56 protein-coding genes (2 of these 56 only partly in view) are annotated in these 57,671 nt (G+C 47.8%); 31 read left to right on the top strand and 25 right to left on the bottom strand.

Annotated features, from left to right (window positions below):
• On the top strand, positions 1-407 hold the end of the coding sequence (locus tag HGH90_RS16175; protein ID WP_169191546.1) for an FtsX-like permease family protein. Its footprint begins 2,125 nt before the window's first position; only the last 407 of its 2,532 coding nucleotides appear in the window; its start codon lies beyond the left edge, outside the window; it ends in the stop codon at positions 405-407.
• A 57-nt stretch (positions 408-464) separates the two neighbouring features.
• Here HGH90_RS16175 and HGH90_RS16170 read toward each other — a convergent pair whose 3' ends face one another.
• Positions 465-767, bottom strand: coding sequence for a hypothetical protein (locus HGH90_RS16170; protein ID WP_168763042.1), 303 nt, complete (start codon positions 765-767; stop codon positions 465-467).
• Between the two features lie 32 nt (positions 768-799).
• Positions 800-1,576 carry a GDSL-type esterase/lipase family protein gene (locus HGH90_RS16165; protein WP_168763041.1) on the bottom strand — a complete coding sequence of 259 codons (777 nt, stop codon included), beginning with the start codon at positions 1,574-1,576 and terminating at the stop codon, positions 800-802.
• 147 nt (positions 1,577-1,723) lie between these two features.
• Here HGH90_RS16165 and HGH90_RS16160 point away from each other — a divergent pair, with 147 nt between their 5' ends.
• Complete coding sequence (locus tag HGH90_RS16160) at positions 1,724-2,053, top strand: ArsR/SmtB family transcription factor (protein WP_168763040.1); 330 nt, start codon at positions 1,724-1,726, stop codon at positions 2,051-2,053.
• A 34-nt stretch (positions 2,054-2,087) separates the two neighbouring features.
• Complete coding sequence (locus HGH90_RS16155; protein ID WP_169191545.1) at positions 2,088-2,531, top strand: SRPBCC domain-containing protein; 444 nt, start codon at positions 2,088-2,090, stop codon at positions 2,529-2,531.
• Positions 2,532-2,611: 80 nt separating this feature from the next.
• Here HGH90_RS16155 and HGH90_RS16150 read toward each other — a convergent pair whose 3' ends face one another.
• The gene (locus HGH90_RS16150) at positions 2,612-3,271 is read right to left on the bottom strand and encodes a YiiX family permuted papain-like enzyme (RefSeq protein WP_168763038.1); all 660 of its coding nucleotides are present in this window, start codon (positions 3,269-3,271) and stop codon (positions 2,612-2,614) included.
• 54 nt (positions 3,272-3,325) lie between these two features.
• On the opposite strand from HGH90_RS16150, the gene HGH90_RS16145 reads away from it, so the two are divergent.
• Positions 3,326-3,856: a GNAT family N-acetyltransferase gene (locus tag HGH90_RS16145; RefSeq protein ID WP_169191544.1), complete on the top strand. Its 531-nt coding sequence runs from the start codon at positions 3,326-3,328 to the stop codon at positions 3,854-3,856.
• Between the two features lie 10 nt (positions 3,857-3,866).
• Here HGH90_RS16145 and HGH90_RS16140 read toward each other — a convergent pair whose 3' ends face one another.
• The 4 genes from HGH90_RS16140 to HGH90_RS16125 form a co-directional block, all read right to left on the bottom strand.
• Complete coding sequence (locus HGH90_RS16140; protein ID WP_169191543.1) at positions 3,867-4,508, bottom strand: murein L,D-transpeptidase catalytic domain-containing protein; 642 nt, start codon at positions 4,506-4,508, stop codon at positions 3,867-3,869.
• A gap of 44 nt (positions 4,509-4,552) precedes the next feature.
• Positions 4,553-4,915, bottom strand: a complete 363-nt coding sequence (locus HGH90_RS16135) for a hypothetical protein (RefSeq protein ID WP_168763035.1) — start codon at positions 4,913-4,915, stop codon at positions 4,553-4,555.
• Between the two features lie 57 nt (positions 4,916-4,972).
• Positions 4,973-5,878, bottom strand: a complete 906-nt coding sequence (locus HGH90_RS16130; RefSeq protein WP_169191542.1) for an SMP-30/gluconolactonase/LRE family protein — start codon at positions 5,876-5,878, stop codon at positions 4,973-4,975.
• Positions 5,879-6,453: 575 nt separating this feature from the next.
• Entirely contained in the window at positions 6,454-7,281 is an 828-nt protein-coding gene (locus HGH90_RS16125) for an AraC family transcriptional regulator (RefSeq protein ID WP_168763033.1), read from the bottom strand.
• A gap of 110 nt (positions 7,282-7,391) precedes the next feature.
• Here HGH90_RS16125 and HGH90_RS16120 point away from each other — a divergent pair, with 110 nt between their 5' ends.
• The 7 genes from HGH90_RS16120 to HGH90_RS16090 all read left to right on the top strand — a co-directional run bounded on the left by HGH90_RS16120 (position 7,392) and on the right by HGH90_RS16090 (position 16,923).
• Positions 7,392-8,369 (top strand): NAD-dependent epimerase/dehydratase family protein, encoded by a 978-nt coding sequence (locus HGH90_RS16120; RefSeq protein ID WP_169191541.1) that lies wholly within the window; start codon positions 7,392-7,394, stop codon positions 8,367-8,369.
• The gene (locus HGH90_RS16115; protein WP_168763031.1) at positions 8,366-9,133 is read left to right on the top strand and encodes a hypothetical protein; all 768 of its coding nucleotides are present in this window, start codon (positions 8,366-8,368) and stop codon (positions 9,131-9,133) included. Before HGH90_RS16120 ends, HGH90_RS16115 begins: the two co-directional genes overlap by 4 nt.
• An 8-nt stretch (positions 9,134-9,141) precedes the next feature.
• A complete protein-coding gene (locus tag HGH90_RS16110; protein ID WP_169191540.1) occupies positions 9,142-10,248 on the top strand; it encodes an ABC transporter permease in 1,107 nt (368 codons plus the stop codon).
• A gap of 110 nt (positions 10,249-10,358) precedes the next feature.
• Complete coding sequence (locus HGH90_RS16105; RefSeq protein ID WP_168763029.1) at positions 10,359-10,784, top strand: VOC family protein; 426 nt, start codon at positions 10,359-10,361, stop codon at positions 10,782-10,784.
• A 406-nt stretch (positions 10,785-11,190) separates the two neighbouring features.
• Complete coding sequence (locus HGH90_RS16100; protein WP_168763028.1) at positions 11,191-12,330, top strand: efflux RND transporter periplasmic adaptor subunit; 1,140 nt, start codon at positions 11,191-11,193, stop codon at positions 12,328-12,330.
• Positions 12,331-12,359: 29 nt separating this feature from the next.
• A complete protein-coding gene (locus tag HGH90_RS16095; protein ID WP_169191539.1) occupies positions 12,360-15,491 on the top strand; it encodes an efflux RND transporter permease subunit in 3,132 nt (1,043 codons plus the stop codon).
• Positions 15,492-15,537: 46 nt separating this feature from the next.
• Positions 15,538-16,923 carry an efflux transporter outer membrane subunit gene (locus HGH90_RS16090; protein WP_169191538.1) on the top strand — a complete coding sequence of 462 codons (1,386 nt, stop codon included), beginning with the start codon at positions 15,538-15,540 and terminating at the stop codon, positions 16,921-16,923.
• On the opposite strand, the gene HGH90_RS16085 is transcribed toward HGH90_RS16090, so the two are convergent.
• The 4 genes from HGH90_RS16085 to HGH90_RS16070 form a co-directional block, all read right to left on the bottom strand.
• Positions 16,924-17,295: a VOC family protein gene (locus tag HGH90_RS16085; protein ID WP_169191537.1), complete on the bottom strand. Its 372-nt coding sequence runs from the start codon at positions 17,293-17,295 to the stop codon at positions 16,924-16,926. It abuts the gene before it with no gap.
• A gap of 191 nt (positions 17,296-17,486) precedes the next feature.
• Entirely contained in the window at positions 17,487-18,113 is a 627-nt protein-coding gene (locus tag HGH90_RS16080; protein ID WP_169191536.1) for a ClpP family protease, read from the bottom strand.
• A 5-nt stretch (positions 18,114-18,118) separates the two neighbouring features.
• Positions 18,119-18,376 carry a hypothetical protein gene (locus tag HGH90_RS16075; protein ID WP_169191535.1) on the bottom strand — a complete coding sequence of 86 codons (258 nt, stop codon included), beginning with the start codon at positions 18,374-18,376 and terminating at the stop codon, positions 18,119-18,121.
• Positions 18,357-18,878, bottom strand: coding sequence for an RNA polymerase sigma factor (locus HGH90_RS16070; protein ID WP_169191534.1), 522 nt, complete (start codon positions 18,876-18,878; stop codon positions 18,357-18,359). Before HGH90_RS16070 ends, HGH90_RS16075 begins: the two co-directional genes overlap by 20 nt.
• Before the next feature lie 318 nt (positions 18,879-19,196).
• On the opposite strand from HGH90_RS16070, the gene HGH90_RS16065 reads away from it, so the two are divergent.
• The gene (locus tag HGH90_RS16065; protein ID WP_169191533.1) at positions 19,197-20,816 is read left to right on the top strand and encodes an ABC-F family ATP-binding cassette domain-containing protein; all 1,620 of its coding nucleotides are present in this window, start codon (positions 19,197-19,199) and stop codon (positions 20,814-20,816) included.
• Between the two features lie 86 nt (positions 20,817-20,902).
• Here the strand turns inward: HGH90_RS16065 and HGH90_RS16060 are convergent, their stop codons facing one another.
• The 3 genes from HGH90_RS16060 to HGH90_RS16050 are packed head-to-tail and all read right to left on the bottom strand — an operon-like array spanning position 20,903 to position 26,671.
• Entirely contained in the window at positions 20,903-23,158 is a 2,256-nt protein-coding gene (locus tag HGH90_RS16060) for a WG repeat-containing protein (RefSeq protein ID WP_169191532.1), read from the bottom strand.
• On the bottom strand, positions 23,148-25,454 hold the full coding sequence (locus HGH90_RS16055) for a WG repeat-containing protein (protein ID WP_169191531.1): 2,307 nt from the start codon (positions 25,452-25,454) through the stop codon (positions 23,148-23,150). Before HGH90_RS16055 ends, HGH90_RS16060 begins: the two co-directional genes overlap by 11 nt.
• The gene (locus HGH90_RS16050; RefSeq protein ID WP_168763018.1) at positions 25,451-26,671 is read right to left on the bottom strand and encodes a WG repeat-containing protein; all 1,221 of its coding nucleotides are present in this window, start codon (positions 26,669-26,671) and stop codon (positions 25,451-25,453) included. The genes HGH90_RS16055 and HGH90_RS16050 overlap by 4 nt, the downstream gene beginning before the upstream one ends.
• Before the next feature lie 275 nt (positions 26,672-26,946).
• Here HGH90_RS16050 and pafA point away from each other — a divergent pair, with 275 nt between their 5' ends.
• Complete coding sequence (gene pafA, locus HGH90_RS16045) at positions 26,947-28,587, top strand: alkaline phosphatase PafA (protein WP_248277022.1); 1,641 nt, start codon at positions 26,947-26,949, stop codon at positions 28,585-28,587.
• An 85-nt stretch (positions 28,588-28,672) separates the two neighbouring features.
• Here pafA and HGH90_RS16040 read toward each other — a convergent pair whose 3' ends face one another.
• The 6 genes from HGH90_RS16040 to HGH90_RS16015 all read right to left on the bottom strand — a co-directional run bounded on the left by HGH90_RS16040 (position 28,673) and on the right by HGH90_RS16015 (position 35,514).
• Positions 28,673-31,198 (bottom strand): phosphocholine-specific phospholipase C, encoded by a 2,526-nt coding sequence (locus HGH90_RS16040; protein WP_168763017.1) that lies wholly within the window; start codon positions 31,196-31,198, stop codon positions 28,673-28,675.
• An 86-nt stretch (positions 31,199-31,284) separates the two neighbouring features.
• Entirely contained in the window at positions 31,285-32,124 is an 840-nt protein-coding gene (locus tag HGH90_RS16035) for a helix-turn-helix domain-containing protein (RefSeq protein WP_169191530.1), read from the bottom strand.
• 11 nt (positions 32,125-32,135) lie between these two features.
• Complete coding sequence (locus HGH90_RS16030) at positions 32,136-33,059, bottom strand: transporter (RefSeq protein ID WP_169191529.1); 924 nt, start codon at positions 33,057-33,059, stop codon at positions 32,136-32,138.
• Positions 33,060-33,129: 70 nt separating this feature from the next.
• Positions 33,130-34,170, bottom strand: coding sequence for a cytochrome-c peroxidase (locus HGH90_RS16025; RefSeq protein WP_169191528.1), 1,041 nt, complete (start codon positions 34,168-34,170; stop codon positions 33,130-33,132).
• Positions 34,171-34,175: 5 nt separating this feature from the next.
• Positions 34,176-34,994: an MbnP family protein gene (locus tag HGH90_RS16020; RefSeq protein ID WP_169191527.1), complete on the bottom strand. Its 819-nt coding sequence runs from the start codon at positions 34,992-34,994 to the stop codon at positions 34,176-34,178.
• Positions 34,995-35,139: 145 nt separating this feature from the next.
• Positions 35,140-35,514 (bottom strand): hypothetical protein, encoded by a 375-nt coding sequence (locus HGH90_RS16015; protein ID WP_168763012.1) that lies wholly within the window; start codon positions 35,512-35,514, stop codon positions 35,140-35,142.
• Between the two features lie 297 nt (positions 35,515-35,811).
• Between HGH90_RS16015 and HGH90_RS16010 the strand changes: the two genes are divergently transcribed.
• A complete protein-coding gene (locus HGH90_RS16010; RefSeq protein WP_169191526.1) occupies positions 35,812-36,342 on the top strand; it encodes a hypothetical protein in 531 nt (176 codons plus the stop codon).
• A gap of 180 nt (positions 36,343-36,522) precedes the next feature.
• Here the strand turns inward: HGH90_RS16010 and HGH90_RS16005 are convergent, their stop codons facing one another.
• A complete protein-coding gene (locus HGH90_RS16005; protein WP_168763011.1) occupies positions 36,523-37,329 on the bottom strand; it encodes a helix-turn-helix domain-containing protein in 807 nt (268 codons plus the stop codon).
• 42 nt (positions 37,330-37,371) lie between these two features.
• A complete protein-coding gene (locus HGH90_RS16000) occupies positions 37,372-38,337 on the bottom strand; it encodes an aldo/keto reductase (protein WP_247679820.1) in 966 nt (321 codons plus the stop codon).
• 161 nt (positions 38,338-38,498) lie between these two features.
• On the opposite strand from HGH90_RS16000, the gene HGH90_RS15995 reads away from it, so the two are divergent.
• The 13 genes from HGH90_RS15995 (at position 38,499) to HGH90_RS15935 (ending at position 51,364) form a co-directional block, all read left to right on the top strand.
• Positions 38,499-39,119 carry a TetR/AcrR family transcriptional regulator gene (locus tag HGH90_RS15995; RefSeq protein ID WP_168763010.1) on the top strand — a complete coding sequence of 207 codons (621 nt, stop codon included), beginning with the start codon at positions 38,499-38,501 and terminating at the stop codon, positions 39,117-39,119.
• Between the two features lie 61 nt (positions 39,120-39,180).
• Positions 39,181-40,458 (top strand): TolC family protein, encoded by a 1,278-nt coding sequence (locus HGH90_RS15990; RefSeq protein WP_169191525.1) that lies wholly within the window; start codon positions 39,181-39,183, stop codon positions 40,456-40,458.
• A gap of 14 nt (positions 40,459-40,472) precedes the next feature.
• A complete protein-coding gene (locus tag HGH90_RS15985; protein ID WP_168763008.1) occupies positions 40,473-41,423 on the top strand; it encodes an HlyD family secretion protein in 951 nt (316 codons plus the stop codon).
• Entirely contained in the window at positions 41,420-42,337 is a 918-nt protein-coding gene (locus HGH90_RS15980) for an ABC transporter ATP-binding protein (protein WP_168763007.1), read from the top strand. The genes HGH90_RS15985 and HGH90_RS15980 overlap by 4 nt, the downstream gene beginning before the upstream one ends.
• An 11-nt stretch (positions 42,338-42,348) precedes the next feature.
• Positions 42,349-43,092: an ABC transporter ATP-binding protein gene (locus tag HGH90_RS15975; protein WP_168763006.1), complete on the top strand. Its 744-nt coding sequence runs from the start codon at positions 42,349-42,351 to the stop codon at positions 43,090-43,092.
• Between the two features lie 10 nt (positions 43,093-43,102).
• Positions 43,103-44,209, top strand: a complete 1,107-nt coding sequence (locus HGH90_RS15970; protein ID WP_169191524.1) for an ABC transporter permease — start codon at positions 43,103-43,105, stop codon at positions 44,207-44,209.
• Positions 44,206-45,321: an ABC transporter permease gene (locus HGH90_RS15965; RefSeq protein ID WP_168763004.1), complete on the top strand. Its 1,116-nt coding sequence runs from the start codon at positions 44,206-44,208 to the stop codon at positions 45,319-45,321. The genes HGH90_RS15970 and HGH90_RS15965 overlap by 4 nt, the downstream gene beginning before the upstream one ends.
• A gap of 210 nt (positions 45,322-45,531) precedes the next feature.
• Entirely contained in the window at positions 45,532-46,935 is a 1,404-nt protein-coding gene (gene leuC, locus HGH90_RS15960) for a 3-isopropylmalate dehydratase large subunit (protein ID WP_168763003.1), read from the top strand.
• Between the two features lie 48 nt (positions 46,936-46,983).
• A complete protein-coding gene (gene leuD, locus HGH90_RS15955) occupies positions 46,984-47,580 on the top strand; it encodes a 3-isopropylmalate dehydratase small subunit (protein ID WP_168763002.1) in 597 nt (198 codons plus the stop codon).
• Between the two features lie 14 nt (positions 47,581-47,594).
• Positions 47,595-49,121, top strand: a complete 1,527-nt coding sequence (locus HGH90_RS15950) for an alpha-isopropylmalate synthase regulatory domain-containing protein (protein WP_247679819.1) — start codon at positions 47,595-47,597, stop codon at positions 49,119-49,121.
• Positions 49,122-49,139: 18 nt separating this feature from the next.
• Positions 49,140-50,213 (top strand): 3-isopropylmalate dehydrogenase, encoded by a 1,074-nt coding sequence (gene leuB, locus HGH90_RS15945; protein ID WP_169191523.1) that lies wholly within the window; start codon positions 49,140-49,142, stop codon positions 50,211-50,213.
• A gap of 227 nt (positions 50,214-50,440) precedes the next feature.
• On the top strand, positions 50,441-50,785 hold the full coding sequence (locus HGH90_RS15940; RefSeq protein ID WP_169191522.1) for a DUF1801 domain-containing protein: 345 nt from the start codon (positions 50,441-50,443) through the stop codon (positions 50,783-50,785).
• Positions 50,786-50,794: 9 nt separating this feature from the next.
• On the top strand, positions 50,795-51,364 hold the full coding sequence (locus HGH90_RS15935; RefSeq protein WP_168762999.1) for a dihydrofolate reductase family protein: 570 nt from the start codon (positions 50,795-50,797) through the stop codon (positions 51,362-51,364).
• Between the two features lie 34 nt (positions 51,365-51,398).
• On the opposite strand, the gene HGH90_RS15930 is transcribed toward HGH90_RS15935, so the two are convergent.
• Positions 51,399-51,731 carry a hypothetical protein gene (locus HGH90_RS15930; RefSeq protein ID WP_168762998.1) on the bottom strand — a complete coding sequence of 111 codons (333 nt, stop codon included), beginning with the start codon at positions 51,729-51,731 and terminating at the stop codon, positions 51,399-51,401.
• Between the two features lie 595 nt (positions 51,732-52,326).
• On the opposite strand from HGH90_RS15930, the gene HGH90_RS15925 reads away from it, so the two are divergent.
• Positions 52,327-54,774 (top strand): TonB-dependent receptor, encoded by a 2,448-nt coding sequence (locus tag HGH90_RS15925; RefSeq protein WP_169191521.1) that lies wholly within the window; start codon positions 52,327-52,329, stop codon positions 54,772-54,774.
• Between the two features lie 19 nt (positions 54,775-54,793).
• A complete protein-coding gene (locus tag HGH90_RS15920; RefSeq protein ID WP_168762996.1) occupies positions 54,794-55,279 on the top strand; it encodes a MarR family winged helix-turn-helix transcriptional regulator in 486 nt (161 codons plus the stop codon).
• A 31-nt stretch (positions 55,280-55,310) separates the two neighbouring features.
• Here HGH90_RS15920 and HGH90_RS15915 read toward each other — a convergent pair whose 3' ends face one another.
• Positions 55,311-55,967, bottom strand: a complete 657-nt coding sequence (locus HGH90_RS15915) for an RNA polymerase sigma factor (protein ID WP_168762995.1) — start codon at positions 55,965-55,967, stop codon at positions 55,311-55,313.
• Between the two features lie 139 nt (positions 55,968-56,106).
• On the opposite strand from HGH90_RS15915, the gene HGH90_RS15910 reads away from it, so the two are divergent.
• Complete coding sequence (locus HGH90_RS15910) at positions 56,107-56,478, top strand: hypothetical protein (RefSeq protein WP_169191520.1); 372 nt, start codon at positions 56,107-56,109, stop codon at positions 56,476-56,478.
• Positions 56,479-56,531: 53 nt separating this feature from the next.
• Positions 56,532-56,855, top strand: a complete 324-nt coding sequence (locus tag HGH90_RS15905) for a hypothetical protein (RefSeq protein WP_168762993.1) — start codon at positions 56,532-56,534, stop codon at positions 56,853-56,855.
• 151 nt (positions 56,856-57,006) lie between these two features.
• Here the strand turns inward: HGH90_RS15905 and HGH90_RS15900 are convergent, their stop codons facing one another.
• Positions 57,007-57,671, bottom strand: the 3' portion of a protein-coding gene (locus HGH90_RS15900; RefSeq protein WP_169191519.1) for a hypothetical protein. 460 nt of this gene lie beyond the right edge of the window; only the last 665 of its 1,125 coding nucleotides appear in the window; the start codon falls outside the window, past its right edge; its stop codon occupies positions 57,007-57,009.

The following is a 57,671-nucleotide window of genomic DNA, read 5'->3' as shown; positions in this document are numbered from 1 at the left end:
AGCAATACCTGGCGGAACAGCGGCTGGGCGAGCTGTTTATGATATTCTCTGTGTTGGCTATTGTAATTGCCTCGCTGGGATTGTTTGGATTGGCCTCTTTTACCATAGAACAGCGTACCAAGGAAATCGGTATCCGGAAAGTGCTGGGCGCCAGTATTAGTGGTATTGTGCGATTGATGTCGACCGATTTTCTGCGGCTCGTTATCATTGCTGCAGCAATTGCTTTTCCGCTGGCATGGTGGGCTATGAAAAGCTGGCTGCAGGATTTTGCCTATCGGGTGCCGCTCAATGCCTGGATCTTTATTATAGCCGGCACTGGCGCCTTGCTGATAGCCGCGGTGATCGTTAGTGCCCAGGCGGTTAAAGCCGCTTTGAATAACCCCGTAAATAGTTTACGTGCTGAATAAACAGATGAAGGCCCATCGTAGATCAACTACGATGGGCCTTTATCTCCTCCATATGTATTACTTCGTAAACAGGGTAATATCTTCTCCTCCGGGCTCACAGTCAGCTAACTCCTCTTCCCAATTGGAGGATAGCTTGAATATATTATGCAAACCTCCTACCAGTTCCAGCCAACCACTCATTTCATCCGACACTTCCAGAATTTCGCCATCCGACGTTTCGAAGGCCAGGAAGGTCAGCTCTCCCGGGTACGCGTATACTTTGTAACCTGATATGCGAGTCACGTCCTCCCAGGCAAGGGTATCATCAATGTCTTCATCATATTTTACAGCCAGCGACTGCTCATCAAATGCTATATCCATGATGCAAAGATATTTATTTTGGTTTTTCGGATTTACAGTTTACCGGACAATACCCGTTTAATGGCTTTTGCCCACAAAATACCCAGCTCTTCTGCTCCTTTTTCATTGGGATGCAGCTGGAAAGTACCTGCTTTTCCATGTTCCTGGGTATATAATTCAGGATGTTTTTTAAAATAGTCAAAACCACCGGTATTGCCAGTAAATACGCGCTTGGGATGGGTAATATGGTATTCGGCCACAATGGTATTCAATACTGGGAAATAGGATTGCAACCGGGCCAGTCCTGCTGCCAGGTAACGGGAACTATTCTGGGTAGTGGGGCTATACCAGATCGGATGATGCAGGATAACGATACAACCAGGATAGTCGGCCAGGAGCCGGTCTACGATTGTTTTCACATTGGCTTTATAGTTGGCCGGCGATACCGGAGAGCCATTGGGGCCTTCTTCTGCGCTGTCGTTTGTTCCCAATACCATGGAAAACACCAGGGTGGCATCTTTATCAGCTTTAAAAGCATCAGCAGCCTTAACCACGTTGTTGAATAAACGATTGGTGGCAGGCAGGAAATCGACCGTCGTAGAGCCACTTACGCCCTGGTTACTGATGTGCACGACGGCGGCAGGCAAGGTTTTCTGCAGCCACTCCAAGGCTTTTACGGGTGGCGCCTCTTTATCGGCATGCGGTAAACCGGCGCCCTGGGTAATGCTGTTACCAATAAAAACGATGTTCACTTTTTTAGATTGCGCGATGGCTGAAAAGCCAAACAGCAGCGCCAGGAGGCAAAGAAGCGTGGAATGTTTGTATAGCATGTCATTTACTGTTGAATGGCGTAAAATAATACCTTCCCCTGAGAATCCGGTATTTTTTCCGCCGCCGTTTCCCTAAAAAAATTTTTATGTAACCATTCGGTTCCCTATATTTGTAACCGAATGGTTACACAATAAAAACAGTTTTCTTTGAGACGAGATGTATTTCAAGCCATAGCAGATCCTACCCGCAGGCAGATTATTGGCTTGCTGGCCAACACTACACTGAATCTGAATGCCATCGCCGACAATTTTGATATCAGCCGCCCGGCCATTTCCAAACATATCCGGATCCTAACAGAATGCGGGCTGGTGACCATCCGACAGGATGGCCGGGAGCGCTATTGCAGCGCTGATTTACGGCAATTGAAAGCCGTGGCAGACTGGACAGCGCAATACCATGCCTTCTGGACACAGAAGCTGGATGCCCTGGAAAGCTTTCTGGCGGCTACGGAGAAGCCCTCCCGAAAGAAAAAGTAATTACCTCATTTTTCATCTATTTAAACAAGTCATTATGAGTAACACACCATTAGTCATTGAACGTATCCTGGATGCACCGGTAACCGCTGTATGGGAAGCCATTACAGACAAAGACAAAATGAAACAATGGTATTTCGATCTCTCTGCCTTCAGTCCTACTGTAGGTTTCGAATTCAGCTTCAGCGGCGGCAGCGAAACGAAACAATACCTGCACCATTGCAAAATCACGGAAGTTATACCCGGTAAGAAGCTCAGCTATACCTGGAGGTATGAAGGGTATCCCGGCAATTCAGAAGTTACCTGGGAACTGGCGGCAGAAGGCAAGAAAACAAAACTAACGTTAACGCATACCGGTTTACATACTTTCCCTTCCGGAGAGGATTCCAACTTCGGGGTGGCCAGTTTCACACAAGGCTGGACTTATATTATCGGTACCAGTTTGCCGGAATACCTTGCGAAACAAGCCGTTGCACAATAGTTGTACGCAAAGGAACAAAGGAGCAAAGCAGCATAAGAAAGTATAAAAATATTTGCTCCTTTGTTTCGTTGCGTGATATCTTACTTGCTGGCCACTGTGGTCAACAGCGGTGAATTGAACATGCTGACGGGAGAGATAATTTTTTCATCGAGCGGAATATGCCCGTGGTAAATTTGTTCCATCTGCTGTTTTACCGCAGTGCTGTGCAGGTCAAAATCTTTCAAGGCCTGTAATGTTCCTATCTCCATCCCGGTAGCGCCTTTATAGATTTTCCAGACGAGTTCGGAACAATACATTCTTTCATCCGACCAGGCAAAATAAATGTCATAGTCCTTTCCATCATACTGCGATCCTATCGCTTTCATTTTACCCACTACGCTGGGAGTCAGCAAGGAAGCAGCCGCTTTGAGGCGTTTTTGAACAAAGTGTTTTCCTTTCCCCCTCGCGATCCATTCCTGTAATGGTGTATATCTCACTGGTTGTAAGGCTTCATACACATACCAACCATCTCCTCTTTTAAAAATTATTCCGCAATGACTATATTTGGAATGTGTAGCCAACTGGATAGCCGTACTCAGTTCTGACTGGGATACCTGGAAGATAATATCTCCTTCCTGTATATCTTTGTTAACAGAGGCTGCTTTCAGGGCCGGTGTAGGCCCTGAAAGCCAGACGCCGGCCGCGAGTGAGCCAGCAGCGAGTACCAGTATTAATGTTGATGTAAATGCTTTTCTTATCATGATATAAGTCACAAATTAACCAACAATATATTCTATTATTATAACCCAGCAAAAATGAAAGAAATCCTCATTGTACCTGCTATCACCGCGGAGGTGGAATTATTGCAACAGGTAGCCCGGCAAACATTCCTGGAAAGCTTTGCCGATGTAAATACAGCTGAAAATATGGCGCACTATCTCCGGGAAAACATGAGCCTCAACAAACTAACAAATGAAATGAGCGATCCCGATTCTGAATTTTATTTCGCTATGCTGAACAATAACCCACTCGGCTATATGAAAATAAACTACCGGGCGGCGCAATCGGAATTATTTAATAGCCGCGCGGTTGAACTGGAACGGATATACGTACTTAAGTCGCACCAGGGCCAGCGGCTAGGCCAGCTGATGCTCAACCGGGCTTTAGAACTGGCTGGCGAAGTAAAGGCTCCCTTTCTCTGGCTGGGTGTTTGGGAACATAATACCAAGGCTATCGGCTTTTACGAAAAGCATGGATTTACGGCGTTCGACAAGCATAAATTCATGCTGGGCAGCGAGGAGCAAACCGATATCCTCATGCGGCTTGATTTGCCCGTACGCCGCTAATATGGCACGATCACCTGTAAATCCACAGCAGAATAGGGCGATTGGCCCGATCAATATGAGGCGCAAGCGACGCCAAATAGGCAGGATTTAGCATGGGGCAGCCGTCGCTGCGACAAATGCCCCGCTCCTGTGCTACTGCGGGCACAGCGCGGTAACTGTGCAACACCACAAACCTGTTGAATGCATTACTGTTTGAACTATCCAGTCCATGGAGCTTATATGCCATACCAAATTGTCCACTATACCTGACGCCTATACGATATTTCCCTAAAGAAGAACAGCGACTTCCCGGCACATTGGAGAACACCACTTTTTCTGCCCGGAAGTCAGGCCCCTGCCCATGGGATACCAGCGCAGAACTGAGTACCCGCTGATGTTCCAGGTCGTAGCAAATAAATCGTTTGCTGCCGGAGAATACACTGAAATCGACCAGGAAAGCCAGTTGCGTATTATAGCCATGGGCCCGCGCGTATTGCCCCAGCAACCGGGCCTGCTGCTGTAGTTTAATCGTATCGGGCGACAATAGATATGGTGGCGGAGATAAGGAAATGACGCCACCTTTAGTTGAGGCATGCTTTTCTTTACAAGCTGCCATGCCTGTTATCAGCCATAGCAGCAACAGGTAATGTATATATGGATATTTATGGGGCATGTGGTAGAGATGCTGCACCCGGAAATTTCCATAAGTAACGCGGCTTATTCCCAGATATCTTTAATATGGATCAGAATAGAATAACGCCCGGCAGCTGGGTAATGTGCAATATTGAGGCGGGCTTCATCAAAAGGCAGGGGCAATTTATCGGCATATTGCAGGTATAACTCCTGTACTACCGCAATGGCTTCCGCCTTGCTTTCCACCACCCAGGATTTGGCGGTGCGGTTATCATCGAAGAGTTGATTGAATGCTTTCCTGGCAGCGGTAGTCTGCTCAAAGGGCACTACCTTCAGTGTCCATACTTCTCCTATCTTTTCCGGTTGTTCCGGCGTATCGAGGTTAATTTTAAACCGTTCTAATCCCGCCGGGTCCAATGCCCGCATAATGTCCATCGCCACTGACATAGATAATCATTTTAGTTTTAGCCGCAATATTACAATTTCCGGGAGAATAAACGCCGACTATTCCCCTCCTATCACTTTCATGCGCAATTTATAAAATCCGCTACCAGCGGTAATGAAGAGCACATTTTTATTTTTCCCTCCAAAACAGGCGTTGGCTGTCCAGTCTTCCGGCACGGTAATCACCCCTATTTCTTTTCCTTCTTTGTCGATCACGGTGATGCCGTTGCCGCACAGGTATACGTTTCCGTGAGCGTCTATAGCAAAACCGTCAACGGTTTTTCCGGATACCAGTGTTTGGTGGGACAGGCTGCCATTTTTTTCAATGTGGTAACGATACACTTTGCTGGCGCCGATATCGGCGATATATAGCGTTTTACCATCGCGGGTGCCAATCACGCCATTGGGCTTTGTAACATTGGTTTGAAGAGGCACCGGCTTTTTGCCGCCGGGTGCCAGGTAATATACCCGTTCCTCCTTTATATCAGGTTGGGTATGGGTCCAGTAGTCCCGCTGGTAATAAGGGTCTGTAAAGTAAATACCACCATCAGGTGCTATCCAGACATCATTGGGGCCATTGAGGCGGTGTCCTTCAAAGTCTTTGACCAGAACGGTTATTTTTCCTTTGGGAGAGATGGACCAAAGTTGATTTTTCTCATCTGCGCAGGTAATCAGGTTGCCTTGCCGGTCGAAATACATACCATTAGAACGGCCGCTGGCGCCCATAAAAACAGACAGCGTACCGGCGGTATCATACTTCCATATTGTATTGTCCGGCTGATCGGTAAAATAAACATTGCCTTTTCTATCGGCTGCCGGACCTTCTGTAAATGCAAACTGCCTGGATACCAGCTCTAACCCGGTATTGTCAGCCACTGTGGCTGGAATAGAATCGAGGGTATTGGCGGTTACGGACATGGCATAGCAAACACATAGCAATACTGTGGGAAAAAACTTGCCTAACATAATGGCCTATCAATTTTTGCAAGTGTAGTAATTATCAATGATATTTTCTGCTAAAAGTAATATATATACTTATGGACAGACGCCTTTTGACATTTATCCATAAGTATATAGGCTGTGAAACGCAGTCGTAGATGGGGATAGCACGCACAGGGACAGATAAATAAGCTGTAGAAAATTTGGTTGATAAGCTGGTAAACATTTTACAGTACAGTATACAGTATAGGTAACATCCGGCGCTTTTCACCGTGGTCACCGGCTGGCTGACAGTACCAGCAGGTAAACCGGTTGGATAAGGTTTGGGGCAACCTACTATGGATGATACTTCTACCCGATTTTAGAATGGCGTTCCTTTTTCAGGTACAGATCGTATGTTAACACAATTTTTATTACTGTTTTAAGGCAACATGATTCCTATCCATTTCTTTCAAATGAACATCTTTCTGGCATGGTACTCCAGCAAACATAGCCGCTGTTTGCTGTAAGGTAGCTGGCAAAGACAAGTCATGTACTGATTACGGCTACAAAATTATCGTGAGAAGCAGCCTCTTCATAGTACAAAAACGACATTTTCGTTTTTATTTCATGATCGTATGTAATCGTATGGTGGTTTGAAGTTCTTCTTCGTTGATAAACGAGGGTGTAATGCCGGCAAATTTTTTAAAGTCCCGGATAAAATGCATCTGGTCGTAATAACCGCTTTTATAAGCTATTTCTGTCCAAGTTTTGTCCGGGAACATTTCTTTCAGCTGGTAGGCTTTACAAAACCTGATCAGGCGGGAATACTGTTTGGGCGGCATGCCCAGGCGTTCTGTACATTTTCGTTCGAACTGGCGGAGGCTAAGACAGGCTTCCGATGCCAGCTTATCCATAGACAGGGCGCCGCCGCTGCTTACCAGCGCTTCCATGGCCAGATCTACCGGTAGCAGGGGCTTCAGTTTTTCTACCTTTTTCAGGAGATAAAATTCAATAATACTAATCATGTGATCCCAATCATCGGCCTCTTTCAACCTTTCCGTAATCTCCCCTATTTCGTTTCCCAGTAAGAGGCTGGTATCAAAATCCTGTTCATACATTTCAGACATGGGGATTTTCAGCAGTCTGTGTAAACCGCCGGGTTGAAAGGCTACACATAGAGCCAGGTGTTTTTGTCCCATGTCGAGGGTAACGGCCTGCTCCTGTGGACCGATGGTAACGCAGGCGGCTTTGGCAACGAATCCCTCGTTACCGGGTTTTAGTACCTTGATAGGATCTTCCAGGTAAAAAATAATATAACGCTGATAGGCAGGAACAAACCGGTAAGTGTTGGTTAAAGAGGTGCTTTCAGTAAAGTCCACCTCGTAAATACTAATACAATTCACCAGGGCTTGCAACGCCGGATGTGGCTTATAAGCTTTTGATTTCATGGTTTCTTCGGCTATAGGTGCTCAGTACATTTCAATTCCAAACAAATATATACAAATTGTCATTGCTATCAATTTGGCTTATCTTTTACAGGCGAATTATATTATTAAAGATGAGAATCGCAATCACAGGCGCATCCGGATACATTGGCTCGGTGTTGATTCCCCTATTACGTTCCCGCAACCATACCCTGCGGTTACTCACCCGTAAATTTCCCGTGGCGCCGGCTGATCCGGGCATAGCCTTCGTACAGGGACATCTGTTGGATGAAGCTGCGATCAGCCAACTGGTGGCCGGCGCCGACGCTGTGATACACCTGGCGGCTATGATATCCGTTGATGACAAGCCCGATGAAACGCTGGTCCATACCAATACAGAGGGTACCCGCCTGCTGGCGGCGGTGGCCCGGGCGGCAGGCGTAAAGCGTTTTATTCACCTGAGTTCTGTTACAGCCTTTCAACAGGCGCCCTACAACGAGCCCATGAATGAGCAACGCGGCGCCACCACTAACCGGCACGGTTACGACTACTCCAAGGCCCTGTCGCAAACCATCGCCCTGGAGCATCATTGCCAAGGCATGGAAGTAACAGTACTGGCGCCTACGGCGGTAATGGGACCTTATGACCGGCAGCCTTCCCTGGTTGGCAAGGCCGTGATTAATATGTACCAGGGCAGCATCCCGGCATTGTTTCCCGGCGGCGTGGACTTTGTAGATGTGCGTGATGTAGCCGGTGCCATCGTCAATGCCCTTACCATGGGCGCTACCGGCAGGGTGTACTTATTAAGCGGACAATGGGTATCGTTGGTAACCCTGCAACAGGAAATTGGCCGGATCAGGGGCCGTTCTGTATCCCGGCCGGTATTGCCGCTATGGCTGATCTTTGGCATGCTGCCGCTGGTGCGCCTGCTGGCCACCATCAACGGGGGACCGCCTTTCTATACCAGGCAGTCGGTCTACAATCTCATTTACAGCAACAGGAAGATTGATCACGGTGCAGCCACTGCGGAGTTACAGTTTACGCCCCGCTCGTTTACTACTACTTTACAAAATACAATTGATTGGTTCAAACAAACCGGTATGCTTCCATGATGAACTATTTATCATTCCATTACTACCAACTATTCATCCTTTGCTGGGCCCTCATAGGGATCGGCGCAGGCACGTACCTGCTACGCCGGGAAGCACCCTATGGCCGGTATAGTAACGAACAATGGGGTCCGATGATCGACAATAAAACGGGTTGGTTGCTGATGGAGGCCACGGTGCTGGTATCCTTCCTGGTATGGCTTCCCTTCGGCGCCCTCGACTGGCGCAGTCCTGCCGGCGTGATGGTGGGACTATTCCTTTTGCATTACCTGCATCGCAGTTTCGTATATCCGTTGATGATACGCACCCACGGAAAAAAGATGCCGGTCATTATAATGCTGTCGGCCATGCTGTTTAATACGGTCAACGGCTCCTTGTTAGGCATCTGGTTTGCAGCGTTCGGACATTATGCGGACAGCTGGTATAGTACCCCCGCGTTTATTGCAGGGTTGATATTATTTTTCACCGGGATGTTGATCAACTGGCGATCAGATTATTACCTGATTCACCTGCGGCAAGGGCACGACACCGGCTATAAGCTACCACAGCTGGGCCTTTTCAAATATATTTCTTCGCCTAACCTGGCGGGCGAAATCCTGGAATGGGGCGGTTATGCCCTGTTCACCTGGAGTTTGCCAGGGTTAGCATTTTTTATCTGGACGCTGGCCAACCTGGTGCCCCGGGCGCTGTCGAACCATCGCTGGTACCAGGCACAGTTTCCTGGTTATCCGGCCAATCGCAAAGCTTTAATACCTTTTATATTGTAAACTCGTGTATGTCAAAAAAATATAGTCAGTTGAAAGCAGCGCTGGTGTTGTCCAGGGCCAGTTTGACTGCCACACTGCGCAGTCCTACGTCTGTGGTGTTTGCCCTGTTATTCCCTGTCATTTTCGTGACGGTGTTCGGCGCCATGGTCGATAATACGGCAGTAAAAGTAAAGATAGTGTTGTCGCCACACAGCGATACCGGCAATCCCATGTACACCGCCATCCGGCAGGTAAAAATATTTGATCTCAGCCAGGGAAGGGATTCTACAGCCATGCTGGCGGATTTAAAAAAGGGAAGGATCGCCGGCATTTTATACCTGCATCCGCCGGTAATTATAAACGGCGTCCCCCGGTTTCAGACCGACCTGCTGGGAAGCAGCGCTGTGGCCGACAAATTGCCGCTGGTACAGGCAGCACTGCAGGAAGTGGCTACCCGGGTAAACCGTGAAGTCTTACCGGATCAACCGCTGGCTGCCAGTGTGCGTATGGTACATGTTCCGGGGAGGGTGTACCGGCAGATCGATTTTATTTTGCCGGGACAGCTCGGCTTTTCGCTGTTGATGGCCGGCGTATTTGGATCGGCTTTCCTGTTGTTTAATTTACGGCATACGCTGGTATTGAAACGTATTTATGTAACCCCTATCAAAGGTTCTTTTTTACTGTTGGGAGAGATGATCAGCCGCCTGTTGTTCCAGGTGATCTGTTTTATCATTATCACTGCCCTGGGATATTTCGCTTTTCACTTTACCCTGGTAAATGGTATTTTTACTTTCCTGGAAATGTTGCTGCTGTCGGTATTGGGGCTCGTGATCTTTATGGGCATTGGTTTCATTATCAGTGGGCTGATCCGCAATGAGAGCTCTATAGCGCCGGTAGCTAATACGCTTACCGTGCCCCAGATATTGCTATGCGGTTTATTTTTCCCGATTGATAATTACCCGGTTTGGTTGCGTTCTTTTTGCGAAATGCTGCCTTTAACTTTTTTTGTAGACGGGTTACGCAAAATTGCCTTCGAGGGATTGCATATCTGGCAAATACCCGTACAGCTGGCCGGATTGCTCGTATGGGCTATTATTATCGCAGTGCTTTCGGTGAAGCTGTTTAAATGGGAATAAAAACAGGATGGCGCGATATACCCCTGTAAATGTCTTGCCTGACCTCCCGGTAATCCGGTAATACAGGTACCTTTGCCTTATCATCTGTAATTCTAAAATAAATTATCATCATGGCAGCTGTAAATCCTTATTTATCGTTCAATGGTAATTGTGCCGACGCATTTAATTTTTACAAAGATGTATTTGGTAATGACTTCCTGGCAATATCGCGCTATAGCGACATCCAGATTGAACACATGTCTGATCCTTCCGAAAGCCATAAGATCATGCACGTGGCATTACCTGTGGGTGGCAACACGATCCTGATGGGTAGCGACCGCCCGAATATGATGGGCCCCGGCACGGAAGGCAATATGTTTTCTGTAGCTATTGCAGCCGAAAGTGAAGGAGAAGCCGACAAATTGTACAATGGTCTGGCAGCCGGAGGTACGGTAGGCATGCCGATGGGAAAGGCTCCCTGGGGCGCATACTTCGGTATGTGTACCGACAAATTCGGCATTCAGTGGATGATCAACCACGACTATAACCGCCAATAGTTCGCCGACATTTTTACCACGTAAAAGGTTAGGATCGTCCAGTATCCTAACCTTTTTTACAACGTATACGGATATATCAACCACTTATTTTTCTCTTCTCTCCCACTACCCTCCTTACTTTAACAGTGTTTAACGGTTGGTACAATAAACTCCCCCTGGTTACGCCGGTCTAATCAACTCCAGTTTTGCGACAGAAAGCCGTCACATTTTTGTACTGGAAAGCAGGTGACCAATACCGCCATCGCCGTATAACGGATAATTATTGATTGTTTTTGAACAATACGATAAAACAGATAGTTACTCTTAATACCTGTCGGGGGTCTGTATTGCCGGATCACGTTCCCGGTAGCTGGTCCTCACTGTTGCTGTAAAATATAAACGAATGGATTTCATTAAACGAACCGTCATGCGTAAGTCTGTAACTGCCTTTGTTCTCCTGCTGGTACTGGGTGCCTGTAAAAACAACAAGGGTGGCAGTAAAAATGCTGTCATCAAGCCCTATCCGGTCATTACCCTGGCGCCGCAAAATGCGGTCATCAACTCAGATTACCCTGCTACCATTATGGGTATACAGAATATTGAAATCCGGCCCAAAATAGATGGATACGTAGAGGCTATTTATATTGATGAGGGGGCTACCGTTAAAAAGGGACAGCTCTTATTTAAAATCAATGCGCCCCAGTACGAACAAAATGTGAATACCGCCGAAGCGAATATTAAAATCGCGGTGGCCGATGTAAACGCTGCCCAGATGCAGGTTAACAAGGTGAAGCCGCTGGTGGAAAAAGATATTGTGAGCGCCTATGAACTGGAATCCGCCGCCTATACGCTTCAGTCCAAACAGGCTGCGCTGGCCCAGGCCCAGGCAGCGCTCAATAACGCAAAGACCAATTTAAGCTATACCCTGATTACCAGCCCCGCCGATGGCGTGGTGGGTTTACTGCCTTATAAAATTGGGAGCCTGGTAAGCAGTACCACGGCCAACCCACTGACGACAGTTTCCGATATCACCCAGATTTATGCTTATTTCTCCATCAATGAAAGACAAGGGCTCGACTTCTTCCTTGCCTCCAAAGGAGCTACCATGCAGGAAAAGCTGGCGACCCTGCCACCGGTGACCCTGGTGCTGGCCAACGGTATTATACTTCCCCGCAAAGGCCGGGTAGAAACCGCCAGCGGCTTAATTAACCCGCAAACCGGCGCCATCAACATGCGGGCTACTTTCGATAACCCCGATGGACTGGTACGCAGCGGTAGCAGCGCCATTGTACGGGTGCCGCGTACCGTAGATACGGCCTTGCTGGTACCACAAAAAGCTACTTATCAGATACAGGGAAAATTATTTGTATATGTGGTAGATGCAGACAATAAAGTCAGATCGGTTGACATAGGGTCCAATGCCAGCGCTGCCGGGCAATCTTTTGTGGTCCAACAGGGTGTGAAGGCTGGCGACAAAATAGTGGTAGACGGCATCAGCAACCTGCGTGAAGACCTGGTGATCCAACCACGGATGGTAAACGCGGACAGCCTGTATAAGAGCCTGTGAGTGCCTGATTGATCCATTAAAACAATATCATGTTAAGAAGATTTATAGAGCGCCCGGTTTTATCCACTGTAGTATCCATTATCATTGTCACCCTCGGTATCCTGGGACTGGTATCGCTGCCTATTTCCCAGTACCCCGACATTGCACCGCCTACCATACAGGTGCAAACGAGCTATAGTGGCGCTAATGCGGATGTGGTACTTAAGAGTGTGGTGGTGCCGCTGGAACAACAGATCAATGGCGTAGAGAATATGGATTATATCACGTCTACCGCCGGGAATGATGGCTCCGCCAATATTACCGTTAGTTTCAAAATAGGCAGCGACCCCAACATGGCCGCTGTGAATGTACAGAATGCAGTAGCGCGGGCCACCCCGTTGCTACCACAGGAGGTGACCCGTGCCGGCGTTACCGTACAGAAAAAACAAACCAGTAACCTGCTCATTTTTTCGGTATACAGTACCAATCCTTCGTTTGACCAGACCTTCCTGCAAAATTATGTCGATATCAACATTGTACCGGTTATCAAACGTATTCAGGGAGTGGGTGATGCTTCTGCCTCCGGATCCATGGACTATTCCATGCGTATCTGGCTCAACACCCAGGCTATGGCTTCTTATGGATTGGTGCCTGCAGATATTACTGCCGCCCTGGCAGAGCAAAACATCCAGGCCGCGCCCGGGCAATTCGGAGAGCGTGGTGGCCAGGCCTTTCAGTATGTGATCAAATATCCCGGTACCCTGATAGATACCACTCAATTTGGTAATATCGTATTGCGGTCGAACCTGCGCAGCCGCTTACTACGGCTAAAAGATGTGGCCCGCATTGAACTGGGCGCGCTTAGTTATTTCAACAGCACGCGTACCAATGGCTATCCCGCCGTATCTATCAGCGTAGCGCAGGTAGCCGGTTCCAACGCCCGTGATGTGATCGAACAAACGCTGAAAGTGATGAACGATGCCTCTAAATCATTTCCAAAAGGCGTTAAATATGTAGTGCTGCAAAACGTAGATGACTTTCTAACGGCATCGATCGACAAAGTGATTCATACGCTGTTTGAAGCGTTTATACTGGTATTCCTCGTCGTTTTTATTTTCCTCCAGGATTTCCGTTCCACGCTGATACCGGCTATTTCAGTGCCGGTAGCCATTATAGGCACCTTCTTTTTTCTCAAACTGTTTGGCTTCACCATTAACCTGCTAACCCTTTTTGCCCTGATCCTGGCGATAGGTATCGTGGTAGATGATGCCATTGTAATTGTAGAAGCCGTACATGCCAGGCTGGATAAAGGATATAAGTCGGCCCGCAAAGCCAGTATCGACGCGCTCAACGAAATATCCGGCGCTATCATTTCTATTACCCTGGTCATGTCTGCGGTATTTATCCCAGTGAGCTTTATCGGCGGTTCGTCCGGTGTTTTCTACCGCCAGTTCGGGCTTACGCTGGCTATCGCTATCGTGTTGTCTGCTATCAACGCATTAACGCTGAGTCCTGTGTTGTGTGCCCTCTTCCTGCGGCCTCACCACGATGCCCCTACGAAGTTGAGTTTTCTTCAACGGTTTTACCGGTCCTTCAACGTGGCCTTTGAGAAAATGACCAACCGTTATACGCATATCCTCCACTTTTTCGGCAAACGTATCTGGATCCCCATGTCGGTGCTGGCGTTGTTTTGCCTGGGTTTATTTGTGATTGCCAGCGTTACGCCTACTTCCTTTGTACCGGAGGAAGACCTGGGTACTATCAACTGTAATATTACCCTGCCGCCGGATGCATCCCTGCAACGTACCGACGTGGTGGCGCGGAAAGTAGAAAAACTGGCCGGCACCATCCCGGAAATCAATAACGTGCTGGCTGTAACCGGCCGCGGACAGCTGTCCGGCAGTGGCAGCAACTATGCGATGGTGGTCATGCGACTTATTCCCTGGAGTCAACGTAGCCGTACTATACAGCAGATCATCAAAGAGCTGAATCATAAGTCGACCGATATTACCGAAGCGGAAGTGAAATACTTTGCGCCAGCCACCATACAAGGCTTCGGCGCCTCCAGTGGTTTTACTTTCCAGTTGCAGGATAAAACAGGCGGTGATATTGCCCACTTCTATAAAGTGAGCCAGGACTTCCTCAGTGTACTCACACAGCGCCCGGAAATACAGTTTGCCACCACCTCCTTCAATCCTAACTTTCCGCAATACCTGATGAATGTAAATGTGCCCAAGATAAAAGATGCAGGGCTCAACGTAACCGACATTACCAATGCCATGCAGGGGTATTTCGGGGGTATTTATGCTTCTAACTTCAATGAATTTGGACAGCAGTACCGGGTGATGGTACAGGCTTCGCCAGAATACCGTATGACGCCGGAGAGCTTAAATGCCGTGTTTGTGCGTACGCCAGATGGCGCGATGGTACCGGTCACCGAGTTTGTAACGCTGACGCAGACCTATGGCCCGCAAGCGATCACCCGGTTCAACCTGTTCAACTCTATCAGCATCACAGGCACTCCCAATATTGGCTACAGCTCGGGACAGGCTATTGCGGCGGTAGACCAGTCGGCCGCAGAAACGTTACCTCCCGGCTTCGGCTTCGAGTTCTCCGGTATTACCAGGGAGGAATTAGCCAGTGGCAGCCAAACGATTTACATTTTTTTACTGTCGCTCATATTTGTGTACCTGTTGCTGAGTGCCCAGTATGAAAGTTACCTGTTGCCTTTCGCGATCTTGCTGGCGGTGCCAGTGGGCATTTTCGGGGCTTTCCTGTTTGCCTACCTCTTTGGCATCAGTAATAATATTTATGTACAGATCACGCTGATTATGCTGATTGGGTTGCTGGCCAAAAATGCTATCCTGATCGTGGAATATGCCGTTGAGCGAAGGCGTCAGGGCATGAGTATTGCCGAAGCTGCCGCAGATGGGGCCAAAGCGCGGCTACGTCCTATCCTGATGACCTCATTTGCTTTTATCCTGGGACTGGTGCCGCTGATGGTGGCCAGCGGCGCGGGCGCCAACGGCAACCGTTCCATTGGTACGGGCGCTGTAGGCGGGATGCTGATCGGTACCCTGTTCGGTGTATTTATTACCCCGGCGTTGTTTATCATCTTCCAAACCTTACAGGAAAAGATAAAACGTACGCCTAAAGAAGATGAGGGCGCCCTGGGAGAATAGTTCTTTTAACATTATGCCCGCTTTATGCGGATCAAAATATCAGCTCATGAATTGGCGTATCAGACAAATTATTATCATCATTAGCTTATCGGCCGGGGGACTTGTCTCCTGTCATATTACCAAACCTTACCGGTCGCCGGGTATCAATGATACCCAGTTATACCGCGATGTAAATACCACCGATACCAATACTATTGCGACGCTGCACTGGAAAGAGATTTTTACGGATACCCTGTTACAACAACTGCTGGAAGAAGGCATTCAACACAACCTCGACTTGCAGGTTGCCTGGTCGCGGGTACGCCAGGCGCAGGCCAGTTATTCACAAAGCCGGCAGGCGTTGTATCCCGCCGTAGATGGTGATGCCAGCGCTATACTGGCAGGAGCTTCCAATCAAGCCAATACCGGTAGAAGTGTGATTCCCAGGCAGCTGGGCGCAGCGCTCACTGCCAATTGGGAAGCTGACATCTGGGGCAAATTGCGCAGTACCAAGCGTGCTTACCTCGCATCGTGGTTGCAGGCCAGCGCCAACGCACAGGCAGTACAAACAGCCCTGATAGCCAATATTGCCAACAACTACTACAACCTGCTGGCGCTGGATCAGCAGCTCCATATTACCCAGCAAACCGTTGTCAACTGGCAAGCCACGGTGGAAGTGATGAAGGAGCTGAAAAAAGCAGATGTGGTAACAGGAGCCGCGGTAGTGCAAAGTGAAGCAAGCCGCTACGCTGCTGAAGTAACCATCCCTGATTTAAAACAATCTATCCGGCAAACTGAAAACGAGATTAATTTTTTGCTGGGGCGTGTGTCCGGCTCTATTGCCCGCAGTACCCTTGACGCACAGCAACCTATTATGCTGCTGAAAACAGGGGTACCGGCACAATTGCTGGCCAACCGACCGGATGTGCAGGCGGCAGAGTACAACCTGCGGTATTACTTCGAACAAACCAATGTTGCCCGGGCCTATTTTTACCCGGCATTGAATATCTCCGCATCGGGTGGATATACCACCTATCTTTCGCTGACCGGACCGGGATCGTGGGTCAGCAATCTTACTGCCGGGCTTACCCAGCCCATTTTTAACCGGGGACTCAATAAAGCGAGGTTAAAAATAGCGAAGGAGCAACAGGAACAGGCTGCACTGGGATTCCGCACAGCGGTACTGGGCGCTGGCCAGGAAGTATCCAATGCCCTTTACTCCTACCAAACCGCCCAGGAGAAATCAAATTCACGCCGGCTGCAGCTTCAGAACCTGCAACTGTCGGTAGAATATACGCAGGAGCTGGTACGGTATGGCTTTGCCAACTATACAGAAGTGTTAAATGCCCAGCAAAGCCTGCTAGGAGCTCAACTAGGTAGAATCAATGACCACCTGCAACAGTTGCAGGCTATCGTATTTCTTTACCGGGCTTTGGGAGGCGGCTGGAAATAGTTAGTGGACCATCACCAGTACCACCCGGAATCCGTCGGGGTCAACGATGGTAACGCCATGTTTATTCCAGTAGGGATTTTTGGCTTTCACTTCCTCTGCCCCTGCTTTCCTGGCTTTACTCAGCATTTTAGTAAAAACCTCTTTGCTTTCAGGATACAGCACCAACAGGTCGTCTTCATCGGGATGGTGCTGGGGATGATCGGGAGATACGGTAAATTCCAAGTGCCAGTTTTCGCCTGGAAGCCCAAGGAAAACGCCGTTATAGGAGCTATGGTCCTCGAAGGCGCCCAGTTGCCGGAAGCCCAGTACATCCTGGTAAAAAGCAATCATCTTATTTAAATCAGTCGTATGCCTGGCTACTCTTAGTCTCATAACAATACGGATCTTTAGTTGCTGCGTATAATAACTCAATGGTAGTTTCCACTATTGAATTTACTAAATCTCCCGCATTCATGCCAGCCAGGATACAGGAAGATAACCGTAACCCCGGTTTTACTCACCAGGAACCAGTAAAACCGGGGTTAGCAGCTATCTCTTAAACTATTAACGTGCAGGGATATACGTCATGAAATCAGCAAGGGCATTTCGGGGCAAAAAGGCAATGCAGGTAAGGCTTCGGAGGGATTCAGCACTTCATCTACCAACCCGAAATCCTTCGCCTCGGCCGCATCCATGAAGTGATCATTTTTGAAAGCCTGTTCCACTTCCGCCAGGGTACGGCCTGCGTGGCGGGCTATCACCTGGAAAGTTTTATGTTGCAGGCGTTCCTGTTCTTTAAATGCAATCCTGACATCTTCGGTATAACCTTTAGCGCCGCCGCCGGCCGGATGCATATGTATGGTGGCATTGGGTAACGCATACCGCTGGCCACTGGCGCCTGCCGTGAGAATGATGGTACCCATGCTGCCAGAAAAGCCCAGGGCCATCGTAGACACCGGCGATTTCAACATCTTCATCGTATCGTAAATGGCCAGGCCGGCATAGATAACACCACCGGGGCTGTTGACATACATATTAATCGGGCGGTGACTTTCACTGTCCAGGTACAATAGCTGGGCCACCACCAGGTTAGCCACCTGTTCATCGATGGCAGTGCCGAGGAAAATGATCCGCTCTTTCAGTAACAGGCTGTATATATCGAATGCACCGCGGCTATCGCCGTCGATGACTGTAGGAACCAGGAATGCCATAATCGTTATTTAAAAATAGTGGTGATGGTATGATGGAAAGTTTCGTCTTGCATGAGTTGCCCGAACACGTGGTCGAGCTGCCTTTTTTTCTCCTCCCGGCCCAGCCAGCGCACTAATTGCAACACTTTACGCTGTGCCTGTACTTTTTCCTTTAGTGACGGCTCCAGTAACATGCGGACCTGGAACAGCAAGCGGGAAGCCGCCGGCATCTGCTGTTGCAGGTATTGTTCAATTTCCCGGGTATCAGCTAACTGTTTCCGCATAATCCATTTGTTGAAGTTGTGTGCGTACTTTTTCCAGGCATTTGTATTTCTGTACACTCACTGCATGAGGATTTTTAAATTGGAAGTCGCTGGCGATTTCTGATATGGACAGATCGTCATAATAAAAAGCACGCAGCAGCTCCAGGCAGCGCTTACCGGTAGCCTTTATGTAGTCGAGCAGTGGGCGCTGTACGGGTGCAGGGACGTAATAGTCCGCCGGAATTGCCATTTCCTCCGGTATCTGTTCCAGGGAGATATGCCCTCCTTCACTTTTTAGTTTCCGGATACAGCATATCCTCGCAATACCCACCAGGTAGGCCATTGCCGGCACCTGGTCAGGTAATATATGTTGCTGTTGTTTTTCCAGGTAGATGATTACTGCATCCTGGAAAATGTCTTTGGCCATATCCAGGTTTCCTCCCATCCGGCGTACCATTGCGGCTACCCGTGGAAAGACATTCCTGTATATTTCTTTCAGCCATTGATCGTCCCGATGGCGCATAGCAGGTGTTTTTATATACTAGTGTCTGTAAACCGGTAAAAATCACCCTAAAATTTAAGATTTTTTTTTACCTTTGCCTTCTCATGTGATCGTAACCCACATACACACTCCAGGTTTCACCTGTTAACATGCCGTCCGGCGTGTTCTTTTTTTATTTCTATTTATTTTATCGACTTAGACATACGGCATGTACCCTCATGCGCTGCATTTTTTCATTAAAATTTTCTGATATGAAACTTCACCATTTTTCGCAGCACCGCTTCGCTGCCCGGCCACAGGACATTTATTCTACAGACCTATTCAACACGACAATTTCACATGCTTATCCACGCACAAGATATCAGCTATACACTGCCTACGGGCCAATCCTTATTCCAGGACATCTACTTTTCACTGCATAAAAACGAAAAGGCAGCGATTGTCGGGAATAATGGCGCAGGGAAATCGACCTTATTACGCATTATTGCCGGGCAGGAAACCGCCTATAGCGGTACTATCCATGTTAGTAAGCGCCTGTATTATGTACCGCAGCATTTTGGTCACTTCGATCACCTGTCTGTTGCGGCTGCCTGTGGCATTGCGCCTTTACTGGAAGCGTTACAGGCCATTGAAAATGGCGATACCCGCCAGGAACTGTACGATTTACTGGAAAATGACTGGGACATTGCAGCCCGTTATCAAACAGCCTTCGAGAAATGGGGCATTGGGGCACTCAGCCCTGACCAGCTGCTGTCGACCCTGAGCGGGGGGCAGAAAACGCGCCTGTTTCTTTCGGGCATTGATATCTTTCAGCCACAGGTGGTGTTACTGGATGAGCCCACCAATCACCTGGACCGCGCTGCGCGGGAGCAGCTGTACGAGTGGGTGAACAGCACCAATTGTACCTTGCTATTAGTGAGCCACGACCGTGAGCTGTTGCGCTTATGTAATCCCATCTGGGAACTGCAGGCCAATGGTATTAACGTATATGGCGGCAGCTACGATTTTTACGTCGAACAAAAGGCTATTGCGGCCGCTGCTAAAGAGCAGCAGCTGGCACACCAGGAAAAGACCCTGAAGGAAGCCAAAAAGCAACAGCAGATTGCCCTTGAACGCAAGCAACATGCCGATGCCCGTGCCCGGAAAAATAGCCAGCAGGGAGGCTTACCCAAAATACTACTAAATGCCCGCAGAAATGCAGGCGAAACCTCCACCGCCAAATTACAGCAGGTGCATGCCGAAAAGGTGAGCGAGCTGCATGATGCCCGGAAAGAAGCCGCAGCACTGATACAGGTGCAACGGATGCTGAAAGGATACTTCGAAGATTCTTCGCTGCATCGCGGGAAAGTACTGCTCACCGCTACCTCGCTCAATTATGCCTGGACGCCGGATAAAGTGCTTTGGCAGCCCCCGCTTAGTTTTACGATCAGAAGCGGCGAGCGATGGTCCATTACGGGACCCAATGGCAGCGGCAAGTCTACCTTAATGCGACTGCTACTAGGTCATATCGTCGTTCCAGCAATGCAGCTGTACCGGGCAGATACCAAGAGCTTGTTGCTGGACCAGGACTATTCCCTGGTGGATCGCAGCAAAACCGTGTTGGACCAGGCGCTTGCATTCAATGAGCGCAAGCTGGATACTCCTATTGTCAAGTCTACGCTCGTCAACTTCCTGTTTGGCCCGGATACCTGGGATAAATCCTGCGCGGTATTAAGCGGAGGTGAAATGTTGCGGTTATCGCTTTGCTGTATGACGCTGCAAAACCGGGCTCCCGACCTGATCATGCTGGATGAGCCCACCAACAACCTGGATCTTAATAATATCCAGGTGTTGACGCAGATCTTTGCGGATTACAAGGGTACGTTGATCGTGATCTCGCATGATAACACATTCATCAAAGAAACTGGTATGACGCACCATCTCGAACTACGGGCTTCGGGGGAATGGGCGATGGTCTAAATGGTAATATGCCGCAAATCCCACTACCCGGAGGCTTTGGAGATTTGCGGCATATTATTATCGGGCGTACATTTATTTTTCCGGCATCACAGCGCTGGTATCCCGTAGGCGGGATCTGCTTCAAACGGAATCACTTCTTTTGCCGTCAAAGGCAGGAAGGTACCATCCGCCAGCAAATACCGGTAGGTATCTCCTTTACGGCATAACAGGGGACTTTCATAGGAAATAACGGTAGCTGTATAAGGCGTCGTTGGGTCTATCATCACATCGTCAAAGGTTTGGGTTGTGACGGGCTGTGCATGGGCATTTAGCACTGTAAACTGGTGGTTGACCTCCACCAGGAATCCGCGGCCGTTTTCCTCTCTCAATATGCGGTCATAGATGACCGGCAGCACCACTGTTCCCTGGAAATCGACCAGCCCAAACTTCATTTGCCCATCTTCCTTTCCCCGTTGAGTGATGGGGAGATACAAAGAATCTTCCACGCCTGGATAGCCTCCGCCATAGTACGCATATACCGGCGGCACGATGACCTTACCGGTACTATCAGCATAACCAAAGGCCACGGTTTGATCCTCTCCCACTGTCTGTAAGTTGAACACCTTGTTCTTGAGGTAAATAATGTCTTCATAAGTCGGAGGCAATATTACCTGGCCGGTGGCATGCATCAGCCCTTTTTTGTTCCCCTTCGTTACAATCAGTATGTCCTGCTGACCTGTTACCATTACATCGTCATATGCGAGTGGCGTTTGTTGCAGGGTGCGACTGTTGAATATGGTATAACTCCTTTTGTTATTGGCGTCGCTGGCCAACAGGTATAAGTTGTTGCCTGCTTCCATGATGCCGGAGTAACGCAATGGTAGCACCAGCTGGCCTTTCCCGTTGTATAACCCTTTCACATATACGTCGCGTTTAGTGGCCAGCAGCAGGGTGCTGTCTCCCGGCAGCAGATCTACGTTGTAGAACGTGGCTGGTATCAGTTCCCGTTGCTGTTTGACGTCCCAAATCCCTACACCGGTTGCCTTTTCCACGGTCCACCACCTGGATGTCAGGGCGTTTAAAGATTTATAAGCCATGGGGATCAGCATTCTTCCATCGGCACTATATACGCCTTTCTTCTCCTGGTAGGACACGGTGAGGCAGCCCTGCCAGGGCGCATCATCTATCTCGAAAAAAGCCGGTGGCACCAGTTTGCGGAGGCTGGGGTTATAAAATCCGTATATGGCCTTCTGCTTTAACTTGAAAAGCTGTTCCCGGGAAGGGTTTTCGAAGTCTGTAATTTCATTATAGTTAACAGCCAGCAACTTTTTCCCCGTAGTATCCAGGAGGTTATAATTGCCATTCACCGGTACTACGAAGTAGTTGCCGTAGCAAATGATATCGCCGTCATATATCAGCGGCAACACTACTTGACCATTTTCCCCGATGATACCTGATTTTTTATTTTTTGTTAGCCGGATATAAGGGCCATTGGTCCATTCGGGATAAGGACTGGCAATGTCGTCGTAATTAAAATCGGCTACAACATCGCCTTTCGGGCCGATAAGTCCATAATGTCCATTCTTTTCTGCCTTCAGCAGGCCGTTGCCAATAACATCCATCTGTGTATACTCCGGCGCCGCATATTCCTTTTTATTATCCAGATTAAGTGCTACCTCCTGCCGGTTCTTTTTGAAGCACAATACCCAGTTGTCGCTGCGCATCATATAGTGATTGTGCTCATATTCAAAGGGCGCCAGTATCTCATTTTTCAAATTAAGTACGCCCCATTTTCCATTTTTTTCGGCGAAAACATAATCGCTTTTACTGCCACAGCCGCCACAATAATCGATGGCGTCGTATACTGCCGGGATCACGAGCTGCTTTTCTGCGACGCCGTACACTCCCCATTTACCCTTTTCCTTTACATCGAAGTGTAGAACATCGAGAATGCCTACAGAGTCGAAGACCATCGGTAACAATAGTTTCCCATGGGTATCAGCATAAGTCATTTTACCGTCTTTATAGAGGCTGAGATAGACCTTCCACTCCAATGATATCGTGTCGTATACCGGTGGCAGCAGCCATTCGCCTTCGTTAGTGACAGCGCCCGTTTTCCCGTTCTGCCGTACCAGCAACATTTGTTCTTTTTCATCTACTTGCAGGTTCCCTTCTGCCGTAACGCTTACCGGGTGCCAATATCCGATGATCTCGTCGAAGGCTTTTGCGCCTTTGCGATCAATATACCAGGTTTTATTGTTGTCGGCAACCCGTGCGAAACCGTACTGAAAAATGGAAGCCTGTTGTGCCATGGCCTGGCTCGTAAGCAACAGGCAGCTGATCAACCATTTATTAATCTTCATATCCTTGCTTCTTTAATGACTTATAAGGGAAAGCCCGTCCATTCGTATCGAGATAGAAATACCATTTCCCTTCTTTTACCAGGATGGGAAACAGGCTGTCATCCCCCCGTCGGTTAGTGTATAGCTCATCATACTTCACGGGAATCCGCATTTTGCCATTGGTGTCTGCGATACCTTTTTTGCCATCTTTAGATACCTCCAGCAAGCCGGTTTTCTCTCGATAATTGATATAATCAAATACGGGCGGCAGTATCACCTTACCGTTGGCATCCACCAGCCCTTCCTTTTCTTTGCTCGTTACTTTAAACAATGCCTCCTGGTAAATGGCGCTGATGTTTTCGTAGGCAATTGGTAAAAATGCACTGCCATCTTTCCGGATCAGGCCAACCTGCTTGCCTTTTGTGACTATCAGCAAGCTATCGTTAAAAGCAGCCATATCATCTAACGTCATCGGGTAAACGATTTCGCCATTCCGCTTGATAATGCCAAATAGCTCCTGGCCTGGCGCCACCTCTTTTCCTGCGAGTGCCAGGCCATTATAAAAGTCGCCCACGAAGCTGTAACCTTCCAACACCACTTCTTTTCCATTGGTATCTACAAAGAGGTTTTTACGGGAAGCGTTCCATATTTTCAGCAAGCCGTTGTTAAAATGCGGGTGATCGCTTTTGGCGTTGACCGGCATCAGTAGCCTCGTGGCTTGGTCATCTCTAAATTCCCAATAAGAATTGGCATACAGGACATTGCCCGTAATATCAGTGAGTAGGGAAACCGATTCGTTGTTGTCGTAACGCCTTTCCACAATGCGGTTGGTGTCTACTGCGGTAAAGAAGCCGTACTGTTTGCCGCCGCGGATAATGGCGCCGTTACGGGTAGCCAGTGAAGCCGTGTCGCCATTTCTCAGGGAAATCAGCTGGCTGTTTTGCCATTCTATTCCATCGTATGCAGGCGGTAATATTTCCTTGCGGATAGCTATATTAAATAAGCCGATACGGCCATCGTTGGCCACGGGCAGGAAATCATCTTTATCGGTTCCTGCATTAGCGTCGTTGTAGAGGTAGGTAGTGGTGGCTATCACCGGTATGTCTTCATAAGCCACAGGTATCAGGGGCTGGCCTTTGTTATCCAGTAAGCCTGTTTTACCCGCTTGTTGCACGGCGATATAGGCTTGGTCATGATAAATGGCCACATTGATATCGGAATAGGCAAACGGTAATACTTGTTTACCCGTGCTGTCAAATAATCCCATTGTTGCGCCTTTGGTGACAGCAAAGTATGGCGCCATGCCATGGTTATTATACGCATTTCTCACCGGGCCTACGCCGGCAATCATTCCACTGCCATCAAAGGATTTGATGTCATCATACTGTACGGGAATAATTTCCTGGCCGGCGGCATTCACCACGCCTTTTTTATCTCCGATTGCTACCTTCACAAAATTACCCAGCGATTCAACATGGGAATATTGCAGGGGTAGCAGGGTTTTGCCGGCCGCATTTACAAAGCCGGTTTTATCCTGTTGGGTAACGGCAAAAATATCCGGACCAGGGCCATGGCTGCATTTATCATAGATAGCCGGGGTTACCAGTGTTCCATTTTTGTGCATGATACCGGTTTTGTTCTGCTTCGTATAGCCGAAGAAAGGGCTTCCTTCGTAGCCCAGGAAATCGAAGCTTTCATATTCTGCCGGCACCAGGATATGACCATCAGCAGCTGCCAGCCCTACTTTTCGGCCGTTGCTGATTTGTACGGCGCCTTCCAGCACGTAACTTTGATTCACGTCATCATATTGCGGCGCCTGTAGTACCTGCCCCGTTTTCATGTTGGCCCAGCCCCATAGTCCATCTTTTTTTATTTTCAGAAGATGGGGATCCATTACAGCTATTTCGTTATATACAGTCGGGCAAATCATTTTTCCCAGGGAGTCTACCGCCCCATATTTACCGTGGTCCCGGACAATCACCACGCTGTAGTTCTTTTGTGGGTAGGCGTTGTCTTCTTCTGCTTCCAGGCTCACTTCATCGTATTTAAAAGGGGCGATCACTTTGCCGGCATCATTGAAAGCGCCGTAAGCGTTATTCTTCACACCGGCTACTAACCGGTAAAAGCCGAAGTATACCATTTTGTCCGTTACTACAGCGCCGGAGCTGTGCAGGTACTGCTTTTTGTGCTGGATCATGATGGGCGCTTCCTGGCCCTCGAACTCGCCGAGGTAGTCGGCGATGACAGGCGCCTGCTGCGCATAGGCGTTGAAGCCGTTCATACAGAGCGCCAGGGTTAACATTCCGTAATTTCTCATTTAGTATCAGGCTTTTTTATCACTAACAAAGCTCCTTCCCGGTTGACCACCACGGCCCTGCCTTCGCTGAAAGGAGTTACCTCTTCATATTGAGGGGCTATTACCATTTTCCCGGTAGCATCCATAAATCCCCAACCGGAAATAACGCCGCCTCTTTTTACGGCGATCAGTCCATCCGAAAATGCTACATGTGAATCGTAGACACAGCTGCCATTGCCATCGCAGAGCGGTACTTTAGCGCGGATGGCGCCAGTAGTATCGAGTATATACAAGTGTCCGTCGCTATTATCCCTGGCGGTACCATTTACCTGTACCGCGGACAGGCCTCCGGAAAAGCGGTAGGGCTTTTCGTGGAACTGTGGCATGAATACAGGTCTGCCAGTTTTATTCATCAGGCCCCAGGCGCCGTTCTTATAAAAGGGCGCCAGGCCATCGGCGTAGTCGCCTACCTCTTCTGCATCGACACTGAAAACCACCTTACCGGAAAGATCTATCACCGACCAGTTCAGGTCCGGCGCTCCTTCCGGCAGGCTGTTATAAAAGGTCGACAGCTCATCGTTGCCCTTCATGCTATCCCGGGGAGGGGCTGCGGTAGCCACCAGGGCCAGGTCGTCGGAGAAGTCCCTCGCAGCCAGGTATACAGGAGGGATCACCCAAACGCCGCTGGTATCTATATATCCAAACAAGCCATCTTTCCTTACCAGCAAACGCCCGCTATGAAAAGAACCGGGATCGGCAACCACCCGGTCGAAGGCGCCATTAAAGGTCTTGTCTATCACCGTATCCATTCGTACAAATTCTTGCCCCAACACTATCTTACCAGACGGATCGACGTAATACCAGGTATTATTCTTTTTCACAGCAGCGCGGTTGCCGGAGAAATCTTTTGCCTCATCGAATTGGTAAGGTACCTGGAGCTGGCCGGCACCATTAATATAGCCATACAGGATAGTATCATTGGTTGTTTTCCCTACCACCGCCAGGCCATCGTGGAAGCTTTCCGCTTCATCGAACTGGAGAGGGATCGCCAGTTTCCCGGTGGTGTCAATAAATCCGTACAGCTGATTGGCATCGGTACGTACCCGGGCCAGGCCGCCGGAAAAATTGGCAATATTCGAATACTGCTGGTCCGAAACAAAGGCCAGCACTGGTTCCTGTGCCTGAACTCCTAAGGGCAGGAACAATACCAGGAGACGTAATATGGAGTTTCTCAGCATATGGGCTGTTTACGATGGATATAGTAAGTTTCTATTAGCAAAGATCAGATACTTTCCCTTCATTCCCCAATTTTAGCAGCCTACAAGCAATCTACGTCAACATCTACAAAACAACTACAGCGGCTATAAGTTCGCTCCCGGTAAGGATTCCAGCCATACATCTCCTACGACGACAGTACCGCTCGCCCCAAAGTCCTGCATTTTATTATTTTTTTTATTACGTTTGCCGATTCCCGTTTTGGGGTGTGAACCTAAAAAATGAAAAAATCAGTACTATGAATGGAATGACAAAAACAGTAGCTACTGTTGTCCTGGGCGCCTTCACTGCGTTACAGGGATTAACAGCGGTAGCACAAGTCAATGAAAAGCCCAAGTTGATTGTAGGTATTGTAGTGGACCAAATGCGTTGGGATTATTTATACCGGTATTACGACCGTTATGAGCAGGGTGGTTTCAAACGTATGTTGGGCGAAGGGTTTTCCTGCGAGAACACATTTATTAGTCACCTTCCATCTTATACGGCCGTAGGGCACAGTACTGTATATACCGGTAGCGTTCCTGCGATTCATGGTATTACAGGCAACGACTGGCCTGATCAGCTGACCGGCAAAACCTGGTATTGCACCGAAGATACTATTGTAACAGGCGTAGGCAGCAACAGCAATGCGGGCAAGATGTCGCCACGTAACCTGCTAGCCTCCACCATAACCGATGAACTGCGATTTGCCACCAATTTCCGCTCTAAGGTAGTGGGCGTATCCCTGAAAGACCGCGCCTCTATCCTGCCTGCCGGGCATACGCCCACCGGCGCCTTCTGGCTCGATGACAGCAATGGCAGCTTTATTACCAGCACCTATTATATGAACGAACTTCCGTCCTGGGTAAAGCGTTTCAATGACCGCAAAGAACCACAGGACCTGATGTCTAAACCATGGAAGCCGCTCTATCCTATTAATAGCTACACACAAAGTTCAGCAGACGACGTTGCCTGGGAAGGAACTTTTCCGGGAGAAAAAGCACCGGTATTTCCGCACAGCCTGAAAGAAGCCTACAAGACAGATCCGGGTATCCTGAGATCCACGCCTTTCGGAAACACGCTTACCCTGGACTTTGCCAAGGCAGCCGTAGACGGATATGACCTGGGTAACGGTGATGCGACCGATTTCCTGGCGATCAACTGCGCTTCTACCGACTACGTAGGCCATAAGTATGGTCCTAATGCCATCGAGGTAGAAGATACTTACCTGCGCCTGGATAAAGACCTGTCGGCCTTCTTTAGTTATCTCGACAAAAAAGTAGGCAAAGGTAACTACCTGGTATTTCTCACCGCCGACCATGGCGCTGCACATGCTATTAAGTTTATGCAGGAGCACAACCTTCCCGCCGGGCAGGTAGAGGAACGTAAATTACTCACTGGCCTGGATAGCGCGCTGACACAGCGTTTCGGCATCGGCAAACTGGCTACTTCCTTCATGAATTACCATGTTAGCTACGACAAAGCCAAGATCGCTGCCAACAAACTGGACTACAACGCCATCAAACAGGCTACCATTCAATACTTCGAAGCGCAGCCCGGTATCCAGTTTGCAGCCGACCTGGATAACGCAGGCGTAAACCCGTTGCCAGAGCCTATTCAATCTATGGCCATCAACGGCTACAACCGCAAACGTACTGGCCCTGTGATCGTGATCCCTGAGCCAGGATGGTTTGAAGGTTCCCTGAAAGGTACTACCCATGGTAACTGGAATCCTTTTGATATTCATATTCCGCTTGTATTTATGGGCTGGCATATAAAACATGGCGCTACCAACGAAACCGTGCATATGACAGATATTGCCGCTACCCTGGCCGCAATGCTGCATATACAAATGCCCAGCGGATGCGTGGGTAAGCCGGTGAAAGAAGTGTTGCAGTAAGCTTAAAGCAGAAAGCTATTGAGGCGAATGATCTTTGCGAACACTTGTAAATCGCATTGGTCATTCGCCTCAATAGCTTTCTGCTTTAGGCTCCCATAAACGGATCTGTAATACCTTCTTTCCCTGTTTCTACCCGGCCGGCATAGCGCTGAAGGAACGTATCGGCGCCATTGACCGTTACCGAGAAATCATACCAGCCCTTGCTTTTTTGTAACGGCAGCAGCAGCTCCAATGTTTTGCCGGCATCCACCCTTCGCTGGATGTTTCTGGCGCCATAGGCATTATCTGTAATGGTAATATCGCGGGCTGCACTACCGTTGTTGGCTATACGCAATACTACATTTCCGGTAGGTTTGGTAGTTAACTTCCCGGTAGTATCATAGTCCAGTTGCAGCTCGAGCTGCGGGTGACTGGCAGTACCGGCAAATTCCCTGTAAAAGCCGTTGGGGCCATGGAGATGGAGGTGATAATGCCCGTCGGCAAATGCTTTCACCGGCCACTCATAAGTGAGCGTATCCCCGGCAGCGACTGCAAATGCCCAGCTACGGCCATTTTCCGTCTGCCCGGATTGCGCATCTGTATAAGGCAAAGACGTATACACCCGGAAAGGCGCCCCCATCGCATCGCTACCAAAGAAACGTTTGCCTGCCTGCATTTTCAGTACCAGCTGTTCCTGCTGCCACTGCCCATCTGCCAACAGCTCGTAAGGTAATGCGCAGGAAGGGCGGGTACCTCGCTCCTGTTGCCCTAAACCCGGCGCCTGATTGCGTTTAAAAGCGGCAATATCTTCCCCGCTTACCTTTTTAAACCCGGTGGGTACCTCTTTAAATTTTGCGTTATTGATATTTTCTACCACCCTGCGTTGATTGAGATAGATTTGTTTGTCGGGTGTAGAACTGTTGAAAGGACTGAATACGGAGGTAAGATCCCCGCTGATAGTGCGTCGCCACTGGCTGATGTTATCCAGGTGCACCTGCTTATGCAGCTTCTTGTTGATAAACGTTTCGAGGAATTGTAACGTTGAGGTATGTTCAAAGACCTGGGAGCAGACCTTTCCGCCCCGGCTCCAGGGAGAAGCAATCATCAGCGGTACCCGGAAGCCTAACCCTACCGGTGCTTCACGGGCCTGCTTTTCGCTCACGCCTTGTTTTAATTCATGGGCCAGTCTTACCTGTTCCACTTCTGTATCGATACCAGCGGAACATTTACCGGTGCCTGGGTTATTATTATCACAAATAGAAAACGGTACTACGTGATCAAAGTAACCATCATTTTCATCGTAAGTTACAATGAAGATGGTTTTCTTCCATACCTCCGGATTTTGTGTGAGGATATCCAGTATTTCCGATACATACCAGGCACCGTACCAGGGTGCACTGGGATGGTCAGAAAAATTCTGGGGACCAGCCAGCCAGGATACCATCGGCAGTTTGCCGCTGTTGACATCCGCGCGGAACTGGTGCAGTACATCGCCGGCAGGTACGGTAATTTCTCTTTCCGTAGCGCCATCCTGGTAAGTTACCTGGGTAACTTTCCTGTAGGAAGGATCGGCACTATTAACCACAAACGCACGCTGGTAAAGCGATTGCTGATAGGGAGTTAATTTTGCATAGCTCTCTTTATTCCATTTTGCCAGCTCTCGGGTAGCATTGTCCAGCACCGCCTGTTTTTTGGCAATATCTGTGCGGATTTTGGCCGCCGCTTCATCAGAAGAGGGACTGGCTTCCTGTAACTTGTTGATTTCATCCGGCAATGTATCCACCTGTTTCAGGAGTCCATTGATATAGCGTTCGGAAAACTTTACATTATAAGCGGCAAAAAACTCCAGCAGGTTACAACCGAAATTGGCCAGCCAGGCTCTTTCTTCTCCTTTAAACCCTCCTCCACAGCTGATTTCATTTTGATAAAATTTCCATGGCACTTTATTTTCCTCCAGTAGTTCCGGGAATGTTTTCCAGGGTAACTTACCGTAGCTATAATCGTCGTTCCGGATATGCGCTTTAGGTATCCCATCTTCCGGATGTATAATTTTACCCGTCCAGAAAAAAGAGCGGTTGGGCGTAGTGCTGGTCATCGCGGAACAAAAATGCTGATCGCATACCGTAAAGGCGTCGGCCATAGCGTAGTTGAATGGCAGGTCTTCGCGGGTATAATAGCCCATCGTTAGCGGCATGCCTGTATATTCGCGATTGCCGGGCCTTTTGGCAATGAGCCATTTGTCGTAACGGCCACGGTTATACGCATCTACCTGGCTGGGCCGTGAGTGTGGTAAATCTCCCATCCAGGTAGCTTTGGTGTCGCGGATATTCAAGCGGAAGGGTGCATAGGTATCCCCATGTTCATTGGTTTGAAACCAAACCGGGTGCTGGTTGGGTTGGTTGTTGGCCCTGGGGTCATTGAATCCGCGAACGCCCTGCAGGGAGCCAAAGCAATGGTCGAAAGAACGGTTTTCCTGCATCAAGATAACGATATGCTCCGCATCCAGGAAAGTACTGCCCGGAGCGGGGTCTATTGCCAATGCCTTTTGTATGGAAGCGGGTATCATCGTGGATAGTCCAGCTGCCCCCGATAACAATAATGATTGCTTGAGAAAGTCTCTGCGTGAATCCATAGATAGTTCTGTTGATGAAGTATTTTTTTACACTGTTCGATGCAACAAAATATAAAACATTCTCAATGATTGCAACGGCATTCTCACTATTCACGTTTTCTGAAGCGTTCCGGCGGGATGCCGGTATTCTTTTTAAAGAAGGTGGCAAAGTAAGATGCACTCTCGAACCCCAGCCTATCCGCAATTTCAGCCACCGACAATCCCGTATGATATAGCAGGCGCTGCGCTTCTATTGTTACTCTTTTTCGTATCAGTTCACCGCTGGAAGTATGTTTGCACTGCTGACATAATTTATTCAGGTAGTTGGTGGTGATATGTAATTGCGAAGCATAAAATGATGGTGTCTTATATACTTTATAATGTATTTCCAACAGCTGCTCAAATGACCTGATCTTTTCGTCGCGGCTATTATTCTTCTCCGCAAGTGCTTCCGTACTGCAACATTGGTCCAGCATACAGAGTAAAATATTCAGGTAAGAACGAAGTACCCTGTCGACTCCTTTATACTGCGAATAAAATTCCTGTTGCATCAAGCCTGTGAGCTGCTGCCATTTGGCCAGCGTTGGCGCTTGCAGCGGAATAAAGCTACCCGGTTCTTTGGCCAGGAAAGAAAACTGGTACAATACATTGCTGTTGTATCGCAGGGAGAAAAAGTCTTCCGTAAAACATATCACACTTCCGGCGTGCAGCTGTATACTGACCACGCTATTGGGTTTGATACAAATAATGCCGGACTGGTCCAGCCGCACCTCGCTATTATCTATGGTAACCTGCCCTCCTGATGGATCGGCGCATAGTAACAGGTAGCAACCCAGCCGTTGCGGCTCCTGTGCTTGTGGATACAAAGCACGGAATGCAGCAGCATTACCCGTCCAGAAAAAATGATTGTCATTAATTGTCAACACGGGGATTCCGTCCGTTTTCATATGCAGCATACTCAGAACAAATAAGTGAGGTGTACCATGGCCCGGCTACCTGCTTTCACGCGCAGGTCCGCCAGCTGTTGGGATATCACCGGCTGAAAGTTTACGCCGGCGGATATTTTCCCGATAGTGGCTTCCATACCCACAGTGGCCAGCAGCGAATATCCGCCGGACATATCTACCGTAAATTTTCCCCCTTCCTTGTCTTTCGCTGCTGTTTCATACAGGACGCCTGCATTGGGCGCCAGGCTTACCTTGTCGGCTATACGGATTTTGTAGTATGCCAGCACGTTGGCCGTAAACTTATTACCATAGCGGTAGTCGTACTTATTGGTCGTATTCAGCTTATAGCTGACATTGGTATTGATACCTACGTCCATCAGGCGGACATCGTATGCGGCGTTGAGCGTAAAATCGGTGCTGGCGGTACCCAGCTGAAAGTTGTTGGGTGCCTCTTCATTTTCTTTGCGCTCTGCCGGTTCATAGCGACCAGTAGGTAGTTTCACGCCGCCACCTATCCAAAGCGATTGTACCATAAGCTGTCCCCTGCCAGTGGTATGCTGCTTATCCAGCAACTGGTAATAACCAACCGCCGCCACATCGCCCCAACCGGATTTACTGGTGGTAACGCCCTGGTTTTCCCGGCTGTTGATGTTTACCGGTACAAATCCCAACACACGAAAGCGACGGCCTATATTCCAGCCGCCCCATAGTTCTGCCGTCTGGTAGGTTTCCTGCGTAGTGAGATAGGAAGTAGTACCTCCCGGCCCCAGGTGGGAACGCATGGTTTTATGCTGGTAACGCAGTCCTATAAAACGCTGTTTAAAATCGGGGAGCAATCCAATATAATAGCTGCCCACGCCACAGCCACAGATATCGCAGGCGCTGGTAGCATAACTGCTTAGTAATATTATACAGAGTATACTGATCTTTTTCATGGTGTCATCATTTTGGTCATTCGTTTCAACAGCTTTCAGTCTTCTGCTTTACGCTTTACGCCCTGCTTCTTTATGGCGCCTCTTCCGAGAATCGGGCATCACTCACGAATTTCTTGTCGTTCAGGGTTTGGAGAAAGGCCAGCAATTGTTCCTGCTCGGTAGCAGTCAGTGAGAACCCGGTATGCCCGCCTTGTTTCAGCAAGGGGTCCAGGGTGGGCATCTCCCGTACTTCGGAGGTGTAGTGCCGCAGCACGGCAGGCAGCGTATAAAAGCGGCCATCATGCATGTAAGGGGCCGTATAGGCCAGGTTACGCAAACTGGGCACTTTAAACTTATATTGATCGTCTGGGTTCAGGGTAATGTCGTAGCGCCCCCGATCATTGTTGGGACCGGCGCCCAGGCCGTTGTTACGGAAAGACTGATCCGTAAACAGCGGCTCCTGGTGACAGCTGCTGCAATGGCGGCGATAAATAGCGTACCCCTGTTGCTCGGCATCGGTAAAAGTGGACCCCTCTTTACGCATAACACTATCGTATTTCGACTGGTCGCTCACCAGCATCACCATAAACTGCGACAATGCCTTCATCATACGTGCTGTGGTAATATCGGTACTGCCAAACGCCCGCTGGAACAGCGCCGGGTAAGGAGGCGTGTTCCGTAGTTTCTGCAATACATTGTCCATGGTTTCATCCATTTCTACCGGGTTGGTGATGGGGGCTATCGGTTGCAAGTCCAGGTCAAATACGCCTCCATCCCACATCAGCGTAGTATTCCAGGCCAGGTTCATAATGGGCGGGGAATTGCGGCTACCGAGGCGGTCGTCGATCCCATGACTCACATCATGCCCGTGATGTGTAAACGCCGATGCCTGGAGGTGACAGAAGCCGCAGGAAATGGTATTATTCCGGGAGAGCCGCGGCTCATAAAATAGTTTCCTGCCCAGCTCAAATCCTTCTTTGGTAACCGGGTTATTGGCGAACTTGTAGGCCGGCGCAGGGAATCCTGCCGGCTGATGGAAGCCTTCAAAGATGGCCGCCAGCTGCTCGCTTTTACTACAGGCAAAAAGAAATAACACTATACCGGTTATGATCAGCCATTGCAGTTTATTCATGCCCGTTAGTTTTCCGTATGATCGTGGTGAAACAACTGCGTATAGTTATTGGCTACCTGGATGCTGAAATCACTGAACATCACCGTAGGATTGGCAGCGATGCTGATTGTCCGGGTACCGTTAAACACTTTGAGGATATCTGCCATGAGGTGGACATTGGCTTCGCGGCCTTGTCTTACTTTGGCGATGCCACCGGCGCGCAGGTCTATCATAATCCGTTTGATATTATTCAGCGTAGGTGCGCTATAGCCGCCAAATCCGCCTATGTGATACCGGAACTTATGCTGGCCGCTGGGATCTGCCGGTGCAGCGGCCGACTCTCCCTCCATTTTAAAGAAGATGTAACCACTGTTCCAGCCCCAGTACATGCCATCGCCCATGCCGCCGGAAGGGTCCAGTACACCTGTTCTGCGACTGATGTCCATTGTGCTCCGGAGGCTGTCTACCCCCAGCACAAAGGACAGGGATTGATAGTCGCCTTCCGGCACTTTTACTTTTACAAACTGGGAGGCCGCATTGGCTTCACTTACCAGGAAATAGCTGCTGTCGGCGGGTACTACGAACTCCTGGCCGCTGCTGTTGGTGACCTTGATGTTGCTGATAAAATACTGTAACAGGGAGATGTTGAAGCTTTCGCCGGCAGCATTGGTATATACGCCGGTGTTGAGTTGCAGGTTCCGGTCGCCCGCAATATTATCAAACTGTATCGATAAAACGGCTTTGGCATCGGTGGATGTTTCCGGTTTAATGTCTTCTTTTTTACAAGCGGTAAAGCTGAGCAGCACCACCATGGCGCCGTATATGGTATGTTTAAATGGATGCATAACAGGTTATTGCAGCAATAGGTTGCTGTGATGAATAAACAATAGGATGCCGCTTCCCGTGCATACACGCGAAGGATAAAGGCAATAACGATCAAGTTGGTACGGGGGTACCAGTTAAATTAACGGATCAATAATAGTTGGATAATTATGCGGCAGGTGGATGGAATATAGTATCAGGCTGGTCAATGGGTGTGCCTATACAATAGGGATGCGGATAGTGAGCGATGTTGGCGGTTACGGCGGCAGTCAGCGAAGTGGGTTCCAGCCAGGCCGCATAGAAGATTTCGCTGCGATGATCTTTGCGCTCGGGATTATCCTGGTCGCGTTTATCTTCTTCCTTTAACTTTTTACTGAGATGACATTTACCGTTACAATGCATAGCGGGCTTATTGCGGTTAACGCATAGGTTCTTTGCAATATATTCCTGGTTCAGGTAAAAGTCGAGCATTACAAAATAACGGTCTGAGAGCTGGCAAAGCCAGATCAGCATTAAAAAGACCGTTATGAGTTGTTTCCGCATGCTACTGGTAAATGAGTTAAAGTCAGCGCAAAGGTATTACTAAAATCCATTGCTGCGCAAAATTACATTTTGTGCGATTGATATACCTGCGATAAACGGGATAAATATTTAAATTATCAGGCTATTGTTTTCAATCGTTCTTTCTATTAGGAACCTCCAGTTAGATATAAATCTAACTGGTATTTAGATAAATATCTTTGCATACAAATCATCCAGATAATTATATTAATTCATAATAAATCTATTATTAACATTACATTTGTAATGTTAATGAGTTTACGTAACTTGTAACTACTTATGGTTTCTTTTTTTGAAAAAATAATATCCGTACTTCATACACTCAATATCCCCTATATGCTTTCAGGGAGCGTGGCAATGAGTTTATACGTCGTTCCCAGAGCCACCCGGGATTTTGATTTTATTGTGCATATTGGGCATAAAGATGTTGATCGTTTCATTGCCAATTTTGAAGATGGATATTATTGTGATAAAGACGCGATAAAAGATGCGATAAAGCATCAAAGCATGTTTAATATTATAGATCATGCTTCGGGATTTAAAGCGGATTTTGTTGTTTTGAAGGATGAACCATTCAGGCAAGTAGAATTTAGCAGGAGAACACAGATAGATTTCTATGGACAAATCATCTATATTGTTTCCGCCGAAGATTTACTTATTTCAAAACTTATATGGATTCAGACAATACAGTCGGCATTACAAATGGAAGATATTAGGCTTCTTACCGAAATAGAAGGACTTGACTGGATATATACAAACAGCTGGATCGATAAATTGAATTTAGACACTTTTAATCTTATCAAAAGATGACTGATACTCCGTCTCATATAAAAGAGATGCAGCTAAAAATCTGGCTCTCTAAATCTCCAGCGGAAAGACTAAAACAGATGATGGAAGATAATACTAAACTGAATCTATTTTGGACTACCGCAAAAAAAACGAATACTAAAAATCCCAAGGCATAGTCCTACTTACCAGCCGATAATGGACTTAACCTGCCGTTGGTGCTTTCCCGAATTTTTTCTTAAAAGAATGTGAGAAATGAGAGAGGCTTTCAAAGCCCAAGTCGAGATAAATAGCCGATGGCTTTTTTTTCTTTTTCTCAATAAGATGCCGGGCTTCTGCCAGTCTTTTTTCCAATAACCACTGCCGGGGTGGCATTTCAAATATTTTCTGAAAGTCGCGCTTAAAGCCTGCAAGGCTCCTCCCGGTAAGGTGGGCGAACTTTTCCACGGGAATGTTGTAGTGGAAATTGCTCACCATGAATTTCTCCAGGTCTATCTTATAAGGCTCCGAAAAATCGAATAAGAACGCTTTGAGTGCTGGCATGGCGTTTAGCAGGAGATATACTGCCTCTTTCACTTTTAACATGCCTACGGTATGCGTTATCTTTTCTCCCGGATGTTGTACATAGGGCAGCAGCGATTGAAAAAAAGCTTCTAAAAACACGTTTCCGGGAATATGAATATTGGGAGCGCCGGTGTATTTCTCCCCTATTTCTATTTGCTCTTCCAGGGCGATTTTCCTGAGTAGGTCTTCCTGCAGGCGAATCACAATGGTTTGATATGGCTTCCCTTCGAGCGGCGTCTTGATAATTTCTCCCAATTGATTTTTTTGAATCAACAACATGCCGCCACCTTCCATGGAAATGCTCTGGTTGGCGGTTTCCAATGTAAACCGCCCTGACACCTGCATCACCAGGGTCTTATGCTCCAGGAAGGCCACCTTTTCCTTTCTCTCGGCAGAGAGGTAAGAGAAAAAGATGACTCCCGGAACGATATCAACTGGATTTATCATTACATAAAGATATAAAACAGCGGAGATTTAAGAGCAGTGTTATTACCGCTGCAGGTAGGTACCGCCCAGTATGGCTCCCTGTGAAAAGTGGGTATTGAGCCGGTTCATTTCCTCTGGGGTAAATGTAATCTCCATCGCCTGTATGTTTTCCGGCAACCTCGATCTCCTGCTCATGCTTACCAGCGGCATAATATGACCACCTTGAGCATTTACCCAGGCAATGGCCAGTTGTGTAGGCGTATATCCTTTCTCGCTGGCCATTTGCTTTAACATATCTACCTTTTCCAGGTTACTTACCAGGTTCTCTCCCTGAAAACGGGAGAAATGAAGGTGGTAATCATTTGCCGGAAGCGGTGCATTCATTTCTCCTGTCAATAGCCCTTCGGCTGTATTAGCAAATGCTACCACGCCTATGCCCAGTTCTTTGGCCGTTGGGAGCAGGTCGTTTTCAATCTGCCGGTCTGCCAATGAGTAGCCTATTTCCAATGCCGATACCGGGTAAATACTGTTTGCCTGGCGCAGTTGCTCCGATGTTATTTCTGAAACGCCGAGATAGCGCACCTTCCCTTCTTTAATGAGGTCGGCAACCGTTCCGATGACGTCTTCTATGGGAACGCTGCCATCGAGCCGGCAGGGCTGATAAAGGTCAATGGTGTCTACTCCCAAGCGTACCAGGGAATAATTAATAAAGTTCCTAATGGCTACCGGGCGCAGGTCCAGGCCCAGCATTTTGCCCCCGTAAAAGATGGCGCCAAACTTAACACTTATAAAAGCATCATCCCTTCTACCTTTGATGGCTTTACCCACCAACAGTTCATTGTGACCAGCGCCATAAAAGTCGCCCGTATTTAAAAAATTAATACCGCTATCTAAGGCCATTTGAATAGTGGCGATACTTTCATTTTCATCGTTTGTTGCCCCGCCCCAAATGGAGGACATGCGCATACAGCCTAATCCGAGTTTGGATACTAATGGTCCATTGTTACCTAAAGCTATGGTTGTCATCATTATTATTTTATTGATTAATGATGTAAAGGTCTGTTTTTGTAACGGATAGCCGCTTTCTTCGACGGCTCAATTTACTTGTCTGTATGGCTCACCTTTTAAAATTGAACAACTTTTTTGAAAAGTTGTTCAATTTTGTATCTTTGGTAAATAAATACCGGATTATGCCTGTAAAAGACAAGAAGGAAAAAATGGATGCTTCCACGGAAGACCGGATCAAGGCCGCTGCCAGGACCGTGTTTACCCGCAGGGGGTATCATGCTACCAAAATAAGGGACATCGCCGCAGAAGCCGATATCAATTTGTCGCTCATCAATTATTACTTCCGGAGCAAGGAAAAGCTGTTCCAGTTTGTCATGGCGGAGGTGATAGACAAGCTCCTCAACACTGTGGCCGGCGTATTAAACAATGAGCAGCTATCGCTGCAGCAACAGGTAGAACAGGTGGCGGATCAATATATTACGATGCTGCTAGCAAATCCCGATTTCCCGTTGTTTATGGTCAACGAAATTTTTTCCGGCAGTGATGAGCTGTTAAAAGGCGAGCGGAAAAACGCCATCTTCCACTCCCACTTTTTTAAGCAGCTGGGGGCGTTGCAAAAGCAGGGTAAGTTATCTATACAACCGCTGCACCTGCTCATGAATATCATCGGGTTTGTGGTAATGCCTTTTCTGGCCAGGCCGCTGCTGGAAAGGCAGAAGATCGTGAAAGCTGGCGAGTTTAAAACGCTGATGGAAGAAAGGAAGCAACTGATTCCCATCTGGATAAAAGGCATGATTAAATAAATTTTTTTGCCTTAAAATTGAACAACTTTTCAAAACAATTATTCAAACTGGATTTAGCATCATGAACGTCTTTAAAACTCTCTGCTGCTGCCTGGTATTCGGTATCGCTTCGGTGAATGGGAAAGCCCAAAGCAATACCCTTACCCTGGAAGAATGTTTTATAAAGGCCCGCCAAAACTACCCGCAGATCCGGCAATATGACCTGATCCGGCGAAGCAGCCGATACTCTATAGAAAACGCCGGAAAGCTATACCTGCCGCAGCTCACTGTAAGCGGGCAGGCCAGCTATCAATCGCAAACCATCGATTTTTCGGAGGTGCTTCCCGCCATTCCCGGCGTACATCCACCCGAACTCAGTAAAGACCAATACAAAATACAGGCAGAAATCAGCCAGCAAATCTATGATGGCGGCGTCAGCAAATGGCAAAAGGAAAGCAGCAAAGCCAATGAAGCTATTCAGCAACAACAGCTGGAGGTAAATTTGTATGCGGTCCGGGAAAGAGTAACCCAACTCTATTTTGGTATCCTGCTTATGGATGCCCAGCTGCAACAAAACCGGCTGAAGAAAGCCAACCTTCAAACGGCGGCAGACAAAGCCAGTGCCGCGTTGGCCAACGGCACTGCCTACCGGAGCAACGTAGATGAATTGAAAGCCGAAATCGTGAATGCCGATATGACCGACACCGAATTCAGGGCTAACCGGAAAGCCTATATGAATATGCTGGGCGTGTTTATCCAGCAGCCCCTGGGCGATAGCACAACGCTTAGCTGGCCTGCGCCCATGACTTCTCCCGAAAATATTAACCGCCCGGAACTCGCTTACTACGACCTGCAGAAAAAAGCATACGACATACAGGAAAAACAATTGTCCACCACCTACCTGCCCAGGCTCAACGCCTTCCTGCAAGGCGCCTACGGCCGCCCTACCCTCAACATCGTAGACAATAAATTTGGTCCGTGGTGGATAGGCGGCGTACGCCTCAGCTGGTCGCTCGGCAGCCTGTACTCCCTGAAAAATAACCGGCAGTTGCTGGACATCAACCGCCAAAACCTCGACGTCAGCAAAGCCACGTTTTTATTCAATACACAGCTTACGCTACAACAACAAAACCAGGACATCAGCAAATATGCGGATCTCCTCCTGCAAGACGATAAAGCCATAGCCCTGCGAACATCCGTACTGCAATCGGCACAAGCGCAGCTCGATAACGGCGTGATCACGGTACACGAGTATATCACCCAGCTTAATGCGGAGCATCTCGCCAAACAAGCGCGCATTCTCCATAACATCCAATTACTACAGGCTCAATACAATTATAAAAACACTTCGGGAAACTGATCAACTATTACATTATGAAACTTCACATCCTACCAGGACTGACGCTGCTACTTCTTCTGAACGCCTGCAACAGCAGCAAAAATAATTTTGATGCAGCGGGTAACTTTGAAGCAGATGAAGTGATGGTGTCGGCCCAGCAAAACGGCGTTATCCAACAATACTCCCTGCGTGAAGGCGACCACCTCAGTACCGGGCAAACTGTGGGACAAATTGACGTTGCTATCCCTACCCTGCAGAAAGAACAGGTGCAGGCGTCGATAGCTGCACTGCATGACAAAACATACAACCCCCAACCACAAACAGAGCTGGTAAAACGCCAGCTGCTGGTACAGGAAGCCCAGTTGCAACAACAATACCGCGAAAGAACCCGCACGGAGAACCTGGTGAAAAGCGACGCTGCTACCCGTAAACAACTGGATGATATTAACGCCGGAATTGAACAGCTGGAACGACAAATTAACGTCACCAAACAGCAATTAGCATTGAATAATGCCAACACCTCCACACAAAACCGCAGCATCCTCAGCGAGCAAGCTCCTTTGGAAAAGTCGCTCGCACAGTATGCCGAACAAATACACCGGGGACTAATTATCAGTCCCATTACCGGCGTGGTGCTATCCAACTATGCGCTGAAAGGAGAAATGGCGACCATAGGTAAACCCCTGTTTAAAATCGCCAATACAGACACACTTTACCTGAAGGCCTATGTTACCGGCACCCTGCTTTCCGATATCAAACTCGGGCAAACCGTGCAAACACGTATTGATCAAGGAAAAAATGATTATAAATATTACCCTGGGCAAATCACCTGGATATCGGATAAATCAGAGTTTACGCCTAAAACTATCCAAACAAAAAATGAACGGGCCAACCTGGTATATGCCATTAAGATCAGTGTAAAGAATGATGGCTACCTGAAAATAGGTATGTATGGAGAAATGTTGATCAACAAGCCGAAGTCATGAATACCGTTGTATTGGATCATATCACCAAACATTACGACCAGGAAAGAGTACTGGCTGTTAACGATGTATCGCTGCAGGTGAGGGCCGGTGAACTATTTGGGCTGATTGGCCCCGATGGCGCCGGGAAAACATCCCTGTTCCGCATCCTCACCACCCTGCTATTGCCCGACAAAGGCCAGGCCAGCGTACTGGGTTATGACTGTGTGAGAGACTATCGGCAAATACGTAACAAAATCGGGTATATGCCGGGAAAATTCTCCCTGTACCAGGATCTTACGGTAAAAGAAAACCTGGATTTCTTTGCCACCCTGTTTGGCAGCAGCATCGGTGAAAACTATACCCTTATTAAAGATATCTACGAACAGATCAAGCCTTTTAACAACCGGCGCGCCGGGAAGTTATCAGGAGGTATGAAACAGAAGCTGGCGCTTTGCTGCGCGCTCATTCATAAGCCCGAAGTACTATTTCTCGACGAACCGACTACCGGTGTAGATGTAGTGTCGCGGAAAGAGTTCTGGCAGATGCTGAAAAACCTGAAACAGCAAGGCATTACCATCCTGGTATCAACACCTTACATGGATGAAGCGGTGCTTTGCGAAAAAATAGCGCTGATACAGGGGGGCAATATTCTATCGGTCGATACACCTGATGGCATCCGGTCAAAATTCCCGGTACCCTTGTATGCCATCCGGTCGGACAACACGTACCAGCTGCTGACCGCGCTGAGGAAAGAACCGGGCGTAGACAGCAGTTATGCCTTTGGCGAAAGCATTCATATTACGCTGAACGAACAACAAACCAATATGGCGGCCATTCAGCAAAGCATGGTGGCCAAAGGACATACACAACTTAGCATGGAACAAATTCAACCGGGTATAGAAGACAGTTTTATCCGCCTGATGAACCAGGCATAACCAGCGATAGCATGGCAGAGAAAGTAATTGTATGTAAGGAGCTGACCAAGCGTTTCGGCGATTTTTATGCCGTTAACAAAATTTCCTTCGAGGTAAATAAGGGCGAAATATTCGGCTTCCTGGGCGCCAACGGTGCAGGCAAAACCACGGCGATGCGAATTTTGTGCGGGCTGTCGCATCCCAGTTCCGGGGAGGCGCAGGTGGCCGGGTATGATGTATACCAACAAGCCGAGTCCATCAAAAAAAATATCGGTTACATGAGCCAGAAATTTTCGCTCTATGAAAACCTGACCGTGGCCGAAAACATTGAATTCTTCGGAGGCGTGTACCGGGTGCCTGCCGCAGAGATAGAGGAGCGCAGTGATGCTTTGCTGCAGAAGCTGGGACTCACCGGCGAAGCTAAAAAGCTCGTAGGTGCTTTGCCGTTAGGCTGGAAACAGAAGCTGGCTTTTTCCGTAGCCATCTTCCACCGGCCGCGGATTGTTTTTCTGGATGAGCCCACCGGTGGCGTGGATCCAGTAACCCGGCGGCAGTTTTGGGATATGATCTACGAAGCTGCTGCATCTGGCATTACGGTATTCGTTACCACACACTATATGGACGAAGCAGAGTATTGCGACCGGGTAACCATTATGGTGGATGGCAAAGTGGAAGCGCTGGATGCTCCATCAAGACTGAAAGCGCAATTCAACGCCAACAATATGGACGAAGTATTTTACCAGCTGGCCCGCGGCGCCAAAAGATCCGGCGATTAAACAACCAGGTATGAAACAGTTTTTTGCATTCATCCGGAAAGAATTTTTCCATGTATTTCGCGACAAGCGCACCTTGCTGATTATGTTTGGCTTGCCGGTGGCTCAGATTGTGCTGTTTGGTTTTGCCCTCACCAGCGAGGTAAAAGATATAACGCTCACCGTGATTGATCAATCGCATGATGTGAATTCACAACAGCTGGTCAGCAAAATAAAATCCTCCTCCTATTTTGTAGTAACGGAGGCTGCTCCCGGCTTCAACGATATTGCCGGCGCATTTAAAAATGGTACCGCCAAATGTGCGCTCATTTTCCCGGCTAATTTCGGCAGCGACCTGCAACACCATGGCCGTGCACCTTTGCAGATTATCACCGACGGCTCCGATCCCAATACTGCCAAAACGGTGGTCAATTATCTTACAGCCATTACTACTGCGTACCAACAGGAAATTAATCCCGGTAAGCCGCTGCCCTACCTGATTATACCGGAGCCGCGGATGTTGTATAATGAAGAAGGAAACGGCTCCCTGAATTTCATTCCCGGTGTGATGGCCCTGGTGCTCATGATCGTGTGTACAGCGCTGACCTCCGTTTCGGTTGTCAGGGAAAAAGAGCTGGGCACCATGGAAATCTTGCTGGTATCTCCTTTCCAGCCGCTGATGGTATTAATCGCCAAAGCGATTCCTTACCTGATCTTATCGCTGCTCAACTTTATCCTTATCCTGGTGCTGGCGGTGTTTGTGCTGAACGTAGGAATCAAAGGCAGTATCGTACTGCTGTTCCTGGAAAGCATGCTGTTTATTATTACGTGTCTTTCGTTTGGATTGATGATCTCCAATACCACCAACTCCCAGCAAACGGCGTTGCTGTTATCGATGATGGGGATGATGATTCCGACGATGATCTTTACGGGGTTCATGTTCCCGTTGGAAAATATGCCCGGGGTGTTCCAGGTCATTGCTAACGTGGTGCCCTCCCGCTGGTACTTCCTCATTATAAAAGCGGTGATGTTAAAGGGGCTTGGATTTAAGTACATCTGGAAAGAAACGCTGGTGCTCCTGGGGATGACCCTGTTGCTGCTCGCCATTGCCCTCAAAAATTTTAAAACCCGGTTATCATGAGCGTACTGCGTTATTTACTGAAGAAGGAGTTCCGCCAGATTTTCCGGGATAAAACGATCCTGGCCATGATGTTTGCCATGCCTACAGTGCAGCTGATCATCCTGCCGCTGGCCATGAACTTTGATGTGAAACAGGTAAACCTGGCCGTGGTAGACAACGACCATAGCAGTTACTCCAGGCAAATGGTCAATACCATCGTTGCTTCTGGCTACTTCCGGATGGTGGCTGCCGCCCCCTCCTTTCCGGCGGCATTACAGTATATAGAGCGGGAGAAGGCCGACCTGGTGCTGGAAATACCTGCGGGCTTTGAAAGAAACCTGGTCAGGGAGGGGCAGCAGAAAGTGGGAATTTCCATCGATGCCATTAATGGCACCAAGGCTGCTATTGGCGGCAATTACCTGCTCACTGCCATCGGTGATTTCAATAAAGACCTGCCGGTCAATACCAATGCCAGGGTGGCGCCTGCCGCTGGACTTATCGATCTTACCTGGTCGAACTGGTATAACCCGCTGGCGATCTACAAATTTTATGTAGTACCGGCCGTGCTGGTATTGCTGCTCACGTTGATCGGTGGATTTATGTCGGCTCTCAATATTGTACGGGAAAAGGAAGTGGGTACGATAGAGCAGATCAATGTAACGCCTATACGAAAGTGGGAATTTATCCTGGGCAAGCTAATCCCCTTTTGGCTGATGGGGTTGATTGTATTTACGCTGGGGTTGCTGGTTGCCTGGGGAGTCTACGGCATCTGGCCGGTGGGCAGTTTTGCCTTGCTTTACCTGTTTGCCGCGATTTACCTGGTTGCCTTGCTGGGATTTGGGTTGCTGGTATCTACCTATACCAGCAACCAGTTGCAGGCTATGTTTGTGGCATTTTTCTTTATGATGATCTTTATGCTGATGAGTGGCCTCTTCACATCGGTGGATAGTATGCCGCCCTGGGCCCGGCTCATTGCTAACTTAACCCCTATTACCCATTTTATCAAGATAATGCGGATGATCGTACTCAAAGGCAGTGGCTTTGTGGATGTGCAGCGGGAGTTTGGGTACCTGGTCGTATTTGCGCTGATTTTAAACGGTTGGGCGATTCTTAACTACCGGAAAACCAGTTAATCGGGACCATCTTTTTTCTTTCCAACTATTTTTTCCAGAATTTACAATTATCTGACTATCAACAAAATATAGAACAGAACGGGCTCAAGCGCCCGTTCACAGCCGTTATTTGTCGCCTTTTACCGGTAATCCTTAGAAAAAACATTGAAATAAAACAGATTTTATGAATAAATTTGAACGATTAAGTAGCTACTTTTAAAATTTTAAAAAATGAGCAATAAACCCGCTACCTTATTTGACAAAGTATGGGATTCACATGTTGTGAGGAAAATTGAAGATGGTCCGGATGTATTTTTTATCGACCGCCACTTTATTCATGAAGTAACCAGTCCGGTGGCTTTCCTGGGAATGGAAGGCCGGGGTTTAAAGGTAATGTTTCCTGAAAAGACCTTTGCTACAGCTGATCACAATACACCGACGATTAACCAGCATTTGCCGGTACAGGATCCGCTTTCTGCCAACCAGCTGAAAGCGTTGGAAACCAATTCCAACAAATATGGTATTTCCCACTGGGGCCTGGGCAACCCGAAGAATGGTATTGTGCACGTGGTAGGTCCGGAAAACGGGATCACCTTACCGGGTATGACCATTGTTTGTGGCGACTCCCATACCTCCACCCATGGTGCTTTTGGCGCAATTGCGTTTGGTATTGGCACCTCTGAAGTAGAGATGGTGTTATCTTCTCAATGCATTATGCAGCCGAAGCCTAAAAAAATGCGCATCAATGTAACAGGCAAGCTGGGTAAAGGTATTACTCCTAAAGACGTTACACTCTATATTATATCTAAACTCACCGCAGCCGGTGCTACCGGTTACTTTGTAGAATATGCCGGTGAAGTATTCGAAAACATGAGCATGGAAGGTCGTATGACCGTGTGCAACATGAGTATTGAAATGGGCGCCCGTGGCGGTATGATTGCACCAGACGAAACCACTTTCAATTATATCAAAGGCCGTGAAAAAGCGCCACAGGGAGCCGCCTGGGACAAAGCCCTGGCTTACTGGAAAACGCTGAAAACAGATGAAGGCGCTACCTTCGATGTTGAGCACACCTATGCCGCCGCTGATATTGAACCCATGATCACTTATGGTACCAACCCGGGTATGGGGATGGGGATCACCCATCACATTCCTTCCGCATTGGCAGGCGACAGTAAAGCCAGTTACGAGAAATCACTGCAATACATGGGCTTCCATGAAGAAGATGCCATGCTGGGCAAAAAAGTAGACTACGTATTTATTGGTAGCTGTACCAATGGCCGCATTGAAGATTTCCGTGCCTTTGCCTCTATCGTAAAAGGAAGAAAGAAAGCGGAACATGTTACCGCCTGGATCGTACCGGGTTCTCATATTGTAGAACAACAGATCAAAGAAGAAGGTATCCTGGACATTCTCACCGAAGCTGGCTTCCAGCTGCGTCAGCCCGGATGCTCCGCCTGCCTGGCCATGAATGATGACAAGGTACCTGCCGGTAAATATGCCGTGAGCACCAGCAACAGGAACTTTGAAGGCAGACAAGGACCTGGCTCCCGCACCATGCTGGCCAGCCCACTGGTAGCGGCAGCGGCAGCGGTAACCGGCGTAGTCACCGATCCGAGAGAGCTGATGGCTTAATCATGCCGGCACCTTTTTTTCAATCATTCAACAAACGACAACTTAACAATGGCTTACGATAAATTCACTATACTGAAAAGTTCTGCAGTACCCATGCCGATTGAAAACGTGGACACTGACCAGATCATTCCTGCACGTTTCTTAAAAGCCACCGAGCGTAAGGGCTTTGGGGACAACCTGTTTCGCGACTGGCGCTATGAAACAGACGGCACACCTAAAAAGGATTTCGTTTTAAACAATCCCATCTACTCCGGTAAGATACTGGTAGCCGGCAAAAACTTCGGTAGCGGCAGTAGCCGTGAGCACGCTGCCTGGGCCATCTATGATTATGGATTCCGTTGCGTAGTATCCAGCTTCTTTGCCGATATCTTCAAAAACAACTCCCTCAACATTGGTATATTACCGGTGCAGGTAAGTCCCGAATTCCTGGATAAAATATTTACCGCCATCGAGGCTGATCCCAAAGCGGAAATAGAAGTGAACCTCGCTACACAAACGATCACCATTGCAGCCACCGGCGCCAGCGAGTCTTTTGCCATCAACGGTTATAAAAAACATAACATGATGAACGGCTTCGATGATATTGATTACTTACAGGCCATGAAAGAAGATATCAAAGTCTTCGCAGAAAAGAGCCTGTACTAAAACATTGCAAAACGATGATGCCAGCGAACCAGCGCCATGTTGAAATAATGGATACTACCCTGCGTGATGGGGAACAAACCAGTGGCGTATCTTTTTCACCCTCGGAGAAATTAACCATTGCACAGCTTTTACTGACAGAAGTAAAGGTAGACCGGATTGAAATTGCTTCGGCCCGTGTTTCCGAAGGCGAATTTGCGGCCGTGAAAGCCATTACCAAATGGGCAAAGGCAAACGGCTTCATTCAGAAAGTAGAAGTATTAACTTTTGTGGATGGCGACGTATCAGTAGAATGGATGCTGAAAGCCGGCGCCAAAGTCATGAACCTGCTCACCAAAGGTTCCCTGAACCATTTAACGCACCAGTTAAAGAAAAAACCAGCGGAACACTTTGCAGAAGTAGCCGCCGTGATTGCACTGGCAAGGAAAAAAGGATTGGATTGCAATATCTACCTCGAAGACTGGAGCAATGGTATGCGTAATTCGCGGGAATACGTTTTTCAATATCTCGACTTCTTACAAAAGCAGCCGGTAAAACGGATCATGCTGCCCGACACCCTCGGCGTACTGACACCTGATGAAGTGAAGGAGTTTATAACGGCCATCGTTACACGCTACCCGGATATACATTTCGACTTTCATGCGCACAACGATTACGACCTGGGTACGGCCAACGTACTGGAAGGTGTAAAAGCAGGCGCCCATGGTATCCACCTAACCATTAATGGTATGGGGGAAAGAGCCGGGAATGCCTCACTGGCCAGCGCCATCGCCGTGCTGCATGATTTCTTACCGGAAGTAAAAACCAGTGTGGCTGAAACATCACTTTATACCGTCAGTAAGCTGGTAGAAACATTTTCCGGCTTCCGCATACCGGTGAACAAGCCGATTGTGGGCGAAAATGTATTTACCCAAACAGCCGGTATTCATGCCGATGGTGATAAAAAGAACAAACTCTACTTCAGTGACCTGATGCCCGAACGTTTCGGTCGTCAGCGTAAATACGCCCTGGGTAAAACCAGCGGCAAAGCCAATATCGAAAACAATCTCCAGCAACTGGGCATTAAACTGTCGGATCCCGATCTGAAAAAGGTAACACAGCGTATCATTGAACTGGGCGATCGCAAGGAAATGCTGACGCAGGCCGATCTGCCCTACATCATTTCCGATGTACTGGACAGCAACCGGATACAGGAGAAGGTGAATATAGAAAGCTATGTACTCACCCACGCCAAGAACCTCAACCCTTCTGCCACCGTGAAAATATCGATACAGGGAGAAGTGTTTGAAGAACATGCGCAGGGTGACGGACAATACGATGCCTTTATGAATGCCCTTAAAAAGGTATACAAAAAGCTGAAACTGGAGCTGCCTTCCCTGGCAGATTACGCCGTACGCATTCCTCCCGGCGGGAAAACAGATGCACTCTGTGAAACCGTGATCACCTGGAGCCACCGTAACAAAGAATTCAAAACACGGGGACTGGACAGCGACCAGACGGTATCCGCTATTAAAGCGACCCAGAAAATGCTGAACTTAATTTAAACTTTCAATAACAACTGAATGGCAACCAAGCATATTTTAATTGTTCCTGGTGATGGAATCGGACAGGAAGTAACCGCAGTAGGAAAAAAAGTACTGGATAAAATCGCTGCAAAGTTCGGGCATACCTTTACTTATGATGAGGCGTTGATAGGCCATGTGGCAATAGAAGCTACCGGTAACCCGTTGCCGGATGAATCGCTGGAAAAAATGAGAAAATCAGACGCCGTATTATTCGGTGCGGTTGGTCACCCGAAATACGACAACGATCCATCTGCCAAAGTAAGACCTGAGCAGGGTTTGCTGAAAATGCGCAAGGAACTTGGATTATATGCCAACCTCCGTCCAATCAAACTGTTTGATGAACTGCTAGGTGCTTCCAGTATCAAGCCTGAAATATTAAAAGGCGCTGATATCCTGTTTTTCCGTGAGCTCACCGGCGACATATATTTTGGGGAGAAAGGAAGAAAGAATGATGGCGATACCGCTTATGACATTGCCGAATACAGTCGCTATGAAGTAGAACGTATTGCCCGCAAGGCTTTTGAAGCTGCCCGTACCCGTCGTAAAAAGCTCTGCTCTGTAGATAAAGCCAACGTCATTGAAACCTCGCGCCTATGGAGGGAAGTGATTCAGAAGATTGCGCCAGAATACCCTGACGTAGAAGTAGAGCACCAGTTCGTAGATGCCACCGCAATGCTGCTGATCAAAGATCCGCGCCGCTTTGACGTGGTAGTTACCGCTAACCTGTTTGGCGACATCCTTACCGACGAAGCCTCCCAGATAGCCGGTTCCATGGGCATGCTGGCTTCGGCCTCTGTAGGTGATGGCACTGGCGTATACGAGCCTATTCACGGCTCTGCCCACGACATTACCGGTAAAGGCGTAGCTAACCCGTTGGCCTCTATCTTATCGGCTGCCCTCCTGCTCGATATCTCCTTTGGAATGAAAGCAGAATCAGAAGCAGTGATCAACGCGGTAGACCAGGTGCTGAAAGCAGGTTTCCGTACCAGGGATATTGCAGATCAGCAAACCCCGGCCGACAAAATACTGGGTACTGAAGCCATTGGCGCAGAAGTACTGAAACATCTTTAATAGAGCTGAAGGCTTAAAGCTTAAAGCATAGAGCTATTGTGGAGGATGATCTTAGCGGATTTTTAAACCGCCCTGGTCATTCGCTATAATAGCTTTCTGCTTTATGCTTTCTGCTCTACAGCATTTGACGCAATTACCCCCATAAATGTCTTAATCACACCTCTCACTTGTAACTTTTCCGGAGTAAGTTTGTTTGGTTATTCACCACGCAATAAAAACTACAGAATATGAACCCGGAAATAACACAGTACATTGAAAAGCTGAGCCCCTGGCAGGTAACTGTATCGGACACCCTGCGCAAAATGATCCTGAAAGCTATTCCCGACGCAGAAGAACGCCTCCAATATGGTAAACCACACTACCTGAAAAATGGCCAATACGCCGCCGTTATTGCAGCCGCTAAAGCGAAAGTTTCATTTATGATTTTCAATGCCGGGGAGCTGCCCGAAGTAAAAGGCTACTTTGCTCCAACCACCAGCCCCGACCGGAAAATTGCTACCATTACAGAAGGATTGGCAGTAGATTATAAACAATTGGAAACATGGTTAAAAAAAGCCAGTAAATCACTATAAAACAAGTATATGAGAAAGATCGTTTCCTTTATGCATATCAGCCTGGATGGCCTTATTGCCGGTCCTAACGGAGAAATGGACTGGATCCGTGTGGACAATGAAATATTCGATTACGCAGGAGATCGTACCAACAATTCCGACACTGCCCTCTATGGACGGGTTACCTACGATATGATGGAAGGCTACTGGCCTACCGCTGCTGATAAGCCTAATCCCAGCAAACATGATATTGAACACAGTACCTGGTACAAGCAGGTGGATAAAGTAGTGCTTTCACGTACCATGAATGGCCAGCAACGGGATAAAACCACCATCATTCACGACGATGTTGAAAAACAAATCCGGGCCATTAAAGAAAAACCTGGAAAAGAAATTATCATATTCGGTAGTCCACGTGCTACACAATCCCTGATGCAATATGGCCTGGTAGATGAATTCTGGCTCTTTGTGAACCCGGTACTACTGGGTAAAGGAATTGCGCTCTTCAAAGATGTCCCCGGAAAAGTATCATTGAAATTGCTGAACAGCCACGCGTTTTCTTCTGGCGTGGTATGCCTTCACTACGAAACGGTAAAATAAAAAAAGGCGGCAATTTTTATCTTGCCGCCTTTTTTCACTTTATTTCTGCAATGTCTGTACTTCCTTTGTATATATATATCTTCACCGGTCGTGCGCTTTTCCGGGCATGTTTCAAAAAACTCATGTACATATTACTGGATACGCGCGCCAGGACGAACTTAAACGTTCCCTGGCACTTCTTGAAGCTGAGGACAACCACGTTCTCTTTTTCCAGGGTGATCATGTCCGGGACAAAGCTACCCAGGAAAACCACCTCCCTCGTTTCCTTGTTCGGTGAAGGATCATTCTTCTTTTTGCACGACACACCGAGTAATATCATTACTGATAACAATGACCATAGCCACAGATGGATGTGTAATTTTTTCATCGTCAGTATATAGGTGATAATTGACAGTACCTGGTTAGATTCGAGCAACCTGGTTGACTAAACCAAGCAGCCACTGCCTACCAATTACTAAAAATATATAAAACCTTTGTAAAATGAGGAAAAAGTTTGTGGTGACAAAAACGGGTAACAAGACGAGGGTTTAAAAAAGAAACAAAGCGATTGTAGTGGCTATGGAAGGGTAACTTATTTAAGTCTTTCGCTCCTTATTAACCTATTCAGCTCCGCCATAAAAGCGGCAGCCTCTTCTTCATTCCTAATACCTAACATCAAACCTTTAGCACCGCATCTACAGGTACTCGGGAGGATTTTACTTACCCCTTTTAGCAGATAGTTCTGCAATCCGGGTCATTTCATCTAATTTTTCTCGTACTTCTTTTTCCATTGAACGAAAGGTCGTATGATTCGGCCAATCAAGTGTTTAACGAATGTTAACAACGAAACCATCCATCTCCCAACCACTCCTCTCACAAAAAATACTTAGTAAGTAGTAACATTTACCGCACATGTAAATACCATCCTAAATTGTCTACACATACCACAAACATCCTAATTTTACTATTATAAAGACTCCAAAATGAAAAAGAAACAAGCCTATTTTTTTGTGCTTTTTATTTCAGTAACTACTTACATAAATAAAAGCTACTCACAGGCAACACCTACAACTTCCGCCATTCATGGCCGCATCACTTCAGCGGACAATGTACCCGTAAAAGATATACTGGTACAACTTCGCCAGGTAGCAGGTAAAAAGTTGCTGAAGATGGAATACACAGACAGTACCGGTAACTTCCGGTTTGATAAAATTCCCGATGGCAGTTACCAGGTGTCTACGCAAAGTATGCTGTTTATCCCGTATGAATCAGCCCCCTTCCGCCATGAAGGCACTACCCGGCTGGCGGTTATTTCACTGCAACTGCAGTCTAAACAACTCAAAGAGGCAACGGTTACGGCCAACAAACCATTTGTGCAACAACAGTATGATAAAACGGTTATCAATGTGGCCAGCTCCATATCATCGGCCGGCGGTACTGCATTGGAAGTCCTGGAAAAATCGCCGGGCATTACTATCGACCAAAATGATAATATAGCTATGCGTGGTCGCCAGGGTATACTGGTGATGATAGACGGTAAACAGGTACCTATGTCAGGACAAGAGCTGGCCACTATGCTACGGAGTATGTCGGCCAACCAAATCGAAAGCATCGACCTGATTACTAATCCCTCTTCAAAATATGATGCAGCCGGCAACGCCGGTATTATTGATATCCATTTAAAAAAAGGCAATAAATCCGGTACCAACGGGAATATATCCCTAAGCTACGGTCAGGGAAAGTATCCTAAAGTGAACCCGGCTCTCACCTTCAACAGTAAATATCATCGCCTGAATATTTTTGGCGCTTATAACTACAACTACCGGCAAGAACTGAATGCGCTAACTATCTATCGCCAATTTTATAACACTGACAACCAGTATACCGGCGGTACCAACTACAACAATCGGTTCCGGTTTAACGCGGGCAGTCATAACGCCAGGATTGGAGCCGACTTTAATGTCAGCAAGAACATTGTGGCCGGGTTTGTGGCCAACGGTATTTTCAATAACATGCGCATCTTCACTAATAGCCCCGCACAATCGCTGGATGCAGCCGGTCAACCTGCTGGTACTTTTATTACTACCGGTACCAATACTCCGCACCGTAATAATCGCAGTATTAATTTCAACTATAAACACATGCTCGATACCAGCGGGCGGCAACTTACCGCCGATCTCGATTATGCGCGCTTTAATGCCAGCCAGGCACAGTATTATACCACCCGTTTTTTTGACAATCATCAGCTTGAAAATAAAAATCCTTACGAGCTTTTTGGCGACCTGAAAGGAGACCTCAGCATACGTTCCGCAAAAGCAGATTATACCCAGCCATTAAAAGCCCTGGGGGCACGGCTGGATGCCGGTGTAAAAAGCAGTTGGGTAAAAACAGACAACGACGTTCAGTTCTTCGACAGAAGTAATGGCGGCAACGTATTAGATAAAGGAAAGAGTAACCGGTTTGTTTACAAGGAAAACATTAATGCCGCCTATATCAATATTGCCAAAAAATGGAAACGCTGGGATGGGCAACTGGGGCTGAGAGTGGAAAACACCAATGCTGATGGCCTTCAGGTAACAGACAGTACAGCTTTTACCCGCCATTATACGCAATTGTTTCCCAGTGGTTATCTCGGTTATACCATTAATGCCAACAACGACCTGGGTATTACCGTAAGCAGGCGCATTGAGCGCCCCTCTTACCGGCAGCTGAATCCTTTTAAGATATTCCTGGACCCCTATACCTATGAAGCGGGTAATCCCTACTTGTTGCCGGAACTCACCACTTCTACAGAACTAACGTACACCTTTAAACAACAGTATACCGCCAAAATCGGCTACAGCCGAACGAAAGATAATATCATTGAGGTATTGTCGCCGGACACGGTAGCTGGTTCCGTGATCCAAACAGGCCGTAACCTGGCGGTATATAACTACTACAACGTGAGTGTTAGTTTCCCCGTCAGCATTGCGAAATGGCTTAGCAGCACCAACACGGTACTGGTGTTCTATGGCCAGTATAAAGGCAACCTGGTGAATACCCACCTGGATGCCAGCCGGGTGGCGGTAGAACTTAATTCCGTTAATACGGTGACGATCAACCCGTTGACCAGCCTGGAAATTACGGGCAGTTACAACAGCCGGTCCTATTACGGGTTCCTGGATGTGAAAGGCTATTGGTTTATGAATATTGGCGCACAGCGACAGCTGTGGAACAGAAAGGCATCCGTCAAATTAAATGTCAGCGATATCTTCCTCACTAATCAAACCAATGCAGTAACGCGGTTGACGGGTTATGGCGAAACTTTTCATCAACGCCGGGATACGCGGGTAATGACCCTCACGTTCAATTATCGTTTTGGTAGCAACGGCGGAAATAGTAATGCAAGGAAAACCGGTGGTGCAGAAGAAGAAAAGCGAAGGGCAGGATAAAAATTTATACATTTAGCGCATGAATTTAGTTAATGAACTGGAGGAGCTGGCGCTGGCTACCCGCTTAAAGCGGCTGGGAGAACGTTTATCCGCAGACGTGAGCCAGATTTATAAGGAGTCGGCGCTGGACTTTGAAGCCCGATGGTACCTGGTACTGGAGTTGCTCAGCCGGCAAAAGCAGCTGGGTATCACAGAAATTGCTGCCATGCTGCAACTCAGCCACCCGGCAGTAGTGCAGTTTGTAGACCAGATGACAGAAAATGGATTAATTAAAACGGCGACGGATCGGAAGGATGCCCGGAGGCGGCTGGTGTCGCTAACGCCGGCGGGTAAACAGATGCATAAAAAGATAGCGCCTTTGCTCGAAGTGATTAAGGAGGAAAACAGGAAATGGTTGGCGGCTGCCAGTGCCGATCTGTTGCAAGTGTTAACTGAACTGGAGCAGTCCTTAGATGAGAGGAGTATGTACAAACGGATCAAGGTGAGCCTGATAGAAAAATCCTGATGGCGTCCCCTGATCCGTTTGCGGATATGGCCTAAATACCCAGTTGGTTCATTACCTTGTTCACGATGCGGTCGCAGCGGATCAAATGGAATGGGAACACCAGGTCATTTTTATAATACTCAGAAATTTTACCACGCAGGATCAATTTTGCCCTTAGTAGTCGCACTTTAACATTTACCGGCGAAATCTGCAAGACTTGCGCGGTTTCGGCGTTACTGAGCTGTTCAATTTCCCTCATGACAAATACGACCCTGTATTTCTCAGGTACTTGCATCAGGGCATGTTCCAGCGCCTCGCCCAGTTCTTTATCAATTACTTTTGCCACCGGGGATTCTTTTGTTTCGGTCATACCGGCCGAATGGTGTTCATCAATTACAGATATATCTTCCCTCCCCCCACGTTTTCTTTTCTTCAATTGCTGATTACATTCATTAATCATGATTCGTTTCAGCCAGGTGCCAAAGGCAGCCTCCTGCCGGAAAGAGCTAAGATGCTGATATGCATTGATATAAGCTGTCTGCATGACATCTTCTACGTCTGCATCGTTGTTGAGGATAGTCATTCCTATCCGGAACATGCTCGGATTATGCCGGCGCATCAGCTGTTCAAATAGCTTTTTTTCTCCTGCCAGGATCTTATTGATTATTTCGTTATCAATTTCCCTGTCTGTTAATGAGATTGTGGTCATTATATCTTATTGGATGATGAAAGTTGAGAAAAGTTACAAAATTTTTTTTCTCTTTTTTGTAACCCAGGAAACAATTTGTACTCTAATTAATAAGAGCCGGCCTTAAACCGGCCAGAATGCGAACCTAAAAACCGAAGTCATGGCAACTGCTAATCAACTCCAGCGCACGCTACAGGCTACCTATGGGATTGTTCCCATTGTTGCAGGGTTGGATAAATTCACCAATATCCTTACTGACTGGTCTGCGTACTTGTCGCCTGCAGTAAAAGGTATAGTTCCCTTTGATGCCGTGGTTTTCATGAAAATAGTAGGTGTTGTTGAAATTGTGGCTGGTTTGCTGGTATTCTTCCGTCCTCTTTTTGGCGCCTGGTTAGTGATGGTATGGCTGATTTGTATTGCCTTGGAATTAATTACCACCGGGCATTACTTTGACGTCGCCGTCAGAGACCTGGTAATGGCCATAGGAGCCTATACCCTGGCACAACTGACTAAAAACAAGAGTTTAGCATAGTACTTTATAACCTGTATCCGTTTACCATTATTAACCGTTTAAGCACTCAGCCAATGCATAAGAGCAAAGTATTCAACCTCCAGGGCATCAAAATGCCGGAATTAACGCATGAGCGCATCCGGGAACTGAAACTAACACCCAAAGGCAAGATGATCCTTAATACCGATATGGAAGCATTCCCGTCTTTACTTAAAATGATGGAAACGTCCCTGGTTGAGCAACTCGCCCAATACGAACTGATGATCCGTAACAGCCAGGACGCTATTAAGCGTAAAATGAAACTGCTGGAAATGCTGGACGACCACCTGTATTGGGAGTTCGCCTACCATATGATGTTCATCAAATGGAGGGAACAGCAATTACCCAAAGCGTCCTGAGGCTGGGAAGGTCTGGCTTTTCAGACCTTCCCAGCCCGGCCAGTTGGCCAATTCCTCTCACTCCTATCTTTAGCGATCACCTTGTTAATGTCTTTGTCGGTGCATCCACACGCATACCAGGGATGTCCGTACGGATTGACATAGCTATTCGTTATAATTTTTGTAACGATTTTAGCTGTTCCTGTTGCTCATCTATTCTTTTATTCAACTGGATGATATACAAGGTGAGCTCTTCTACCTTTTTCAGTAACAACCGATTCATTTCACCTAAGTCCTGTCCCTTTTCCACTATCTCTTTTGCAGAAGGAATTTCCGGAAGATGTTGGTGGGCAGTCACAAATTGCTCCAGGGCCGCTATAGACGGCAATGAATAATTAGTGGCAAAAACATAGTCGGGCCAATTATTATATGCCTTCACCACTACCCGGGTAAACACACCCGCGCCATTTACCGCCAGCTTATAACCTTTGGTATCAGGTGCGCCTATACCTATACTACCGTTTGCCTTTATTACAAAAAGGTTGTCGGTATTATTATTTACGGTGAAAATGTTATTATTCAGGAGTTTCCGCTGTTGCGTATTTTTGGATAACCCGGTTATCGTTACCGCACCTACGTTGGACTGGTCGGCCAGTGGTACAATATCTTCTGATTCGCCGAGCATATATAATCCATAGCCACGGCCACGGGACCAGGCACGCCCACGCAAGGTGGGAATATAGTCGGTGTCGGCTCCGGCAGCATTATAGATTACCATTTCTCCATCTCCCCCGGTATTATCTACCTGGGTATATTTCGCTAACACGATGCCATAGG

This window comes from Chitinophaga sp. Ak27 (genome assembly GCF_012726295.1).
In the GTDB taxonomy this organism is placed as follows: Bacteria; Bacteroidota; Bacteroidia; order Chitinophagales; family Chitinophagaceae; genus Chitinophaga.
Note: the sequence above shows the minus strand (reverse complement) of the source record. Positions and strands in the feature narration are given on the sequence as shown.

Bases quoted from the DNA above. Each gene is read 5' to 3' on its own strand.
- HGH90_RS16170 (WP_168763042.1), bottom strand. From the start codon at position 767: ATGGATATAGCATTTGATGAGCAGTCGCTGGCTGTAAAATATGATGAA.
- HGH90_RS16165 (WP_168763041.1), bottom strand. From the start codon at position 1,576: ATGCTATACAAACATTCCACGCTTCTTTGCCTCCTGGCGCTGCTGTTT.
- HGH90_RS16155 (WP_169191545.1), top strand. From the start codon at position 2,088: ATGAGTAACACACCATTAGTCATTGAACGTATCCTGGATGCACCGGTA.
- HGH90_RS16150 (WP_168763038.1), bottom strand. From the start codon at position 3,271: ATGATAAGAAAAGCATTTACATCAACATTAATACTGGTACTCGCTGCT.
- HGH90_RS16145 (WP_169191544.1), top strand. From the start codon at position 3,326: ATGAAAGAAATCCTCATTGTACCTGCTATCACCGCGGAGGTGGAATTA.
- HGH90_RS16140 (WP_169191543.1), bottom strand. From the start codon at position 4,508: ATGCCCCATAAATATCCATATATACATTACCTGTTGCTGCTATGGCTG.
- HGH90_RS16135 (WP_168763035.1), bottom strand. From the start codon at position 4,915: ATGTCAGTGGCGATGGACATTATGCGGGCATTGGACCCGGCGGGATTA.
- HGH90_RS16130 (WP_169191542.1), bottom strand. From the start codon at position 5,878: ATGTTAGGCAAGTTTTTTCCCACAGTATTGCTATGTGTTTGCTATGCC.
- HGH90_RS16125 (WP_168763033.1), bottom strand. From the start codon at position 7,281: ATGAAATCAAAAGCTTATAAGCCACATCCGGCGTTGCAAGCCCTGGTG.
- HGH90_RS16120 (WP_169191541.1), top strand. From the start codon at position 7,392: ATGAGAATCGCAATCACAGGCGCATCCGGATACATTGGCTCGGTGTTG.
- HGH90_RS16115 (WP_168763031.1), top strand. From the start codon at position 8,366: ATGATGAACTATTTATCATTCCATTACTACCAACTATTCATCCTTTGC.
- HGH90_RS16110 (WP_169191540.1), top strand. From the start codon at position 9,142: ATGTCAAAAAAATATAGTCAGTTGAAAGCAGCGCTGGTGTTGTCCAGG.
- HGH90_RS16105 (WP_168763029.1), top strand. From the start codon at position 10,359: ATGGCAGCTGTAAATCCTTATTTATCGTTCAATGGTAATTGTGCCGAC.
- HGH90_RS16100 (WP_168763028.1), top strand. From the start codon at position 11,191: ATGCGTAAGTCTGTAACTGCCTTTGTTCTCCTGCTGGTACTGGGTGCC.
- HGH90_RS16095 (WP_169191539.1), top strand. From the start codon at position 12,360: ATGTTAAGAAGATTTATAGAGCGCCCGGTTTTATCCACTGTAGTATCC.
- HGH90_RS16090 (WP_169191538.1), top strand. From the start codon at position 15,538: ATGAATTGGCGTATCAGACAAATTATTATCATCATTAGCTTATCGGCC.
- HGH90_RS16085 (WP_169191537.1), bottom strand. From the start codon at position 17,295: ATGAGACTAAGAGTAGCCAGGCATACGACTGATTTAAATAAGATGATT.
- HGH90_RS16080 (WP_169191536.1), bottom strand. From the start codon at position 18,113: ATGGCATTCCTGGTTCCTACAGTCATCGACGGCGATAGCCGCGGTGCA.
- HGH90_RS16075 (WP_169191535.1), bottom strand. From the start codon at position 18,376: ATGCGGAAACAGTTAGCTGATACCCGGGAAATTGAACAATACCTGCAA.
- HGH90_RS16070 (WP_169191534.1), bottom strand. From the start codon at position 18,878: ATGCGCCATCGGGACGATCAATGGCTGAAAGAAATATACAGGAATGTC.
- HGH90_RS16065 (WP_169191533.1), top strand. From the start codon at position 19,197: ATGCTTATCCACGCACAAGATATCAGCTATACACTGCCTACGGGCCAA.
- HGH90_RS16060 (WP_169191532.1), bottom strand. From the start codon at position 23,158: ATGAAGATTAATAAATGGTTGATCAGCTGCCTGTTGCTTACGAGCCAG.
- HGH90_RS16055 (WP_169191531.1), bottom strand. From the start codon at position 25,454: ATGAGAAATTACGGAATGTTAACCCTGGCGCTCTGTATGAACGGCTTC.
- HGH90_RS16050 (WP_168763018.1), bottom strand. From the start codon at position 26,671: ATGCTGAGAAACTCCATATTACGTCTCCTGGTATTGTTCCTGCCCTTA.
- pafA (WP_248277022.1), top strand. From the start codon at position 26,947: ATGAATGGAATGACAAAAACAGTAGCTACTGTTGTCCTGGGCGCCTTC.
- HGH90_RS16040 (WP_168763017.1), bottom strand. From the start codon at position 31,198: ATGGATTCACGCAGAGACTTTCTCAAGCAATCATTATTGTTATCGGGG.
- HGH90_RS16035 (WP_169191530.1), bottom strand. From the start codon at position 32,124: ATGAAAACGGACGGAATCCCCGTGTTGACAATTAATGACAATCATTTT.
- HGH90_RS16030 (WP_169191529.1), bottom strand. From the start codon at position 33,059: ATGAAAAAGATCAGTATACTCTGTATAATATTACTAAGCAGTTATGCT.
- HGH90_RS16025 (WP_169191528.1), bottom strand. From the start codon at position 34,170: ATGAATAAACTGCAATGGCTGATCATAACCGGTATAGTGTTATTTCTT.
- HGH90_RS16020 (WP_169191527.1), bottom strand. From the start codon at position 34,994: ATGCATCCATTTAAACATACCATATACGGCGCCATGGTGGTGCTGCTC.
- HGH90_RS16015 (WP_168763012.1), bottom strand. From the start codon at position 35,514: ATGCGGAAACAACTCATAACGGTCTTTTTAATGCTGATCTGGCTTTGC.
- HGH90_RS16010 (WP_169191526.1), top strand. From the start codon at position 35,812: ATGGTTTCTTTTTTTGAAAAAATAATATCCGTACTTCATACACTCAAT.
- HGH90_RS16005 (WP_168763011.1), bottom strand. From the start codon at position 37,329: ATGATAAATCCAGTTGATATCGTTCCGGGAGTCATCTTTTTCTCTTAC.
- HGH90_RS16000 (WP_247679820.1), bottom strand. From the start codon at position 38,337: ATGATGACAACCATAGCTTTAGGTAACAATGGACCATTAGTATCCAAA.
- HGH90_RS15995 (WP_168763010.1), top strand. From the start codon at position 38,499: ATGCCTGTAAAAGACAAGAAGGAAAAAATGGATGCTTCCACGGAAGAC.
- HGH90_RS15990 (WP_169191525.1), top strand. From the start codon at position 39,181: ATGAACGTCTTTAAAACTCTCTGCTGCTGCCTGGTATTCGGTATCGCT.
- HGH90_RS15985 (WP_168763008.1), top strand. From the start codon at position 40,473: ATGAAACTTCACATCCTACCAGGACTGACGCTGCTACTTCTTCTGAAC.
- HGH90_RS15980 (WP_168763007.1), top strand. From the start codon at position 41,420: ATGAATACCGTTGTATTGGATCATATCACCAAACATTACGACCAGGAA.
- HGH90_RS15975 (WP_168763006.1), top strand. From the start codon at position 42,349: ATGGCAGAGAAAGTAATTGTATGTAAGGAGCTGACCAAGCGTTTCGGC.
- HGH90_RS15970 (WP_169191524.1), top strand. From the start codon at position 43,103: ATGAAACAGTTTTTTGCATTCATCCGGAAAGAATTTTTCCATGTATTT.
- HGH90_RS15965 (WP_168763004.1), top strand. From the start codon at position 44,206: ATGAGCGTACTGCGTTATTTACTGAAGAAGGAGTTCCGCCAGATTTTC.
- leuC (WP_168763003.1), top strand. From the start codon at position 45,532: ATGAGCAATAAACCCGCTACCTTATTTGACAAAGTATGGGATTCACAT.
- leuD (WP_168763002.1), top strand. From the start codon at position 46,984: ATGGCTTACGATAAATTCACTATACTGAAAAGTTCTGCAGTACCCATG.
- HGH90_RS15950 (WP_247679819.1), top strand. From the start codon at position 47,595: ATGATGCCAGCGAACCAGCGCCATGTTGAAATAATGGATACTACCCTG.
- leuB (WP_169191523.1), top strand. From the start codon at position 49,140: ATGGCAACCAAGCATATTTTAATTGTTCCTGGTGATGGAATCGGACAG.
- HGH90_RS15940 (WP_169191522.1), top strand. From the start codon at position 50,441: ATGAACCCGGAAATAACACAGTACATTGAAAAGCTGAGCCCCTGGCAG.
- HGH90_RS15935 (WP_168762999.1), top strand. From the start codon at position 50,795: ATGAGAAAGATCGTTTCCTTTATGCATATCAGCCTGGATGGCCTTATT.
- HGH90_RS15930 (WP_168762998.1), bottom strand. From the start codon at position 51,731: ATGAAAAAATTACACATCCATCTGTGGCTATGGTCATTGTTATCAGTA.
- HGH90_RS15925 (WP_169191521.1), top strand. From the start codon at position 52,327: ATGAAAAAGAAACAAGCCTATTTTTTTGTGCTTTTTATTTCAGTAACT.
- HGH90_RS15920 (WP_168762996.1), top strand. From the start codon at position 54,794: ATGAATTTAGTTAATGAACTGGAGGAGCTGGCGCTGGCTACCCGCTTA.
- HGH90_RS15915 (WP_168762995.1), bottom strand. From the start codon at position 55,967: ATGACCACAATCTCATTAACAGACAGGGAAATTGATAACGAAATAATC.
- HGH90_RS15910 (WP_169191520.1), top strand. From the start codon at position 56,107: ATGGCAACTGCTAATCAACTCCAGCGCACGCTACAGGCTACCTATGGG.
- HGH90_RS15905 (WP_168762993.1), top strand. From the start codon at position 56,532: ATGCATAAGAGCAAAGTATTCAACCTCCAGGGCATCAAAATGCCGGAA.